This window comes from Streptomyces sp. NPDC059852 (assembly GCF_042731455.1).
Lineage (GTDB): Bacteria > Actinomycetota > Actinomycetes > Streptomycetales > Streptomycetaceae > Streptomyces.
The window spans coordinates 194,524-247,376 of record NZ_JBHWJK010000010.1; the positions used below are offsets into that span (position 1 = coordinate 194,524).

General features: G+C 72.7%; 50 protein-coding genes (1 of these 50 running past the window's edge). 32 read left to right on the forward strand and 18 right to left on the reverse strand.

Features of this window, described 5'->3' with window-relative positions:
• Positions 1-1,091, forward strand: the 3' portion of a protein-coding gene (locus ACFV46_RS15990) for an alpha/beta hydrolase-fold protein (protein ID WP_361931435.1). Its footprint begins 55 nt before the window's first position; the window shows 1,091 of its 1,146 coding nt (coding positions 56-1,146); the start codon falls outside the window, past its left edge; it ends in the stop codon at positions 1,089-1,091.
• A gap of 116 nt (positions 1,092-1,207) precedes the next feature.
• On the forward strand, positions 1,208-2,668 hold the full coding sequence (locus ACFV46_RS15995; RefSeq protein WP_385498592.1) for a hypothetical protein: 1,461 nt from the start codon (positions 1,208-1,210) through the stop codon (positions 2,666-2,668).
• 83 nt (positions 2,669-2,751) lie between these two features.
• Here ACFV46_RS15995 and ACFV46_RS16000 read toward each other — a convergent pair whose 3' ends face one another.
• Together ACFV46_RS16000 and ACFV46_RS16005 are read right to left on the reverse strand one after the other, a co-directional pair.
• Positions 2,752-4,086, reverse strand: coding sequence for a PH domain-containing protein (locus ACFV46_RS16000; RefSeq protein WP_385498594.1), 1,335 nt, complete (start codon positions 4,084-4,086; stop codon positions 2,752-2,754).
• The gene (locus ACFV46_RS16005; RefSeq protein ID WP_385498595.1) at positions 4,083-4,601 is read right to left on the reverse strand and encodes a PH domain-containing protein; all 519 of its coding nucleotides are present in this window, start codon (positions 4,599-4,601) and stop codon (positions 4,083-4,085) included. Before ACFV46_RS16005 ends, ACFV46_RS16000 begins: the two co-directional genes overlap by 4 nt.
• Before the next feature lie 31 nt (positions 4,602-4,632).
• Here ACFV46_RS16005 and ACFV46_RS16010 point away from each other — a divergent pair, with 31 nt between their 5' ends.
• A complete protein-coding gene (locus tag ACFV46_RS16010; protein WP_361931423.1) occupies positions 4,633-5,784 on the forward strand; it encodes an NADH-quinone oxidoreductase subunit D in 1,152 nt (383 codons plus the stop codon).
• 19 nt (positions 5,785-5,803) lie between these two features.
• Here the strand turns inward: ACFV46_RS16010 and ACFV46_RS16015 are convergent, their stop codons facing one another.
• Positions 5,804-6,802 (reverse strand): SAM-dependent methyltransferase, encoded by a 999-nt coding sequence (locus tag ACFV46_RS16015; protein ID WP_385498596.1) that lies wholly within the window; start codon positions 6,800-6,802, stop codon positions 5,804-5,806.
• 129 nt (positions 6,803-6,931) lie between these two features.
• Between ACFV46_RS16015 and ACFV46_RS16020 the strand changes: the two genes are divergently transcribed.
• From ACFV46_RS16020 to ACFV46_RS16030, 3 genes are all read left to right on the forward strand, one after another.
• On the forward strand, positions 6,932-8,149 hold the full coding sequence (locus ACFV46_RS16020; protein WP_361931418.1) for a sensor histidine kinase: 1,218 nt from the start codon (positions 6,932-6,934) through the stop codon (positions 8,147-8,149).
• 80 nt (positions 8,150-8,229) lie between these two features.
• Positions 8,230-8,901 carry a response regulator transcription factor gene (locus ACFV46_RS16025; RefSeq protein ID WP_361931415.1) on the forward strand — a complete coding sequence of 224 codons (672 nt, stop codon included), beginning with the start codon at positions 8,230-8,232 and terminating at the stop codon, positions 8,899-8,901.
• A 24-nt stretch (positions 8,902-8,925) separates the two neighbouring features.
• Complete coding sequence (locus ACFV46_RS16030) at positions 8,926-9,558, forward strand: AAA family ATPase (protein ID WP_385498597.1); 633 nt, start codon at positions 8,926-8,928, stop codon at positions 9,556-9,558.
• A 24-nt stretch (positions 9,559-9,582) separates the two neighbouring features.
• Here ACFV46_RS16030 and ACFV46_RS16035 read toward each other — a convergent pair whose 3' ends face one another.
• The gene (locus tag ACFV46_RS16035; protein ID WP_361931410.1) at positions 9,583-10,686 is read right to left on the reverse strand and encodes a DUF5937 family protein; all 1,104 of its coding nucleotides are present in this window, start codon (positions 10,684-10,686) and stop codon (positions 9,583-9,585) included.
• Positions 10,687-10,840: 154 nt separating this feature from the next.
• On the opposite strand from ACFV46_RS16035, the gene ACFV46_RS16040 reads away from it, so the two are divergent.
• Positions 10,841-11,038: a hypothetical protein gene (locus ACFV46_RS16040; RefSeq protein ID WP_385498599.1), complete on the forward strand. Its 198-nt coding sequence runs from the start codon at positions 10,841-10,843 to the stop codon at positions 11,036-11,038.
• Here ACFV46_RS16040 and ACFV46_RS16045 read toward each other — a convergent pair.
• A complete protein-coding gene (locus ACFV46_RS16045) occupies positions 11,035-12,240 on the reverse strand; it encodes a threonine aldolase family protein (RefSeq protein ID WP_385498601.1) in 1,206 nt (401 codons plus the stop codon). The two genes, ACFV46_RS16040 and ACFV46_RS16045, sit on opposite strands and share 4 nt — an antisense overlap.
• Positions 12,241-12,435: 195 nt before the next feature.
• Between ACFV46_RS16045 and ACFV46_RS16050 the strand changes: the two genes are divergently transcribed.
• The 10 genes from ACFV46_RS16050 to ACFV46_RS16095 all read left to right on the forward strand — a co-directional run bounded on the left by ACFV46_RS16050 (position 12,436) and on the right by ACFV46_RS16095 (position 20,713).
• Positions 12,436-13,365, forward strand: coding sequence for a Rossmann-like and DUF2520 domain-containing protein (locus ACFV46_RS16050; RefSeq protein WP_385498602.1), 930 nt, complete (start codon positions 12,436-12,438; stop codon positions 13,363-13,365).
• The gene (gene panC / locus ACFV46_RS16055) at positions 13,362-14,354 is read left to right on the forward strand and encodes a pantoate--beta-alanine ligase (RefSeq protein WP_385498603.1); all 993 of its coding nucleotides are present in this window, start codon (positions 13,362-13,364) and stop codon (positions 14,352-14,354) included. Before ACFV46_RS16050 ends, panC begins: the two co-directional genes overlap by 4 nt.
• On the forward strand, positions 14,351-16,057 hold the full coding sequence (locus ACFV46_RS16060) for an L-aspartate oxidase (RefSeq protein ID WP_361931399.1): 1,707 nt from the start codon (positions 14,351-14,353) through the stop codon (positions 16,055-16,057). The genes panC and ACFV46_RS16060 overlap by 4 nt, the downstream gene beginning before the upstream one ends.
• A gap of 5 nt (positions 16,058-16,062) precedes the next feature.
• The gene (gene nadC / locus ACFV46_RS16065) at positions 16,063-17,034 is read left to right on the forward strand and encodes a carboxylating nicotinate-nucleotide diphosphorylase (RefSeq protein ID WP_385498626.1); all 972 of its coding nucleotides are present in this window, start codon (positions 16,063-16,065) and stop codon (positions 17,032-17,034) included.
• Positions 17,035-17,042: 8 nt separating this feature from the next.
• On the forward strand, positions 17,043-17,840 hold the full coding sequence (locus ACFV46_RS16070; RefSeq protein ID WP_055624689.1) for a type III pantothenate kinase: 798 nt from the start codon (positions 17,043-17,045) through the stop codon (positions 17,838-17,840).
• 165 nt (positions 17,841-18,005) lie between these two features.
• Positions 18,006-18,680: a hypothetical protein gene (locus ACFV46_RS16075; protein ID WP_361931635.1), complete on the forward strand. Its 675-nt coding sequence runs from the start codon at positions 18,006-18,008 to the stop codon at positions 18,678-18,680.
• A 47-nt stretch (positions 18,681-18,727) separates the two neighbouring features.
• Positions 18,728-18,907: a hypothetical protein gene (locus tag ACFV46_RS16080; protein WP_361931393.1), complete on the forward strand. Its 180-nt coding sequence runs from the start codon at positions 18,728-18,730 to the stop codon at positions 18,905-18,907.
• Positions 18,908-19,088: 181 nt separating this feature from the next.
• On the forward strand, positions 19,089-19,568 hold the full coding sequence (locus ACFV46_RS16085; RefSeq protein WP_376729272.1) for a BlaI/MecI/CopY family transcriptional regulator: 480 nt from the start codon (positions 19,089-19,091) through the stop codon (positions 19,566-19,568).
• Between the two features lie 9 nt (positions 19,569-19,577).
• A complete protein-coding gene (locus ACFV46_RS16090; protein WP_385498605.1) occupies positions 19,578-20,141 on the forward strand; it encodes an amino-acid N-acetyltransferase in 564 nt (187 codons plus the stop codon).
• Positions 20,142-20,374: 233 nt separating this feature from the next.
• On the forward strand, positions 20,375-20,713 hold the full coding sequence (locus ACFV46_RS16095; protein WP_361931387.1) for an Lsr2 family protein: 339 nt from the start codon (positions 20,375-20,377) through the stop codon (positions 20,711-20,713).
• Position 20,714: 1 nt separating this feature from the next.
• On the opposite strand, the gene ACFV46_RS16100 is transcribed toward ACFV46_RS16095, so the two are convergent.
• Positions 20,715-21,311: an SCO3374 family protein gene (locus ACFV46_RS16100; protein WP_385498606.1), complete on the reverse strand. Its 597-nt coding sequence runs from the start codon at positions 21,309-21,311 to the stop codon at positions 20,715-20,717.
• A gap of 429 nt (positions 21,312-21,740) precedes the next feature.
• On the opposite strand from ACFV46_RS16100, the gene ACFV46_RS16105 reads away from it, so the two are divergent.
• Positions 21,741-24,266, forward strand: a complete 2,526-nt coding sequence (locus ACFV46_RS16105) for an ATP-dependent Clp protease ATP-binding subunit (RefSeq protein WP_062673522.1) — start codon at positions 21,741-21,743, stop codon at positions 24,264-24,266.
• A gap of 68 nt (positions 24,267-24,334) precedes the next feature.
• Here the strand turns inward: ACFV46_RS16105 and ACFV46_RS16110 are convergent, their stop codons facing one another.
• On the reverse strand, positions 24,335-24,970 hold the full coding sequence (locus tag ACFV46_RS16110; protein WP_361931382.1) for an HAD family acid phosphatase: 636 nt from the start codon (positions 24,968-24,970) through the stop codon (positions 24,335-24,337).
• Between the two features lie 505 nt (positions 24,971-25,475).
• Between ACFV46_RS16110 and ACFV46_RS16115 the strand changes: the two genes are divergently transcribed.
• A complete protein-coding gene (locus ACFV46_RS16115; protein WP_361931380.1) occupies positions 25,476-26,096 on the forward strand; it encodes a M23 family metallopeptidase in 621 nt (206 codons plus the stop codon).
• 1 nt (position 26,097) lies between these two features.
• Here the strand turns inward: ACFV46_RS16115 and ACFV46_RS16120 are convergent, their stop codons facing one another.
• Entirely contained in the window at positions 26,098-26,697 is a 600-nt protein-coding gene (locus tag ACFV46_RS16120) for a helix-turn-helix domain-containing protein (protein WP_361931377.1), read from the reverse strand.
• Positions 26,698-26,819: 122 nt separating this feature from the next.
• Here ACFV46_RS16120 and ACFV46_RS16125 point away from each other — a divergent pair, with 122 nt between their 5' ends.
• A complete protein-coding gene (locus ACFV46_RS16125; RefSeq protein WP_385498607.1) occupies positions 26,820-28,379 on the forward strand; it encodes an MDR family MFS transporter in 1,560 nt (519 codons plus the stop codon).
• 65 nt (positions 28,380-28,444) lie between these two features.
• Here the strand turns inward: ACFV46_RS16125 and cseC are convergent, their stop codons facing one another.
• The 5 genes from cseC to ACFV46_RS16150 form a co-directional block, all read right to left on the reverse strand.
• The gene (cseC, locus tag ACFV46_RS16130; protein WP_385498608.1) at positions 28,445-29,914 is read right to left on the reverse strand and encodes a two-component system sensor histidine kinase CseC; all 1,470 of its coding nucleotides are present in this window, start codon (positions 29,912-29,914) and stop codon (positions 28,445-28,447) included.
• A gap of 10 nt (positions 29,915-29,924) precedes the next feature.
• Complete coding sequence (cseB, locus tag ACFV46_RS16135) at positions 29,925-30,629, reverse strand: two-component system response regulator CseB (RefSeq protein ID WP_361931372.1); 705 nt, start codon at positions 30,627-30,629, stop codon at positions 29,925-29,927.
• Between the two features lie 103 nt (positions 30,630-30,732).
• Positions 30,733-31,458, reverse strand: coding sequence for a hypothetical protein (locus ACFV46_RS16140; RefSeq protein ID WP_385498609.1), 726 nt, complete (start codon positions 31,456-31,458; stop codon positions 30,733-30,735).
• Entirely contained in the window at positions 31,446-31,985 is a 540-nt protein-coding gene (locus ACFV46_RS16145) for a SigE family RNA polymerase sigma factor (RefSeq protein ID WP_055624676.1), read from the reverse strand. The genes ACFV46_RS16140 and ACFV46_RS16145 overlap by 13 nt, the downstream gene beginning before the upstream one ends.
• 316 nt (positions 31,986-32,301) lie before the next feature.
• Positions 32,302-33,237, reverse strand: a complete 936-nt coding sequence (locus tag ACFV46_RS16150) for an A/G-specific adenine glycosylase (protein WP_385498610.1) — start codon at positions 33,235-33,237, stop codon at positions 32,302-32,304.
• 254 nt (positions 33,238-33,491) lie between these two features.
• Here ACFV46_RS16150 and ACFV46_RS16155 point away from each other — a divergent pair, with 254 nt between their 5' ends.
• On the forward strand, positions 33,492-34,316 hold the full coding sequence (locus ACFV46_RS16155; protein ID WP_361931365.1) for a hypothetical protein: 825 nt from the start codon (positions 33,492-33,494) through the stop codon (positions 34,314-34,316).
• Positions 34,317-34,337: 21 nt separating this feature from the next.
• Here the strand turns inward: ACFV46_RS16155 and disA are convergent, their stop codons facing one another.
• Both disA and radA read right to left on the reverse strand, forming a co-directional pair.
• Positions 34,338-35,462 (reverse strand): DNA integrity scanning diadenylate cyclase DisA, encoded by a 1,125-nt coding sequence (gene disA, locus ACFV46_RS16160; RefSeq protein ID WP_361931363.1) that lies wholly within the window; start codon positions 35,460-35,462, stop codon positions 34,338-34,340.
• 81 nt (positions 35,463-35,543) lie between these two features.
• The gene (radA, locus tag ACFV46_RS16165) at positions 35,544-36,953 is read right to left on the reverse strand and encodes a DNA repair protein RadA (protein WP_385498611.1); all 1,410 of its coding nucleotides are present in this window, start codon (positions 36,951-36,953) and stop codon (positions 35,544-35,546) included.
• Between the two features lie 207 nt (positions 36,954-37,160).
• Here radA and ACFV46_RS16170 point away from each other — a divergent pair, with 207 nt between their 5' ends.
• Entirely contained in the window at positions 37,161-38,906 is a 1,746-nt protein-coding gene (locus tag ACFV46_RS16170; protein WP_385498613.1) for a hypothetical protein, read from the forward strand.
• Positions 38,907-38,922: 16 nt separating this feature from the next.
• On the opposite strand, the gene ACFV46_RS16175 is transcribed toward ACFV46_RS16170, so the two are convergent.
• A complete protein-coding gene (locus tag ACFV46_RS16175; protein WP_376729262.1) occupies positions 38,923-39,780 on the reverse strand; it encodes a hypothetical protein in 858 nt (285 codons plus the stop codon).
• A 74-nt stretch (positions 39,781-39,854) separates the two neighbouring features.
• Between ACFV46_RS16175 and ACFV46_RS16180 the strand changes: the two genes are divergently transcribed.
• The 4 genes from ACFV46_RS16180 (at position 39,855) to ilvD (ending at position 44,439) form a co-directional block, all read left to right on the forward strand.
• The gene (locus ACFV46_RS16180; protein WP_361931352.1) at positions 39,855-40,784 is read left to right on the forward strand and encodes a Ppx/GppA phosphatase family protein; all 930 of its coding nucleotides are present in this window, start codon (positions 39,855-39,857) and stop codon (positions 40,782-40,784) included.
• Between the two features lie 222 nt (positions 40,785-41,006).
• Complete coding sequence (locus ACFV46_RS16185) at positions 41,007-41,831, forward strand: sugar phosphate isomerase/epimerase (protein WP_283287321.1); 825 nt, start codon at positions 41,007-41,009, stop codon at positions 41,829-41,831.
• A complete protein-coding gene (locus ACFV46_RS16190; protein WP_385498615.1) occupies positions 41,828-42,454 on the forward strand; it encodes a TetR family transcriptional regulator in 627 nt (208 codons plus the stop codon). Before ACFV46_RS16185 ends, ACFV46_RS16190 begins: the two co-directional genes overlap by 4 nt.
• Positions 42,455-42,585: 131 nt before the next feature.
• Positions 42,586-44,439, forward strand: coding sequence for a dihydroxy-acid dehydratase (gene ilvD / locus ACFV46_RS16195; RefSeq protein ID WP_361931348.1), 1,854 nt, complete (start codon positions 42,586-42,588; stop codon positions 44,437-44,439).
• A gap of 68 nt (positions 44,440-44,507) precedes the next feature.
• Here ilvD and ACFV46_RS16200 read toward each other — a convergent pair whose 3' ends face one another.
• Entirely contained in the window at positions 44,508-46,625 is a 2,118-nt protein-coding gene (locus ACFV46_RS16200) for a serine/threonine-protein kinase (RefSeq protein WP_385498616.1), read from the reverse strand.
• Positions 46,626-46,806: 181 nt separating this feature from the next.
• Here ACFV46_RS16200 and ACFV46_RS16205 point away from each other — a divergent pair, with 181 nt between their 5' ends.
• The 6 genes from ACFV46_RS16205 to proC all read left to right on the forward strand — a co-directional run bounded on the left by ACFV46_RS16205 (position 46,807) and on the right by proC (position 51,184).
• Positions 46,807-47,130: an SH3 domain-containing protein gene (locus ACFV46_RS16205; RefSeq protein WP_376729265.1), complete on the forward strand. Its 324-nt coding sequence runs from the start codon at positions 46,807-46,809 to the stop codon at positions 47,128-47,130.
• A 41-nt stretch (positions 47,131-47,171) separates the two neighbouring features.
• Positions 47,172-47,675 carry an EamA/RhaT family transporter gene (locus ACFV46_RS16210; RefSeq protein WP_361931340.1) on the forward strand — a complete coding sequence of 168 codons (504 nt, stop codon included), beginning with the start codon at positions 47,172-47,174 and terminating at the stop codon, positions 47,673-47,675.
• 126 nt (positions 47,676-47,801) lie between these two features.
• Positions 47,802-48,593: a class I SAM-dependent methyltransferase gene (locus ACFV46_RS16215; RefSeq protein ID WP_385498617.1), complete on the forward strand. Its 792-nt coding sequence runs from the start codon at positions 47,802-47,804 to the stop codon at positions 48,591-48,593.
• Between the two features lie 73 nt (positions 48,594-48,666).
• Positions 48,667-49,479, forward strand: a complete 813-nt coding sequence (locus tag ACFV46_RS16220) for an ABC transporter ATP-binding protein (protein WP_385498618.1) — start codon at positions 48,667-48,669, stop codon at positions 49,477-49,479.
• Complete coding sequence (locus ACFV46_RS16225; protein WP_385498620.1) at positions 49,476-50,267, forward strand: ABC transporter permease; 792 nt, start codon at positions 49,476-49,478, stop codon at positions 50,265-50,267. Before ACFV46_RS16220 ends, ACFV46_RS16225 begins: the two co-directional genes overlap by 4 nt.
• Positions 50,268-50,374: 107 nt before the next feature.
• Positions 50,375-51,184 carry a pyrroline-5-carboxylate reductase gene (gene proC / locus ACFV46_RS16230; RefSeq protein WP_385498621.1) on the forward strand — a complete coding sequence of 270 codons (810 nt, stop codon included), beginning with the start codon at positions 50,375-50,377 and terminating at the stop codon, positions 51,182-51,184.
• 33 nt (positions 51,185-51,217) lie between these two features.
• Here proC and trpS read toward each other — a convergent pair whose 3' ends face one another.
• Positions 51,218-52,258: a tryptophan--tRNA ligase gene (trpS, locus tag ACFV46_RS16235; protein WP_385498622.1), complete on the reverse strand. Its 1,041-nt coding sequence runs from the start codon at positions 52,256-52,258 to the stop codon at positions 51,218-51,220.
• Positions 52,259-52,853 lie beyond the last annotated feature (595 nt).

Consider the following 52,853-nt stretch of genomic DNA (forward strand, 5'->3'; position numbering starts at 1 on the left):
TGTTCGCGGGCACGGTGTGGCTGTGGCCGCGGCTGGCACGGCGGAGCGTACGGGCCGTGACCGGACGGGTCGGGCTGCTGCTGGGCACGCAGGTGGCGCTGTTCGCGTCGGCCGGGCTCGCCGCCAACCAGGCTTTCGGCTTCTACGCGGGCTGGGCCGACCTGTTCGGGCGGGAGAAGGGCATGGGGGTCGTGGTCGACCACACCCCGCCGGACGGTCCGCTGCGTGTCGTGGAGACGCGGCGCGTGCCGGGATCGGCGAGCGGGGACCCCGCGGTGGGCGGGCAGATCCAAAAGGTCGAGATCGTGGGCCGGACGACCCGTATCGCCACGCCCGCGTACGTCTATCTGCCACCGGAGTATTTCCGGCCGGGATTTCGCACCCGGTCGTTTCCCGCGGCCGTCGTCCTGACCGGCTATCCGGGGACGGCCCAGGCGCTGGTGGACAAGCTCGACTATCCGCGGACGGCGGCGCGGCTCGCCGGTCAGGGCCGTATGCCCCCGATGGTGCTGGTGATGATGCGCCCGACCGTGGCACCGCCCCGGGACACGGAATGCGTCGACATCCCCGGCGGGCCGCGGACCGAGAGCTTCTTCGCCGAGGATCTGCCCGACGCGGTCGGCGGCCACTACCGGGTGGGAGCACGGCCCGGCGGCTGGGGCGTGATCGGTGATTCCACGGGCGGGTACTGCGCGTTGAAGCTCGCGATGCACCACCCCGCGGTGTTCGGCGCGGGGGCCGGGCTCTCCGCCTACTACAAGGCGCCCGTCGACGCGACGACCGGAGACCTCTTCCACGGCGACAGCGCCCTGCGCGACCGCGCCGACCTGCGGTGGTGCCTGGAGCACCTGCCCGCGCCGGACACCTCGCTCCTGGTCAGCAGCAGCAGGGCCGGCGAATCCAACTACAAGGACACGCTGAAGTTCATCGAGCGCGTGAAAGCGACGAAGCGGACGCGGATCTCCTCGATCATCCTCGAAAGCGGCGGGCACAACTTCAACACCTGGCGGCGTGAGATTCCGGCGACGCTGGAGTGGATGGGGGAGCGGCTGAGCACCCCGGAGAGGGCCGAAGAGCCGCTCCGATCTTGATTCTTGGTCAATTCCGCGGTGCATGTGATTCCTGATGCCGTGTGAACGGCACGGGATGGCCGTGTTTTTACGGGGCGGGGCTCCAAGAATCGCCTACGCGCGGTAAGTTTCTGGCCATGCCACGTGGACGTCACCGTCATTCCCCGCCCCTGCACAGGGTGCTGCCCCCGTCGGCGATCGCAGGCGTGTCCGTCGTCTGGGCGCTGGCGCCCTGGGTGTTCACCGAACCCGTCGTGCTGCGCGGCCTGGCCGCGGCCGCCGCGGCCACCGCGGTCGTCGGCGCGGTCGTCATGCGCCGCTGGGACGCCCAGGCGGGCAAACAGGTCGCCGACCTCACGCGCGCGCGGGCGAGCGACGAGTGGCGGCACGAGGAACGCGTCGCCGAACTGGAGACCGACCTCGACGAGTCCCGGGAGCTGCGCCAGAAGCTGGAGCAGCGGCTGCGCGCCAAGCGGGCCGAGCTCGCGAAGCTGCGCAACGAGCACGCGGCCCTGCTGCGCCGTTACGCCACCGCGGAGACCGAGCGGGCGAGCGTCCTGGAGGAGCGCCGGGTCCTGGAGATAGAGGCGACCACGCCCGCGCGCGCCCTGCCGCCGGGCGCCCCCGCTGCCGACGGGGCTGTGGCTGCCCCGGCCGGCGAGGACACCGCGGCGGCCGAGGCGGCGGCGGACGCGGAGGCGCTGGACGAGGCCGGAGCCGTGGCGCCGGACGAGGCCGCGTCGGAGGACGGGGAGTCCGGCGAGGAGGCCCCGGCGGTCTTCTCCCCCGAGGGTTCCCACCTGTTCCTGCGGGCGAAGTCGGCGCTGTCGCGGTTCGACGAGGACGTGCAGGACGCCGAGGACACGCAGGACGCGCAGGACGCGCAGGCCGCGCAGGACGGCGAGGCGGACGGGAGCGCGGACGCGGAAGCCACCGGCGCACCGGAAGCCGCCGGGGACTCGGCCGAGGAACCGGCGGACGACTCCGCGCCCCAGGACACCGTCACCGACAACGCCACCGCCGAGGACACCGACGGGACCTCGCCGAACGACGAGCCCCCGCACCATGTCCCGCCGCAGGGCCCCTCCGGCCGGAGGAGCGTGAAGACCGGCGCGGGCGCGCCCGAGACGGCGCGCTCAGCGGCGTCCGAGACGGAGCGCGCGCCGGAGGACGACCCGCAGGGGAAGTCCGGGGCGGCCGACGGGCACGAGCACGCGGCCGCCACCACCCCGGCCGGCGCGTCCGCCCCGGCCCAGCCCGCGCTGCCGCCGGCCCGGCGCCCCTCGGGCCACTTCATCGCGCCGACCGCGGTGGCCGTCGTCCCGGGGACACCCGCACGGCGTCCCACGGTCGAGGGCGGCTTCGACTTCTTCGGCACCCAGAAGGAGACCGGGCCCGCCGCGCTGGAGTCCGTGCAGAACGAGGACCTGGCCGACGTGGTCGGCGAGGAGGCGCTCGCCCTGCACAAGGCCGAGGCGGAGGCGGAGTTCAAGCCCGCCGACGACCGGTCCCGCGGCGTCGGCCAGGTCATCGACCTGACGGCCCACGACGAGACCGAGCACATCGACGTGCAGGGACTGCGCAGCGCGGTCTCCTGACCCGTGCGAAGGGGCGCCGGGGACGAGGGTCCCCGGCGCCCCTTCGTGCTCTCACGCCGTCCTTCTCACGCCATCCGGTTCGCTCACGCCATCCAGCGGTCCGGCCGCGCGTCCCGGCGTCCGGTGCGGGACCGCTCGGCCTGCGTGCGCAGCAGCTCGGCGGCCTCGTCCGCGTCCCTGAGCCGTGCGGTGACGGTCTTGCCGGCCCCGGTGTCCACGTGCACGTCGGCGACGTTCCAGCGCCGCTCCCAGGGCCCCTGGGTGAGCCGTACGCTCTGCACCTTCGCGTGCGGGACGAGGGCCAGGCTGCGGCTCAACAGACCCGAGCGGGCCGCGAACACCGTGTCCGTGACGGCCAGTCCGTGCCCGCGCCACCACAGCGGCACACAGCGGCGCGCACGCCTGGGCGGACGCGCCAGAGCCTCCCGCGGCGGGACGGTCACCCCGGGCAGCACCCGGGCGACGACCGACTCGGCGATCTCGCGCGGGGCGACCGGCAGCAGCACCGAGTTGGACGAGCCCGCCACGTCCAGCTCCACCCGCACCCAGCCGCGCCGCCGCCACAGCAGCGGCTCCACCAGCCGTACGGTCTGCACCCGGCCCGGCGGCACCGTCTCGTGGGCGCGGTCGAGCAGGCCGTGGTCGAGGCGCAGACCGTCCGGCGACTCGCCCACCGTCCAGTCGTACTCGGTGACGAACCGTCCGACGCTGGCCGCGCCCGCCGCGCCGACCAGCGGGACCGCGGTGGCGAGGACCGTCCACGCGCTCTCCGTGACCAGCCACAGGACGGTCGGCACGATGAGCGCGGCGGCCAGCGCGCCCCAGGTCGCGCCGGTCAGGACGAGCGAGACGGCGAGGACGCGCGGCGGCACCCGCAGCAGTTCCCGGGAGGGGGCCTCGCCCACCTCGTGCGCGGTCTCCGGCGCGAACCCGGCGGCGCGCGCCAGGAGTTCCGCGCGCAGGGCGCGCGCCTCCTCCGCCCCGAGGAAGGCGAGCTCGTCCTTCTTGTCCGCGCCGACGACATCCAGCTTCAGCTTGGCGACGCCCGCCACGCGCGCGAGGAGCGGCTGGGTGACGTCGATGGCCTGGATGCGCTCCAGCCGGATGTGCGCGGTGCGCCGGAACACCAGGCCCGTACGGATGCGCAGTTCGGAGTCGGTGACGGCGAAGTGCGTGTACCACCAGGTGAGGAAGCCGTAGAGGGCGGCGGCCGGGACCAGCACCGCGAGCGCGATCAGCAGGGTCGTGGTCGTCAGCCGGGTCAGCTGGCGCTGCGCCTGGTCGGGGTCGTGCACCGCCCACCCGATGAGTACGGCGACGGGCGCCCACGCGCGCCTGAGCGGCGTCACGGGGTGCAGCCGGCGCTCCGGCACGGCCCGTGCCTCGCGCAGGGCGCCGTCGACGCCCGGGGCCGTCACAGGCCCGCCGATCGGGCCTCGCCCAGCTCGGTGAGCCGGTCCCGCAGCCGTTCCGCCTCGGCCGGGTCGAGGCCGGGGATGGTGGCGTCGGTCGCGGCGGCGGCCGTGTGCAGTTGCACGCTGGCCAGCCCGAAGTGACGTTCCACCGGCCCGGAGGTCACCTCCACCAGCTGCATGCGGCCGTACGGCACGACCGTCTCCTCACGCCACAGCACGCCCCGGCTGATCAGCAGGTCGTCGGCGCGCTCGGCGTAGCGCCAGGAACGCCAGTTGCGTCCGAGCATCACCCAGCCCCACACCATGAGGGCCAGCGGCAGTACGGCGAACGCCGCCCAGCCGGGCCCGGCGAGCCAGCCGAGCAGCACGCCCAGGCCGGCCGTCAGCAACCCCAGCCACACCACCAGCAGCAGCCGGCGCATCCGCAGCAGCCCCGGCGGCAGCGCGGTCCACACCGGCTCGTCCCCCGTGCGCGCGTCCCGCGTGATTCCCGTGTCGTTCGGGCTCCCCGTCTCCATGGGGCCAGCGTACGTAGGGGAGACTGGGGCCATGACTCCTACGACGGAGACCATGGTCGGTATCGGCGGCGCCGCGGAGAGCACCGACATGGTGCTCAACATCGGCCCCCAGCACCCCTCGACGCACGGTGTGCTGCGCCTCAAGCTCGTCCTGGACGGCGAGCGCATCACGAGTGCCGAGCCGGTGATCGGCTATATGCACCGTGGCGCGGAGAAGCTCTTCGAGGCCCGTGACTACCGCCAGATCATCATGCTCGCCAACCGGCACGACTGGCTGTCGGCCTTCTCCAACGAGCTGGGCGTCGTCCTCGCCGTGGAGCGCATGCTCGGCATGGAGGTGCCGGAGCGCGCCGTGTGGACGCGGACGCTCCTCGCGGAGCTGAACCGCGTCCTCAACCACCTGATGTTCCTCGGGTCGTACCCGCTGGAACTGGGCGGGATCACGCCGATCTTCTACGCCTTCAGCGAGCGCGAGGAACTGCAGCACGTCATGGAGGAGGTCTCCGGCGGGCGCATGCACTACATGTTCAACCGGGTGGGCGGCCTCAAGGAGGACCTTCCGGCCGGGTGGACCACGCGCGCGCGTGCCGCCGTCGCCGACGTGCGCTCCCGTATGGACCGGTTCGACGACCTGGTCCTCGGCAACGAGATCTTCCGCGGGCGCACCCGGGGCGTGGGCGCCCTCTCGCCCGAGGCCGTGCACGCGTACGGCGTGAGCGGGCCGATCGCGCGCGCCTCGGGCGTCGACCTCGACCTGCGCCGGGACGAGCCGTATCTGGCCTACGGCGACCTCGGGGACGTCCTGAAGGTGGTGACCCGCGAGGAGGGCGACTGCCTCGCCCGGTTCGAGTGCCTGCTGGAGCAGACGCACAACTCCCTCGACCTCGCGGACGCCTGCCTCGACCGGATCGCTCAGTTGCCGCCGGGGCCGATCAACCAGCGGCTGCCCAAGGTGCTGAAGGCGCCCGAGGGGCACACGTACGCGTGGACCGAGAACCCCCTCGGCATCAACGGCTACTACCTGGTCAGCAAGGGCGAGAAGACGCCGTACCGGCTGAAGCTGCGCTCGGCCTCGTACAACAACATCCAGGCGCTCGTGGAGCTGCTGCCGGGGACGCTGGTCGCGGACATGGTGGCGATCCTGGGGTCGATGTTCTTCGTGGTCGGGGACATCGACAAGTAGCCCGGCGCGCGGCGCGGGGTCAGGCGTCCAGCACGTCCGGGACGCCGGCCGGCTGGAGGAGCCAGCCGAAGTCGCCGAGCCCACCCGTCGCCGTCAGCTCGGCCGCCTCACCGGCGCTCGCGAGGGCGCGCACGTATGCGGCGGGGCGGGTGGAGGCGAGTTCCAGTGAGGGGCGTGCGCCGGTGATGCCGAGGGCGCGCAGTGCCTCGCGCTGGGTCAGCAGACGGGCGCCGGGCAGCGCGCAGGCGTCCAGGGCCACATGCGCGGTGAGATCGCACGAGCCGTCCGGCACGGGGGCCGTCTCCCGCCCGTCCCGGAAGCCCGTCAGCGTGCCGAAGGGCGGCCGTGACCGGCGCGTGTGCGCGTAGTCCACGGCGACCGCCAGGCCCCGCTCCACCGTCCCGGCCGCGGCGGCCCACGCCTCGTCCCGGGGCAGCCCGATCTCGGCGCGCAGCCCCTCGCCGCCCTCCTCGGGCAGCGGCCACCAGCGGGCGAGCCACCGGGCCTCGGCGCCGGTCACCGGGTCCCCGAGGCGTTCGGTGCCGTCCCGCCGGACCAGCACCCGGCGCGGCACTCCGGCGGAGTCCACCTCGGCGACGTCGACCGGGACGTTGTCCAGCCACTCGTTGGCGAACAGCAGCCCTGTGATCCGCCGCGGGGGCTCGGCCAGCCACGTGACCCGGGCGTCCAGGCCCGGCGGGCGGGCGGCGATCTCGACGGCGTACGCGCGCGTGCGGGCCGCCACCCCGGCGGGGAGCGCGGCCAGCACCCCGGTCACCAGCTCGCCCCGGCCCGCCGCCATGTCGACCAGGTCCAGCGCCTCGGGCCGCCCCAGCGCCTCGTCCACGCGGCACAGCAGCCGGGCCACCGCGGCCGCGTAGAGCGGCGAGGCGTGCACGGACGTCCGGAAGTGCCCAGCCGGTCCCTCCGGGCGCCGGTAGAAGCCCTCCGGCCCGTACAGGGCGGATTCCGCCGCCGCCCGCCACCCCTGCCATCCGTCCGTCGCCCGCGCTGCCACCGGCCCAGGCTAGGGCGTTCTCCGCCGTACAGGAGAACGGGCCCTCCACCTTGCGGAGTACGCGCGCGAGGTGCGGATCGGCCCTCCGGTTGACCCTTGCACGCATCCGGTGTCCCTACGCTGGGTTACGTGCAGCGCCTCTATGACTTCCTCCGCAGGCACCCGACCGGGGTCGACACCTTCTGGGCCGTCCTCCTGTTCGGGATCTCCGCGGTGAGTGCGGCCGTCCAGCCGGAGGGCGGGCAGGCGGGTGGGCAGGGCACCGGGTCCGAGGCCCTCATCGTCCCGATCCTCCTGCTGCTGTCCCTGGTCATCGCGCTGCGCCGGCGGATGCCGGAGAAGATGCTGCTGCTGGCCATCGGGGTCGGGGTGCTGCAGCTCGTGCTGAACGTGGCGACCACGCCGTCCGACTTCGCCTTCCTGGTGATCACCTACACGGTCGCCGCGACCGGCGCCCGCTGGGCCTCCCGGCTCGCGCTCGGCGCGGGCCTGTGCGCGGCGCCCCTGTCCCAGCTGCGGTGGCCGGAGCAGGAGGCCACCGTCCTGAGCAACATAGCCCTGATCATCTTCCTCACGGTGCCCTTCGCGCTCGCCTGGGTGCTCGGCGACTCCATCCGCACCCGCCGCGCCTACTATGAGCAGCTGGAGGAGCGCGCGACCCGGCTGGAGAAGGAGCGCGAAGCCCAGGCGAAGGTCGCGGTCGCCGCCGAACGCGCCCGTATCGCGCGCGAGCTGCACGACGTCGTCGCGCACAACGTCTCCGTGATGGTGGTGCAGGCCGACGGCGCCGCCTACGTCCTCGACGCCGCCCCCGACCAGGCCAAGAAGGCCCTGGAGACCATCTCCTCCACAGGCCGGCAAGCCCTCGCCGAGATGCGCCGCCTGCTCGGCGTGCTGCGCACCGGCGAGCACCAGGAGACCGGCGAGTACGTCCCGCAGCCCGACGTCGAGCAGATCGACGACCTCGTCGAGCAGTGCCGCAGCTCCGGGCTGCCGGTCGACTTCAAGGTCGAGGGCACCCCGCGCCCGCTGCCCAGCGGCGTCGAGCTCACCGCGTACCGCATCGTGCAGGAGGCGCTCACCAACACCCGCAAGCACGGCGGCCCCAACGCCGGGGCGAGCGTGCGCCTGGTCTACTTCGACGACGGCCTCGGGCTGCTCGTCGAGGACGACGGCAAGGGCGCCCCGCACGAGCTGTACGAGGACGGCGGCGCCGACGGCCAGGGACACGGCCTGATCGGCATGCGCGAGCGGGTCGGCATGGTCGGCGGAACCCTGGACGCCGGGCCGCGGCCGGGCGGAGGATTCCGCATCAGCGCCCTGCTGCCGCTGAAACCGGCCCACTGACACGGTCCATTGACATGGCCCCGGAACACTCGTAGGGACCCGGAAGATCCGGAAGCCCGCAAGACACGGAAGAGGACCCGATGGCGATCCGCGTGATGCTCGTCGACGACCAGGTGCTGCTGCGCACCGGGTTCCGGATGGTGCTCGCCGCCCAGCCGGACATGGAGGTCGTCGCGGAGGCGGGGGACGGCGTCGAGGCCCTCCAGGTGCTGCGCTCGACCGCCGTCGACGTCGTCCTCATGGACGTCCGCATGCCGAAGCTGGACGGCGTGGAGACCACCCGGCGCATCTGCTCGGAGCCCGAGCCGCCCAAGGTGCTGATCCTGACCACCTTCGACCTCGACGAGTACGCGTTCTCCGGGCTGAAGGCCGGTGCCTCCGGGTTCATGCTCAAGGACGTGCCGCCCGGGGAACTGCTCGGCGCGATCCGCGCGGTGCACAGCGGCGACGCCGTGGTGGCCCCGTCGACGACCCGGCGGCTGCTGGACCGGTTCGCGCCCATGCTGCCCTCCACCGGCGGGGAGCCGAAGCACAAGGAGCTGGAGCGGCTCACCGACCGGGAGCGCGAGGTCATGGTGCTGGTCGCGCAGGGCCTGTCCAACGGCGAGATCGCGGCCCGGCTGGTGCTGTCCGAGGCCACCGTGAAGACCCACGTCGGCCGCATCCTGACCAAGCTCGGCCTGCGCGACCGCGTGCAGGTGGTCGTCCTGGCCTACGAGACGGGCCTCGTCCGCGCGGGCGGACACGGCTGAGTCCGCTCGCACTAAGGTCTGCGCATGCTCCTGTGGATCAACGGCCCCTTCGGGGGCGGCAAGACACAGACCGCGTACGAGATCAGGCGCCGGCTGCCCGGCAGCGTGGTCTGCGACCCCGAGCACGCCGGGTTCGGTCTGCGGCGCATGCTCCCGCCAAACCTGCGCGGGGACTTCCAGGACCTGGCCGCCTGGCGGCAGGGTGTCGTCGAGGTCCTCGACCTGGCCCTCACCCGGCACGACGGCGTGGTCATCGCGCCGATGACCGTCACGCACCCCGGCCACTTCGCCGAGACCGTGGGCCGGCTCCGTGAACTGGGCCACGACGTCCGGCACTTCACGCTGCTCGCCGAGCGCGAGACCGTCGTCAGGCGGCTGCGCGAGCGCGGCTTCGGGCGTCTGGCGCAGTTCGCCGCAGGGAAGGGCGGCGGCCTGCGCCGCGAGAGCTGGGCGGTGTCCCGGCTCGACCACTGCCTGGAGCGGCTGCGCGAACCCGAGTTCGCCGAGCACCTGTGGACCGACCGCACGAGCGTGCCGAGGACGGCGGACCGGATCGCCGTCCTGGCCGGGCTGGAGCTCCGGCCCAACGACGAGGGGGCGGTCCGCACGCGGCTGCGGCAGGCGGTCGTCGGGATCCGGCACATCCGCTTCGACTGACGGCGCCGCGCGTCCCGTACGCCGTCAGCGCAGCAGCGCTTCGAGGAAGTCGCTGCCGAGCCGCGCCACCGCGGTCACGTCCAGCTGGTACAGGACGTAGCGCCCCCGGCGGCGCGTGGTGATCAGGCCCGCCTTCTTGAGGACGCTCAGATGCCGGGATATCTCCGGGGCGGACATGCCGTGGATCTGGACGAGCTCGCTCGTGGTGTACGTGCTGCGCGCGAGGTTGCGGCACAGCTGCATGCGCACCGGGTGGGACAGCGCGGTCATGCGGAGGGTCAGCTGACCGACCGACGGCGGCGCCGCGATCTCCGGGGAGCCGACCGGGTAGTGCAGGACGGGCTGCCAGCCGTACCGGTGCAGCACGGTCAGATGCGGCCAGCCCAGGCTCGTCGGCACGAGCAGCAGACCGCCGTCCTTGATCAGGCTGTGGCCCTGGCGGAGCTTGTCGATCGTGATGCGTCCGGCCGCCTCGTCGAGCATCACCGCGGCGGAGATCGAGGTCAGCGCCTCGGTCAGCCCTTTGTGCCGCAGGAGGTCGGTCCTGCGGCGGGCGTCCGCCGTCAGCTGATGGCGCAGGCGGGACCAGGCGTCGGCGAAGAACGCCTCGTCGCAGTCCTCCAGGAACTGGCGCAGCCAGGCCCGGATCAGCGCCGGCTCGTCGAGCAGCCGCCTCGTGAACCGCAGCTGCTGCGGCCCGCGCGCGGCGGCCAGCTCCAGGGAGCGGCGGCGCAGCTCGGCGTCGGCCAGCACGCTCCGGCTCGGCGTGCCATAGGGCAGGGCGCAGGTGAACTCCAGGGCCGCGTCCACGAACTGCTCGTCGGAGAGCTTGTCCAGCAGATCCAGCTCCTCGGCGAGCGTGGCCCCGGGCAGGGCTCCGCCCGGGACGCCCGCGTAGGGCAGGAACAGGTCCGAGAACGTCGTCCGCCACAGGAAGTCGGCCTCGCACATCCGGTCGGCCAGATGCGGGTCGAGGCGGGCGGTCACGCCCGTCACCCAGCCCTGGAGGCCCGGGTGGTGCCCCGGCTCGGACAGCGCGTGCAGCGCCATGCCGAGCTCGGCGAGGGGGGAGGGCACGACGGCGACCCTCTCCGGCCGCAGCCCCGCGATGTCGATGCTCACGCTCATGCCCTCATGGTGCACCCCGCCACCGACAACGCCGCCGCCGATTGACGGCGGCCGTCAATCGACGCGACAGCGGACCGGACCCGGAGCAGTCTGGGAGGTCCGAAGGGGCCACGGAGCCGCCCGTCGTCCCGCGACCGGGAGAGGGCGATCGGCCATGAGCAGCATCCAGGACCACCTCCTCGACACCCACCGGGCCCGGTGGCTCGGTGAGGCGGAGCCCCCGGCCCCGGGCAGCCACGACCGGCGGGTCCTGCGTGAGCTCCGCGAGCTGCGGGAGTTCCGGGCCGTCGTGACGGGCCGCCCCGCGCGCGGACCGGTCCGGCGGACCCTGGACCGGTGGCGGCACGCCTAAGCGGTGTCCCGGCCGCCGGCCTCGAGCAGCCGGGCCGCGAACCCGGCGACGGCCTCCCGTACGTCGTCGGCCGACCAGTCGAGCCCGGCGGCCTCGACGGCGACCTCGGTGAAGGCCAGCCCGGGGCCCGCGGCCTGCCACGCGCGGGCGAACAGGAACGTCCCGGTCTCCTCCGCCTGCCGGACGGCGGCCTCCGTGAGCACGTCGGCGTCGTACGGCAGCCACACCTGGAACTGGTGGGTGTGCGGCGGCTCGGGGTGGACCCGCGCCCACGGCACGCCGGCCGCCGCCAGCCCCTCGCGCAGCGCGGCGGCGACCACGCGCGCGTGGGCGACGTACTCGGGCAGCCGGGGCAGCCGCGTCTCCAGGCCCACCAATGCCGACAGGGCGGTGGGGAACTGCTGGAAGACCTGGCCGCCGTAGCGGTGCCGCCAGGTCTTCGCCTCCTCGATCAAGGTGCCGGGGCCCGCCAGAGCGGCGCCCCCGAAGGCTTCGAGCGACTTGTAGAACGACACGTACACGCTGTCCGCCAGGCCCGCGATCTCCACCAGCGGGCGGCCGAGGTGGACCGTGGACTCCCACAGCCGGGCGCCGTCGAAGTGCACCACCGCGTCCCGCTCGCGCGCCGCCTCCACTACCTCGGTCAGCTCCTCCCAGGTGGGCAGCACGAACCCGGGCTCCCGCAGGGGCAGCTCGACCATGAGCGTCCCGAAGGGCTCCGCGAGGTTCCGCACCTCGGCGGCCGTCGGTATCCGCGGCTCGGACGTCACCCGCACCGGGCGCAGGCCGCTGACCTGGCTGAGCGCGTCCCCTTCGTGCACCACTGGATGGCTCAGCGCGTGCAGGGCGACCGCCGGGTTCCCGGTGCGGCCCGCCCAGCAGCGCAGGGCGATCTGCTGGGCCATGGTGCCGGTCGGGAAGAACGCGGCGGCCTCCATGCCGAGCAGCCCGGCGACCTTCTCCTCCAGTGCCTCGACGACGCGGTTGCCGTAGACGTCCGACGGCTCGTCCAGGTCGTACACGTCCTGGGCCGCGTCCAGCAGGGCCAGGCGTTCCCGCAGGGTCTGCTGGAACCCGTGGCGCGCGAGCACGCGCGATGCGGTGCGCTGAGCCGTGACGCGCCGCTCGCGCAACCGCTCCCGGCGTTCCTCGTCCGACGTGTCGTCCTGCTGGTGGCCGCGCCGCGGCTGCGTGTCGCTCATCCGGGGATGATCCCGTACGGCGGTGCGCGCGAGCACCCGGATTACGCGGCACCGGCCGCCTTCGGCCCCCGATTCCGGGGTCGTGCGATGGCCCACAGCCTGTGGACGACCGGACCCCGCCGGAACCAATCGCGTTAACATGACGAGAAATCGTCCGGTACCCCGAGCGGACTGGAACGGGAAGGCCACCGTCGAGTGAGTACAAGCCAGCAGCCGGATCCCAGGGACCGCCCCGCGCGGCTCACCGTCGGTGTCGTCGGCGCCGGTCGCGTGGGCCCCGCGCTCGCCGCGTCCCTCCAACTGGCCGGACACCGCCCGGTCGCCGTCTCGGGGGTCTCCGACGCCTCCCGGCGCCGCGCCGAACACCTGCTGCCGGGGGTGCCGCTGGTGCCGCCGGCCGAGGTCCTGGCGCGCTCCGAGCTCGTGCTGCTGACCGTGCCCGACGACGCCCTGCCCGGCCTGGTCGAAGGACTGGCCGAGACCGGCGCGGTCCGCCCCGGCCAGCTGCTCGTGCACACCTCCGGGCGGTACGGCGCGAAGGTCCTGGACCCCGCCCTGCGCGCGGGCGCGCTGCCGCTGGCCCTGCATCCGGCGATGACCTTCACCGGCACCCCCGTCGACGTCCAGCGCCTGGCCGGCTGCTCCTTCGGCGTCACCGCCCCGGAGGAGCTGCGGCTGGCCGCCGAGGCCCTCGTCATCGAGATGGGCGGCGAGCCCGAGTGGATCGCCGAGGAGCGGCGCCCGCTCTACCACGCGGCCCTCGCCCTCGGTGCGAACCACCTGGTCACCCTGGTCGCCCAGTCCATGGAGCTGCTGCGCGAGGCGGGCGTGGCCGCACCCGACCGGATGCTGGGCCCGCTGCTCGGCGCCGCCCTGGACAACGCCCTGCGGTCCGGCGATGCCGCCCTGACCGGCCCCGTCGCGCGCGGCGACGCGGGCACCGTCGCCGCGCACGTCACCGAGCTGCGCCGGCACGCCCCGCAGGCCGTCGCCGGCTATCTGGCGATGGCCCGCGCCACCGCCGACCGCGCCCTGGCCCACGGGCTGCTGAAACCGGAGCTCGCCGAGGACCTGCTCGGCGTGCTCGCGACCGGGACCGACGGCGCCGAGGGAGAGGCCCGATGACCACCACCCTGCTGCGCACCGCCGCCGAGCTGCACGCGCGCGTGCGTACGGGCCGCCGCGCCGTCGTGATGACGATGGGCGCCCTGCACGAGGGCCACGCCACCCTGATCCGCTCCGCCCGCCGGATCGCCGGTCCTGACGGCGAGGTCGTCGTCACGGTCTTCGTGAATCCCCTCCAGTTCGGCGCGGGCGAGGACCTCGACCGCTACCCGCGCACCCTGGACGCCGACATCGAGGTCGCCGGCCGGGCGGGCGCGGACGTCGTGTTCGCCCCGGCCGTCGACGAGGTCTACCCGGGCGGCGAGCCCCAGGTGCGGATCACCGCCGGCCCCATGGGGGAGCGGCTGGAGGGCGCCTCCCGCCCCGGCCACTTCGACGGCATGCTCACCGTCGTCGCCAAGCTGCTCCATCTGACCCGGCCGGACGTCGCCCTGTACGGGCAGAAGGACGCCCAGCAGCTCGCGCTGATCCGCCGGATGGTCGGCGACCTGAACTTCGACGTGGAGATCGTCGGCGTCCCCACCGTGCGCGAGGAGGACGGCCTCGCGCTGTCCAGCCGCAACCGCTACCTGTCGCCCAAGGAGCGGCGCACCGCGCTCGCCCTGTCGCAGGCGCTGTTCGCGGGCGCCGACCGGCACGCGGCCCAGGAGGCGCTGCGCGCGCGGGCCCGCGAGGTCCCGGCCACGCGCGCGCGTGCCGAAGCGCTCAGCGCCCTCGGCGAGTCCCGCGCCGCGGCCGACGCGCACGCCGTCGCCAAGGCCACGCCCGGCGCCGCCGCGGCCGTCCGCGCCGCCGCCCGCCTGGTCCTGGACGAGGCCGCCCGGCTCACCCCGCCGCTCGAACTGGACTACCTCGCCCTCGTCGACCCGTCCGACTTCACCGAGATCGGCGACGACTTCACCGGCGAGGCCGTCCTCGCCGTCGCCGCCCGGGTCGGCGCGACCCGGCTGATCGACAACATCACCCTCACCTTCGGAGCCGCCTCGTGACCAGCACAGGCATACGACTGCACGCGCCCGCGCCAGGGTGGGCCATCTCCGCGGACGTCGTGGTCGTCGGCTCCGGCGTGGCCGGCCTGACGGCCGCCCTGCGCTGCGAGGCGGCCGGCCTCGACACGGTCGTCGTCACCAAGGCACGCCTGGACGACGGTTCGACCCGCTGGGCCCAGGGCGGCATCGCCGCCGCGCTCGGCGAGGGCGACACCCCCGAGCAGCACCTGGACGACACCCTGGTGGCCGGCGCCGGGCTGTGCGACGAGGAGGCCGTGCGCATCCTCGTCACCGAGGGCCCCGACGCCGTCCGCCGGCTGATCGAGACCGGCGCCCACTTCGACGAGTCCTCCGAGGGCGAGCTGGAACTCACCCGCGAGGGCGGCCACCACCGCCGCCGCATCGCCCACGCGGGCGGCGACGCGACCGGCGCGGAGATCTCCCGCGCCCTGGTCGAGGCCGTCCGCGCGCGGGGCCTGCGCACCGTCGAGAACGCGCTGGTGCTCGACCTCCTCACGGACGCCGAGGGCCGTACCGCGGGCGTCACCCTGCACGTCATGGGCGAGGGGCAGCACGACGGTGTGGGCGCGGTGCACGCGCCCGCCGTGGTCCTGGCGACCGGCGGCATGGGCCAGGTCTTCTCGGCGACGACGAACCCGTCCGTGTCCACCGGCGACGGCGTGGCCCTCGCGCTGCGCGCGGGCGCCGAGGTCAGCGACCTGGAGTTCGTGCAGTTCCACCCGACCGTCCTGTTCCTCGGGCCGGAGGCGGAGGGCCAGCAGCCGCTGGTCTCCGAGGCGGTCCGCGGCGAGGGCGCCCACCTGGTCGACGCCGACGGCGTGCGCTTCATGGTCGGACAGCACGAACTGGCGGAGCTCGCGCCCCGGGACATCGTCGCCAAGGGCATCACGCGGCGGATGCTGGAGCAGGACGCGGAGCACATGTTCCTCGACGCCCGGCACTTCGGCGCCGAGATGTGGGAGCACCGCTTCCCGACGATCCTGGCCGCCTGCCGGGCGCACGGCATCGACCCCGTCACCGCGCCCATCCCGGTCGCCCCGGCCGCCCACTACGCCTCGGGTGGCGTGCGCACCGACCCCCGGGGCCGTACGACGGTCCCCGGCCTGTACGCGTGCGGCGAGGTGGCCTGCACCGGTGTGCACGGCGCCAACCGCCTCGCGTCGAACTCGCTCCTCGAAGGGCTCGTCTACGCCGAGCGCATCGCCGCCGACATCGCCGGGGCCCGCGCGGCCGACGGCCTGCCCGCGCGCGTGCCGCAGCCCGTGCCGCACGCGGAGACCGGGCACCCCCTGCTCGCCCCCGAGGCCCGTTTCGCGATCCAGCGGATCATGACCGAGGGCGCCGGCGTGATCCGCTCCGAGGCCTCCCTCACCGAGGCCGCCGAGCGGATCGAGCGGCTGCGCGCCGAGGCCCGGGACGCCCTCCTGGAGAACGGCAAGACCGCCGAGCCCGGCGTCGACACCTGGGAGGCCACGAACCTGCTGTGCGTGGCCCGCGCCCTGGTGGCCGCCGCCCGGCTGCGCCAGGAGACCCGGGGCTGCCACTGGCGCGAGGACCGGCCCGACCGCGACGACACGGCCTGGCGGCGCCACATCGTCGTACGGCTGAACCCCGACCGCACACTTGCCGTGCACACCACCGACACCGCAGACCTCCCCCCGACCCGGCCCCAGGAGCAGTGACAGCAGTGACCACCCCCGACCTTCCCCTCGCCTCGAACGGCGGCTGCGGCGACGACTGCGCCTGCGGCGCCGGCGAGGAGTACCTGGAGTGCGGGCTCGACCCCGCGCTCGCCCAGCTCCTCGCCGACGCGGGTCTCGACCCCGTCGAGGTCGAGGACATCGCCAACGTGGCCCTCCAGGAGGACCTCGCCGGCGGCGTGGACGTGACGACGGTCGCGACCATCCCCGAGGAGGCCGTCGCCACCGCCGACTTCGTCGCCCGCGAGGACGGCGTCGTGGCCGGCCTCAGGGTCGCCGAGGCGGTCCTCTCGATCGTCTGCGAGGACGAGTTCGAGGTCGAGCGGCACGTCGAGGACGGCGACCGGATCGCGGCGGGGCAGAAGCTCCTGTCGGTGACCACCCGCACCCGCGACCTGCTGACCGCCGAGCGCAGCGCGCTGAACATCCTGTGCCGCCTGTCGGGCATCGCGACGGCCACGCGCGCGTGGGCGGACGCCCTGGACGGCACCAGGGCCCAGGTCCGCGACACCCGCAAGACGACGCCGGGCCTGCGCGCGCTGGAGAAGTACGCCGTGCGCTGCGGCGGTGGCGTCAACCACCGCATGTCCCTGTCGGACGCGGCCCTGGTCAAGGACAACCACGTCGTCGCGGCGGGCGGGGTGGCGCAGGCCTTCGAGGCGGTCCGCGAGGCCTTCCCGGAGGTGCCGATCGAGGTCGAGGTCGACACGCTGCACCAGCTCCGCGAGGTGGTGGACGCCGGCGCCGACCTGATCCTGCTGGACAACTTCACGCCGGGCGAGTGCGAGGAGGCCGTGGCGATCGTCGACGGCCGCGCCGCCCTGGAGGCGTCCGGCCGGCTGACCCTGGACAACGCCAAGACGTACGCGGACACCGGCGTGGACTACCTCGCGGTCGGCGCCCTCACCCACTCCTCGCCGATCCTGGACATCGGCCTGGACCTGCGAGCGGCGGAGTAGGTACCGGCATGCTGCTCACGATCGACGTAGGCAACACCCACACCGTCCTCGGCCTCTTCGACGGCGAGGACATCGTCGAGCACTGGCGCATCTCCACGGACGCGCGCCGCACCGCCGACGAGCTCGCGGTCCTCCTTCAGGGCCTGATGGGCATGCACCCGCTCCTCGGCGACGAACTGGGCGACGGGATCGACGGCATCGCGATCTGCGCGACCGTCCCGTCGGTCCTGCACGAGCTGCGCGAGGTGACCCGCCGCTACTACGGCGACGTCCCCGCCGTCCTCGTCGAGCCGGGCGTGAAGACCGGCGTGCCGATCCAGTTCGACAACCCCAAGGAGGTCGGCGCCGACCGCATCATCAACGCGGTCGCGGCGAACGAGCTGTACGGCGGCCCGGCGATCGTCGTCGACTTCGGCACGGCGACCACGTTCGACGCGGTCTCCGCGCGCGGGGAGTACGTCGGCGGCGTGATCGCGCCCGGCATCGAGATCTCGGTGGAGGCCCTCGGCGTCAAGGCCGCGCAGCTGCGGAAGATCGAGGTGGCCCGGCCCCGGACCGTGATCGGCAAGAACACGGTCGCGGCGATGCAGTCGGGCATCGTCTACGGCTTCGCGGGCCAGGTCGACGGGGTCGTCACCCGGATGGCGCGCGAGCTCGCGGACGACCCCGACGACGTGACGGTGATCGCCACGGGCGGGCTGGCGCCGACCGTGCTCGGGGAGAGCACCGTCATCGACGAGCACGAGCCGTGGCTGACCCTGATCGGGCTCCGTCTGGTCTACGAACGCAACGTCGCCCGGAGCTGACCCGCCACCAGGGCCGGTCACGGCGTATCGGCCCTGGTGAGCCCGGTCCTTCCGGCGCACCCCCAGCCGGGTGTCTCCCCGGCGACACCCGTTCCCCTATGCCGGGATTGTCCGATTAGCGCGTATCGTCGCGGCATGCCCACGCCCTACGGATCCCTCGGCGGCATGGCCTTCGGCGCGGAGGAGCTGCGTGTGCTCCGCCGCGCCCTCGCCCTCGCCCTCCACGCCGGCCCCGCCTCGGCCGAAGACGTCCAGGACTGTCTCCACCTCGCCGAGTCGCTCGACGAGGCGATCCGCGAGGGCGCCCGGCAACGCGCCTTCCTGCTGGACGACCTCGCCCGCTACCGCGCCGCCCTCCCCGGCAGTGCCACGGGCTACCTCGCCCTCCTCGCGGAGGCCCTGGACGCCGGGCACCGGCCCACCTCCGACGACCTCGCCGCCCTCGGGGCCCTGCGCGGCGACAGCGTCGCGGCCGCCCTGCTGGAGCGCTGCGGGCCTCGGGCCGCGACGGACGTGGTGACCCTCCTGGCGCGTCCCGCCGACGCCCCGGCCCTCCCGGCCAGGCCGCTCGTCCCGGCGTCCCGTGCGCGCCTCCAGGCCCTTCCCGGGGGCCTTCGGGGCGCGACCGTCACCCTGCCCGCCCAGGCCGCCGGGGACGAGCCCGCGCAGCCGGCCCGCAAGCGGCCCGCCGAGAAGCCGGCCGCCCCGGCTCCCTCGCCCGGCCGGGAGCCCGCCGCCCCCAAGCCCGGCCGCCCCGTCCCGACCCCCGGCGAGGTCTTCCCGCGCCGCAAGCCCGCCCCGCCCACCACCGCCCCGCCCCAGCAGCTGGCGGCCGGCTGACCGCCCCTGCGCGAAGATCGCCCCGCCCCGTGGCTACCCTGGGACCCATGGACTACGTCTCCGCACTGCTCCCCCCGGTCGTGATGGCCGTGTTCTTCATCGGGCTGATCCGGGTGATCGTGAAGACGCAGGGCGGGGCGAACAAGGCCAAGGAGGACGCGGCCGTGGACGCCGCCCTCGCGCGCGTGGAGAACGCCCGCGGCACCTCCGCGCAGCCCGACGCCTGACCCGCCAGACCCCTCCGGCGTACGACTCCGGCCGGCGCGCGCTGCGCGTGCGCTTTCCGGGTCGTGCGCCCTTTTTGTTCATGTTTGCTGGTGAAGGTGCACGTCGGGGCGCCAACGATCACTTCTCCCACTATTGTTCTGAGTTGTGCCTCGCCCCTTGGGAGAACTCGAAGACGCGGTCATGACGCGGGTGTGGAAGTGGAACCGCCCGGTGACCGTTCGAGAAGTCCTGGAAGATCTCCGGGAGGAACGGTCCATCGCGTACACGACCGTGATGACCGTTATGGACAATCTCCATCAGAAGGGCTGGGTCCGGCGTGAAGCGGAAGGCCGGGCCTATCGATATGAGGCGGTCTCCACTCGCGCCGCCTACGCGGCGGCCCTGATGAACGACGCCTGGTCGCAGAGCGACAACCCCGCCGCCGCTCTCGTCGCCTTCTTCGGCATGATGAGCGACGAACAGCGCACCGCCCTGCGGGACGCCGTACGCATCGTCCAGGGTCCGGAAACGGCCGAGCCGCCGCAACCGTCCGATACACGCGGAGTTACCGGAGGCGATAGCGGCGGCGCCTATACCTCCGGCACCGATACCGCCCCCGATACGGCCGGCGATACCGCGGGGGAGAACCCCGGCTCGGCAGAGGGGCCCGGCGGGCGATAGCGTCCGCTCATGTCAGCAGAGAGCCACTCCGGGGGAAGCGTCTCGGCGGGGAGCACGGAAGTCACCGCAAAAGCCATCACCGTCCGGCGGGCGCGAACCGGCGATGTCCCGGCGGTACGCCGGCTCCTTGACGCGTACGTCCAGCGCCGCATCCTGCTCGACAAAGCCACGGTCACGCTTTACGAGGACATCCAGGAGTTCTGGGTCGCGGAACGTGACGACAACGGCGAGGTCGTCGGCTGCGGTGCCCTGCACGTCATGTGGGAAGACCTGGCGGAAGTCCGCACGCTGGCCGTGAAGCCCGGCCTGCGCGGCGCCGGCGTCGGGCACCAGGTGCTCGAGAAGTTGCTGCACACCGCGCGCTGGCTCGGCGTTCGCCGGGTTTTCTGTCTGACCTTCGAAGTGGACTTCTTCGGCAAGCACGGCTTCGTCGAGATCGGCGAGACCCCGGTCGACACGGATGTCTACGCCGAGCTGCTGCGTTCCTATGACGAAGGCGTCGCGGAGTTCCTGGGTCTCGAACGAGTGAAACCGAACACCTTGGGCAACAGCCGGATGCTTCTGCATCTGTGATCGCCGCATCGGCAAGCCGTATTCCGTCCGACCGGGCATGCCCAGGTGCCCTATGTCCGAAACGCGCATGTTTCCGGGCCGTGGGCGGGAGCCAGGTCTCTCCCGGGGGTTTGTGTTTTTCCGGCAAAAGCGGTTTGCTTTCCGACGTACTGCAGTACTGCATATAACAGGGGACGGCGAAACGGCGGACGCCGCGACCCCCGGCCCTCACGTTATCGATGAAAGGAAATCCGGTGGCACAGAAGGTTCAGGTCCTTCTTGTCGATGACCTCGACGGCGGCGAGGCGGACGAGACCGTGACGTTCGCGCTGGACGGCAAGACGTACGAGATCGATCTCACGACTGCCAATGCGGACAAGCTCCGTGGCCTTCTCGAGCCTTACGTGAAGGGCGGCCGTCGTACCGGAGGCCGTGCTTCGGGTGGGCGTGGAAAGACGCGCGCCGCGTCCGGCGGCGGCAGCCAGGACACCGCGCAGATCCGTGCGTGGGCCAAGGAGAACGGTTACGAGGTCAACGACCGCGGCCGTGTGCCCGCGAGCATCCGTGAGGCCTACGAGAAGGCCAACGGCTGAGCTACGGACCGACGGCGGGCCGGGGGCACCCGTCCCGCAGCCGCAGGCGGTGGCAGTGCGTCGCCACCGTGTCCAGCACCCGCACCAGATCGGGGGCGCCCCCACGGCCCCCAAGCGCCGACAGCGTCGGCAGCGAGGCCTCGACCTCGCCCCCAGGCTCGGGGGGCCGCAGCCACACGGCGGCCCCCTGCACGGCGAGCCCCTGCCCGGGCGGCAGGGGCGCCTCCATGTGGGCGCCCGCGCCGAGCACGGCCAGATCGAGCGGCAGCGCGCCCCACTCCAGCCAGTCCAGGACTCCCGGCACCTCGGGGGCGCTCCCCGCGGCCACCAGCAGCCGCATCCGGCCGCCCAGGGACGCCACCGGCGACCCGGGGGCGAGATGGCGCAGCGCGGCCCGGCCCGCCTCGGCCGGGACGTCCAGCACGTCGAACCGCACCCCCAGGCGCAGCCGCGGCGCGGGGCCGGGCGGGGTGAGCAGCGCCGCCCAGCCGAGGACGCCGCCGTACCAGCCGCGGAGCCGCGTGTGCGGATCGAGCGGCCGGCGGGGCGGGGGGATCGCGGCGGGTTCCGCGGCGACCGCGGGGCGAGGGCCGACCATGTCCGGTGAACCGCGTGAACGCCCGGGTGGTTACGTGACGTGCCGCTTCGGTCGCTCACCGTGTCGCTCGGGGGAGCGCCCGGGGGCGTGAGGTGGCGCAAGGTTGTTCGCCCGTAGCGGAGGGAACCAGGGGCCACGGCATGGAGTGTCAGTCCCAGCGGGTAAGACATCCCTAGTGGGAGGGGGCGACACGCAGGACAGTGGGTCTCACGTTCGCCATCGGCGTAGTGATGGTGAGGGTAACCACCTGGCCTGCGGGAACATCGTCTCGCACCATCGGGTTGGAGCAGATGTCGGCGTCACGGGTCAGGAGGCCATCGACGGTGTCGGCAGTTGGAATGAGCGGTCCCCGCTTGCGGGACTAAGCTGCGGAAGGACAGGGAGGGGAAGTTCCCCCCACTGCCTGACCGCTCTGAGGAGCGATTAACGATGTTCGAGAGGTTCACCGACCGCGCGCGGCGGGTTGTCGTCCTGGCTCAGGAAGAAGCCCGGATGCTCAACCACAACTACATCGGCACCGAGCACATCCTCCTGGGCCTGATCCACGAGGGTGAGGGTGTCGCCGCCAAGGCCCTTGAGAGCCTCGGGATTTCGCTCGAGGCGGTCCGCCAGCAGGTGGAGGAGATCATCGGTCAGGGCCAGCAGGCCCCGTCCGGGCACATCCCCTTCACCCCCCGTGCCAAGAAGGTCCTGGAGCTGTCGCTCCGCGAGGCCCTTCAGCTGGGCCACAACTACATCGGCACGGAGCACATCCTGCTCGGCCTGATCCGTGAGGGCGAGGGCGTCGCCGCCCAGGTCCTGGTCAAGCTGGGCGCTGATCTGAACCGCGTGCGGCAGCAGGTGATCCAGCTGCTCTCCGGTTACCAGGGCAAGGAGACCGCCACCGCCGGCGGGCCTGCCGAGGGCACCCCCTCGACGTCCCTGGTCCTCGACCAGTTCGGCCGGAACCTCACCCAGGCCGCTCGTGAGTCCAAGCTCGACCCGGTCATCGGGCGCGAGAAGGAGATCGAGCGGGTCATGCAGGTGCTGTCCCGCCGTACCAAGAACAACCCGGTCCTGATCGGTGAGCCCGGCGTCGGCAAGACCGCCGTCGTCGAGGGCCTCGCCCAGGCCATCGTCAAGGGCGAGGTGCCCGAGACCCTCAAGGACAAGCACCTCTACACCCTGGACCTCGGCGCGCTGGTCGCCGGCTCCCGCTACCGCGGTGACTTCGAGGAGCGCCTGAAGAAGGTACTCAAGGAGATCCGCACCCGCGGCGACATCATCCTGTTCATCGACGAGCTCCACACGCTGGTCGGTGCGGGTGCCGCCGAGGGCGCCATCGACGCGGCCTCCATCCTGAAGCCGATGCTGGCCCGCGGCGAGCTGCAGACCATCGGTGCGACCACCCTGGACGAGTACCGCAAGCACCTGGAGAAGGACGCGGCCCTCGAGCGCCGCTTCCAGCCCATCCAGGTCGCCGAGCCGTCCCTGCCGCACACGATCGAGATCCTCAAGGGTCTGCGCGACCGGTACGAGGCGCACCACCGGGTCTCCATCACCGACGAGGCGCTGGTCCAGGCCGCCACCCTGGCCGACCGGTACATCTCGGACCGCTTCCTGCCGGACAAGGCGATCGACCTGATCGACGAGGCCGGCTCCCGGATGCGCATCCGCCGGATGACCGCGCCGCCGGACCTGCGCGAGTTCGACGAGAAGATCGCCGGTGTCCGCCGGGACAAGGAGTCCGCGATCGACTCGCAGGACTTCGAGAAGGCCGCCTCCCTGCGCGACAAGGAGAAGCAGCTCCTCGCCGCCAAGGCCAAGCGGGAGAAGGAGTGGAAGGCCGGCGACATGGACGTCGTCGCCGAGGTCGACGGCGAGCTGATCGCCGAGGTCCTCGCGACCGCCACCGGCATCCCGGTCTTCAAGCTGACCGAGGAGGAGTCCAGCCGTCTGCTCCGCATGGAGGACGAGCTGCACAAGCGGGTCATCGGCCAGAACGACGCCGTCAAGGCGCTGTCGAAGGCGATCCGCCGTACGCGTGCCGGTCTGAAGGACCCGAAGCGCCCCGGTGGCTCGTTCATCTTCGCCGGCCCGTCCGGTGTCGGTAAGACCGAGCTGTCCAAGGCGCTCGCCGAGTTCCTCTTCGGCGACGAGGACGCGCTGATCTCCCTCGACATGTCGGAGTTCAGCGAGAAGCACACGGTCTCGCGGCTCTTCGGTTCCCCGCCCGGATACGTGGGCTACGAAGAGGGCGGCCAGCTGACCGAGAAGGTCCGCCGCAAGCCGTTCTCCGTGGTCCTGTTCGACGAGGTCGAGAAGGCCCACCCGGACATCTTCAACTCGCTGCTGCAGATCCTGGAGGACGGTCGCCTGACCGACTCCCAGGGCCGGGTCGTGGACTTCAAGAACACGGTCATCATCATGACGACCAACCTCGGCACCCGGGACATCTCCAAGGGCTTCAACCTGGGCTTCGCGGCCTCGGGCGACACGAAGACCAACTACGAGCGCATGAAGAACAAGGTGTCGGACGAGCTCAAGCAGCACTTCCGTCCCGAGTTCCTCAACCGCGTCGACGACGTGGTCGTCTTCCCGCAGCTCACGCAGGAGGACATCCTGCGGATCGTCGACCTGATGATCGGCAAGGTGGACGAGCGCCTGAAGGACCGGGACATGGGCATCGAGCTCTCCCAGTCCGCCAAGGAGCTGCTGTCCAAGAAGGGCTACGACCCCGTGCTGGGCGCCCGGCCGCTGCGCCGGACCATCCAGCGCGAGATCGAGGACTCCCTGTCGGAGAAGATCCTCTTCGGCGAGCTGCGCCCCGGCCACATCGTGGTCGTGGACACCGAGGGCGAGGGTGAGAGCAAGACCTTCACCTTCCGCGGCGAGGAGAAGTCGGCCCTGCCGGACGTCCCGCCGATCGAGCAGGCCGCCGGTGGGACGGGCCCGAACCTGAGCAAGGAGGCGTAAGCCTCACGACCCACCCGAAGGGGCCGGTGCGAGAAGCACCGGCCCCTTCGGCGTGCCCGGACGTCCCGCTACGACAGCTGTCCGTCGTAGTCGGGGAGCTTGTACGTCTTCTCGGCGTGGCCGCCCGAGAGGTCGGTGGCGCTGTTGCCGATGTTCGCGATGATCGTGTAGCCGCGCTTCTCGATGTCGACGCGCTGGGCCGTCTTGTAGTCGGCGACGTTCTTGAACAGGTCGAGGAATCCGCGCACATACAGGCCGGAGACCTCGTAGCCGACGTGCTCGAGGTTGAAGTCGGTGACCCCGGCGATGATGCCCGGGCGGGCCGTCACGAAGAACAGTGCGACGCCGTGGTCCTGGGCGTACTGCGCGACCCGCAGGGCCGGTCTGTTGGCCGGCTGCGGGAAGCTGAAGCCGAAGTCCGTCTCCAGGGTGGTGTTGTCGATGTCGAAGACGATCGCCTGCTTCTCGCCGGGCCGGGCGCCGGCGATCCGCTGCTTCAGATACGGCAGGGCCTGGTCCATCACCGCCTGGCAGTCCCGCTGCCAGGTCGCGTAGTCGACGTCCGCCGCGGCCGTCACGGCGGTACTGGCGGCCGGGGACGTCGTCGCGGGGGCCGCCGCTTCGGCGGGGACCGCGAGGGCCACGAGAGCGGCGGCGGAGGTGGCTCCGACCGCGATACGGCGCGCCCAGGGGCGAAGCGTCATCTGGGGGGTCCTCTCACGTCATGTGCGCTGGATGGTCGCGTGCATGGTCGTGGAACGTAGTGACCCGCGGGAATCCCGCGGGTTACCGGACGGTAGCCGACCGCGAGGCGTGGCTCACATAGGCGGGCGCGAATTTGTTACCGAAAGGCCTGTGCATTCGCGTAGCGCGGGTCACATTCCGGGGTTCCTGAGAGGGCGGTGGCGGTGACATGGGGCACGCGAGGTACGTCACGTACTAACCGAAATAGTGGATATGCCCTTTCCGGCAAAACGGACATTATGCCCCCTGTGGGGCTCGTGTAGCCCTCTGTCAAGGGGTCTGACCTGGTTCGTCCGTATTGGGCGCTCTGCCAAGATTCATTGGTTTTTACAGGCATGTACTAGGGAGGGCCGTAGATAAGGCGTTTTGGGGTGAGGCGGGAGAGGGGTTACCAAGGGATGGCGCCATCCGGTGCGGCTCATGTGCCGAATGGCCTTCCCCGTCGTCTTCCCCGTGAGGTTTCGAATGTCCCCGCGCTTTTCTCTCCGTTCGCCCCGTACGTCCGCGTTCCGCACCCGTGCCGCTGTGCTGGCCGCCGGCCTGGGGGCCTCGGTCGTGCTGGGCGCCGGAGGCGCGGTCGCTGCCGAGATGAACTCGGGCACCGGTGCCGCCGCCGCCGTCACGGCGCAGAGCGCCGCCGCGAAGAAGGCCGCCGCCAAGAAGGCCGTGTCCTGGGTGGTGCCGGTGAAGAAGTACACGAAGTCCGCCTCGTTCATGCAGAACGGCGCCCGCTGGGCCCACAAGCACAGCGGTCAGGACTTCGCGGTGCCCAGCGGCACCCAGGTCGTGGCCGCGCACGGCGGCACCGTCGTGAAGGCCGGCGGCAACGGCGCCGGTGACGGTCCGGCGTACGGCAACGCCATCGTGATCAAGCACGGCAACGGCACGTACTCCCAGTACGCCCACCTGTCGCGCATCGAGGTGAAGATCGGCCAGGTCGTCAAGACCGGCCAGGAGATAGCCAAGTCCGGCAACACCGGCAACTCCAGCGGTCCCCACCTGCACTTCGAGATCCGCAAGACCCCGAACTACGGTTCCGCGATCAACCCGGTGGCCTTCCTGCAGGCCAAGGGTCTGAAGATCTGACCTATCGCGACGTCCGGGCGCCCTGATGCGCCTGGGTGACCAGATCGATGGCGACCTCGAGGACGGCTTCCCGCTTGTCCTCGGGGTCGCCTTCGAGGTCTCTGAGCACGAACATGCCGGCGTGCAGCGTGAACAGCGCGCTGACGCAGCGCACCTGGTCGACCAGCTCGGAGTCCGGGTCGATGATGATGTCCCGCATGCCGAGCATGCGGGACTTGAACATCTCGCCGATGCTCAGCTCGCGGACCGTCGCCTGGTTCTCCTGCATGAAGCGGAAGAGCGGGGCCGCGTCGGTCAGGGTCTGGCTGTAGCGGCGGACTATCTCCTGCTTCGTGGCCAGGGTGTGCGGCTGTCGCCGCCCCCACTCGATGAGCTCCTCGATCGGCTTCGTCAGATCCTCGAAGAGGCTGACGATGATCTCTTCCTTGGTCTTGAAGTGGTAGTAGAGCGCGGCCTTGGTGACGTCCAGACGCTCGGCGATCTCCCGCAGCGAGGTCTTCTCGTATCCCTGCTCGGCGAAGAGCTCCAGGGCCACGTCCTGGATGCGCTGGCGGGTGTTCCCGCGGCGCCGCTGTTTGGTGCCGTCCATGGTGCCACCCATCCTCGTACTCCTCGGTCCTCAGGGAAAACTTACTTGACGCCCGGCTAGTTCATTCCCTACCTTGCTCCCTGAGTGTAGACAACTAGCCGGGCGGCAAGTAAGTACCTGGGGGAGTGGGGATCATGGCCGAGACACTGACGGTGGACACCGGACCGGCGGGTCAGGAGGACCAGGCCGGCACACAGCCGAGGAGCGTACGCGTCGTCCTCCTCGCGCTGATGATCACGATGATGCTGGCGATGCTCGACAACATGATCATCGGCACGGCGATGCCGACGATCGTGGGCGAGCTCGGCGGTCTGGAGCACCTGTCGTGGGTCGTGACGGCGTACACGCTGGCGACCGCGGCCTCCACGCCGCTGTGGGGCAAGCTCGGCGACATGTACGGACGCAAGGGCGTCTTCATGTCGTCGATCGTGCTGTTCCTCGTCGGCTCCGCCCTCAGCGGCATGGCCCAGGACATGGGCCAGCTCATCGGGTTCCGGGCCGTGCAGGGCCTCGGCGCCGGCGGTCTGATGGTCGGCGTCATGGCGATCATCGGCGACCTCATCCCGCCCCGGGAGCGCGGCAAGTACCAGGGCATGATGGCCGGCGTCATGGCGCTCGCGATGATCGGCGGCCCGCTCGTCGGCGGCACCATCACCGACCACTGGGGCTGGCGCTGGGCCTTCTACATCAACCTGCCCCTCGGCGTCGTGGCGCTCGCCGCGATCAGCGCCGTGCTCCACCTGCCGAAGAAGCGGGCGCAGGCGCGCATCGACTATCTGGGCGCCGGGCTGCTGACCGTGGGCATCACCGCGATCGTGCTGGTCACCACGTGGGGCGGCACCGAGTACGCCTGGACCTCCGCGATGATCATGGAGCTCATCGCGATCGGCGTCGTCGCGCTCGTCGGGTTCGTGTTCTGGCAGACGAAGGCCGCCGAGCCGGTCGTACCGCTGCACATCTTCCGCAGCCGGAACTTCACCCTGATGTCCCTGATCGGCTTCATCACCGGCTTCGTGATGTTCGGCGCGACGCTGTTCCTGCCGCTGTACCAGCAGTCCGTGCAGGGCGCCTCGGCCACCAACTCCGGTCTGCTGCTGCTCCCGATGCTCGGGGCGATGCTCGTCACCTCGATGGTCGCCGGCCGCGTGACCACGAGCACCGGGCGCTACAAGCTCTTCCCGGTCGTCGGCAGCGTGCTGATGGTCGTCGGCCTCTACCTGCTGTCGACCATGGACACCGGGACCAGCCGGTTCACCTCCGGCGTGTTCATGGCGGTCGTCGGCCTCGGCATGGGCTGTCTGATGCAGATCACCATGCTCGTCGCGCAGAACAGCGTCGAGATGAAGGACATGGGCGTCGCCTCCTCCTCCACCACGCTCTTCCGCACGCTCGGCTCCTCCTTCGGCGTCGCGATCATGGGCGCGCTGTTCAACAACCGGGTGCAGGACGTCATGTCCGAGCGGGCCGGTGCCCTGGGCGCGAAGATCACCGAGCAGTCGGCGCAGCTGGACGCGGCCAGCCTCGCGAAGCTGCCGGCGGCGGCCCGTGAGGCGTACCAGCACGCGGTGTCGTCCGGGACGCACTCCGCGTTCCTGCTGGGCGCCGTGGTCGCCGTGCTGTCCCTGGTGACGGCCGTGTTCGTGAAGGAGGTCCCGCTCAAGGGGACCGGGCCCGAGGCGGCCGTCAAGGAGTAAGCGGCGCGCCGAAGGACCACGCGAAGGCCCCCGCACGGTGATCCGTACGAGGGCCTTCGCACAGGTCAGGGGAGCAGGGGATAGCTGCCCGTGCTCGTCGGCGCGTGCTCCGGCAGCCACAGCACCGCGACCGCGCCCTCGGCCGGGACATGGTCGGGGGAGCCCGCCGGGCGGATGTTGCGGAACGTCAGCCGGGCGCCCAGCACCCTGGCCTGGCCCGCCGCGATCGTCAGCCCCAGGCCGTGGCCGTGCCCGGCGCGGTCGCTGCTGCCCGTGCGGAAGCGGCTGGGCCCGTCGGCGAGCAGGTCCTCGGGGAAGCCGGGGCCGTGGTCGCGCACCCGGACGACCCGCCCCTCCACCGTGACCTCGACGGGCGGCCTGCCGTGCCGCGCGGCGTTCGCCAGCAGGTTGAACAGCACACGCTCGAGCCGCCGCGGGTCCGTCGTGACCTCCGACTCGTGCACGACCCGCACCTCGATCGCGGGGTCCTTCACCGCGACCCGCCGCACGACGAACTCGCCCAGCAGGATGTCCTGCAGCTCGGCCCGCTCCGAGGCGCTGTCCAGCCGCGCCACCTCCAGCACGTCCTCGACCAGTGTGCGCATCGCCTTCGCCCGATCCAGGACCAGCTCCGTGGGCCGCCCGGGCGGCAGCAGCTCGGCCGCCGTCAGCAGCCCGGTGACCGGTGTGCGCAGCTCGTGCGCGATGTCGGCGGTGACCCGGCGCTCCGCCTCCAGCCGCTGCTGGAGCGCGTCCGCCATGGCGTCCACCGCGCTCGCGAGATCGTCCGTCTCGTCCCGTACGACACCCCCGATGGCGTCCCGCACCCGGACGTCCGGCTCCCCGCTCGCCACCCGGTTGGCCGCGGCCGCCGCCTTGCGCAGCCGGCGCGACAGCTGCCCGCCGATGAGCACCCCGAGCGCGCTGCCGCCGAGCACCACCGCGATACAGCCGATGATCATGGCCTGGTCGAGCCGGCTGAGGATCTGCTCGCTGCGGTCGGTCCAGCCGGTCCGCAGCGACAGCACATGCCCGTTGCTCAGCGGGACGGCCGCCCAGATGTCGGGCGCGCCGCCGGCGGTCTCCGTCACGTAGGTCGCCCGCCGGCCCTCCTCGACCTTGTCGCGCAGCGCGGCGGGCAGCTCCGGATCGTCGATCGTGGCGTTGGGGAAGTTCAGCCGCTTCGACTGCTCGAAGCTGCGCTGGGCGATCTGCACCCGCTCGTCCGCGACGTCCCGCGCGCTGTCCAGCATCGAGACCCGGGCCTGGTTGTGCACGACCAGGCTCAGGACGACCGCGACGAGCGCGCCGACCAGCGCGATCGCCGCGCTCAGCTTCCAGCGCAGGCCCGTGCGGATCGCCACCCGGTCCCGCAGCCCGGTGCGGCGCCCCCGCGTCCGTCCCCTCATGAGCGCGCCCCCAGGCCGGTCCAGGTCCATGACACCGCCGGCGCCCGGGCCCCCGCCCGCGGCCGGCCCGGCGAGCCCGGCGCTCCCCGCGCCCGACGCGGCCGTACGTCCGAACATCCCCCGCATGCCGCCCCGCTCAGGCCTTCAACTTGTAGCCGAAGCCACGGACCGTCTCGACCCGGTCCTGGCCGATCTTCTGGCGCAGCCGCTGCACATGGACGTCCACGACCCGGGTGTCCCCGCCCCAGCCGTAGTCCCACACGCGCTCCAGCAGCTTGTCGCGGGACAGCACGGTCCCGGGCGCGGAGGAGAACTCCAGCAGCAGCCGCATCTCGGTCGGCGTGAGCGCCACCGGCTGCCCGGCCCGGCGCACCTCCATGCCCTCCGTGTCGACCTCCAGGTCCCCGAAGGTCAGCAGCCCGCCGGCGGCCCCGTCGCCGTCGTCCTCCGCACGGTCGCCGCCGTTCGCGTGCCCGAAGCGGCGCAGCACCGCCCGGATGCGCGCGACCAGTACGGCACCGTCGAACGGCTTGGTCACGTAGTCGTCGGCGCCCGCCTCCAGGCCCAGCACCACGTCGATGGAGTCCGCGCGGGCCGACAGCATGATCACCGGCACGGTCGACTCGTCGCGGATGCGGCGGCACAGGCTCACGCCGTCCAGGCCCGGGACCATGACGTCCAGGAGCGCGATGTCGGGCCGGTCGGCCCGGAACGCCTCCAGCCCCGACAGCCCGTCGGGCATGGCCGTGACCGCGAAGCCGTCCCGCTCCAGGGCGAGCTGGGTGGCCTCACGGATGACGTCGTCGTCCTCGACGAACAGGACGTGGGTCTGCTCTGCCATCCAGGTGCTCTCAGTCCTCGTGTGCGGTCAGGGGTGCGGCGGACGTGCTCACTTGACAGACGCGTGGGCCCGGCGAAGCGTTCACCGCCGTGGGCGGCGCCACTCAGCCGGCCGGCGCGGGCGTGTCCTGGCCGTCGTCCAGGGTGCCGTAGTCGGTGTGCGTGCTGTACTCGCGCACGAACCGGCCGGACCTCCACCGGTACGACACGACGTTCTCGCTCGACGGGTTCGACAGCGCGTCGTCCTTGGCGTACACCTGCTCGGTCACCACCAGGTAGCCCCGGTCGATCTCGGCGTAGACGGGAGGCTCCTCGGCCCTGAAGACGTTCCGGTACGCGCCGTCGCGCTCCCGGTACACGTACGAGGCGACCCCGACCGCGTCCCCGCAGGACAGGACGTTGACCACGATGTCGTCGGCCGGCCCTGCGGTGAGGTCACCGTACGACACGTCCACGGGGTACTCGTCGGACACGCACGGCTTCAGCGCCCGCTTGACCTGCCGGGAGACCTCGGGGTCCGCCAGCACCAGCCGCACGGCCGCGCGCCGGTCCGGAACCGGGGTGGGGGAGGCCGAGGCGAGCTCCGGGGAGGTGTAGGCCGAACTGCCCACGCTCTCCGCGCGCGCCGGGCCCTCGTCCCGGGCGCCGGTGCCGCCGGTGGCACAGGCGGAGGCGAAAAGGGCGAGGGCGACGACCACGGCCACCGCCGTGAACGCCGCCTGAAGATTCCCCCGGACCGCGGATTCGTCGTCCTCGGCGTCCGGTTCGGTGCCGGGACCGCCGTCGTCCGAGCGCCCGGTGCCGCCCGTCGTCGTGCCTAGGCCGCGCAACGCTCCCGCTCCTCACGCTCCAGCGCGCGTGCGTCCAGATCGCGGTTCTCCAGCTCCTCGCGGAGCCGGGCGAGCGCCCGGTGCAGCGTGCTCTTGACCGTTCCCGCCGACATGCCGAGGGCGGCGGCCGTCTCCTCCGTGGACATCTGCTCCCAGTGTCGCAGGACGACGACACTGCGTTGCTTGGGAGCGAGAACCTTCATGATGTCCATCAGCAGGGCGCGGTCCGCGTGCTGCTCGGTGGCGTCGTCGACCGAGGCGTCGGGCAGCTGCTCGGTGGGCACCTCCTCCAGCTTGCGCGCACGCCACCACTCGGTGCGGGTGTTGATCATCACGCGGCGCAGGTAGGCGTCGGCGAGGCGCTTGTCCGCGATGCCGTCCCAGCGGTGGTACGTGCGCACCAGCGCGGTCTGCAGCAGGTCCTGGGCGTCGACCGGGTCCGGGACCAGCCGGCGGGCGCTGCGCAGCAGCGCGTCCTGCCGGGTGCGGACGTACTCCTCGAACTCGAGCACCTCTCCCTGCGCCATGCTGACCGCCTCCTGATTCCCCGTCACCGGCGGCCCGTTCGCCGTCGGTCTTCCTGCCTGTGCTTCGTGGTCGTCCCCGTCTGCCGGGTACGGGAAAGAAGCTACGGAGGCGTTGTCACGGGGCTGTCCGAGGCAGCCTGCGGGGAACGCTCGGCTGTCCGTCGGTTGTGTAACGGAAGCAGGAAACGGGCGAAACGACCAGGGTTGTTGGAGCTACTGTGTGCCGATATGTCCGGGTCTGGACTGAGGAACGGCTGTGAAGTACGGGGCGCGGGAGCCCGGTTCCTGTGACAGGGACCGGTCCTCCCGGGGGCTGTCAGCTCGCCGGCAGCCGGTACATCCCGTCCGGCAACGGCTCGACCAGACCGTCCGCGACGAGGCCGTCCAGGGCGCGGGCCCGCTGTACCGGCTCGTGCCACACCCGGTCGAGCGCGGCCTGCGGCACGGGCGCGTGCGCGTCGCGCAGCACGGCGAGCAGCTTGCCGCGCACCTGACGGTCGGTCCCGGCGTACGTCTGCCCCCGGCGCGGCGGGCCCTCGTGCTCCGGCTTGCCCGCCAGCTGCCACGCGCACTGCGCGGCGATCGGGCAACGGTGGCAGGCCTCGTTCTTCGCCGTGCACACGAGCGCGCCCAGCTCCATCGACGCGGCCGCCCATCGCGAGGCGGTGCGCTCGTCCTCCGGGAGCAGCGCGCGCGCGAGTTTGCGCTCGGCGGCCGTCGTGGCGTTCGGCGGGTACTGCACACCGGTCACCGCCCGGGCGAGCACCCGGCGGACGTTGGTGTCCAGGACGGCGTGCCGCTGGCCGTACGCGAAGGAGGCGACCGCGGCCGCCGTGTACTCGCCGATGCCGGGCAGCGCCAGGAGCTGGGCGTGGTCGGTCGGTACGTCGCCGCCGTGCCGTTCCGCTATGGCGACGGCGGCGCCGTGCAGCCGCAGCGCGCGGCGCGGGTAGCCGAGCCGGCCCCAGGCGCGGACCGCCTCGCCGGGGGTGTCCTTGGCGAGGTCGGCGGGGCGGGGCCAGCGGGCCAGCCACTGCTCGTAGACGGGCAGGACGCGGCTGACCGGGGTCTGCTGGAGCATGAACTCACTGACCATCACGCCCCAGGGGCCGGCGTCGGGGCGCCGCCAGGGGAGGTCGCGTGCGTTCTCCTCGAACCAGTCGATGACGGCGCCGTGCATCGGCTGACCGTGGGGGCCGTCGGAACGGGGCGCGGCGGAGTGGCTGTGCGGGGGTTTCGTGGGCGCAGTCATGGCCTTCCGATCCTGCCATGCCGGGGGCGGCGGGAAGGGGAGGCGGCGGTGTCGGTGCGTTTCCCGCCGGGGGCGGGCGGTGGGCCGCCTCAGCCCGCCGCCCGTGATCGCCGCCGTGAAGTGCCGTCCGGGTCCGAGCAGTTCGGCGGCGGAAGGGCGTTCCGGAACGTCTCCGGGATGATGATCCGGAAAAGTTGTCGTCTCGGCGGCGGGTGACACCAGGTCGGGCACCGATCTCTCGTACAGTTTGCGCCGTGGGATCTCTGCGCAATCCGGTCGGGCCGCTTCCCTCCTCCATCTACTGGCGACGGAGGGCCGTCATGCTGTCCGTGGTCGCCCTGTTGGCCCTCGTGGTCACCTGGGTGGTCACCTCGGGCGGTGGCGGCGGCAACAACGACGCCGGCGGGTCCGACGGCAAGAACCCCTCGCCCTCGACGATCACTCCGGGGCCGTCGGGTTCGGGCCCGGCCATCAGCCAGGCGCCGGGTGGACGCGACGAGTCGCCGGGCGGCTCGGACTCCGGCGGATCGGGTGCGGACGACGGCTCCGGATCGGGCTCCGGCGGCGGTGAGGCCGGGAGTTCCGGCGGCGAGGCCGGCTCCGGCGGCGGCTCCGCGGGCGGCGGTCCGGGCACCGCGGTCGGCGCGGGCGACACGGTCGCCGAAGGGTCCTCGCTGCCCAACTGCATCGCCGGACAGGTGAAGTTGACGCTGCGCAGCCTGCGCAACTCCTACGCGCCCGGCCGGCAGCCGACCTTGCGGCTGACGGCGGCGAACTCCTCCGGCTACGACTGCAAGATCGACCTCGGCCCGAAGAACGCCGTGACGACCATCACGCAGGCCGGCGCCGACGACGACATCTGGTCCTCCGCCGACTGCCCCGAGGGCGCCGGCAATCTGCAGTTCCGGGTGCCGGCCAAGGCGAGCATCACGTACACCGTGAAGTGGGACCGCAAGCCGAGCGCGCCGCAGTGCGCGACCCCGAAGGCCGGTGCGGCCAAGGCCGGGACCTACCTGGTGGAGACGAAGACGCCGGGCTTCGGCACGGTCCAGACGTCGTTCGTGCTCGACAAGGACTAGCAGTCGGTCCCTGATGCCCGGCTAGACGTACCGCTCCAGGATCGAGCTCTCCGCCAGGCGGGACAGGCCCTCGCGGACGCTGCGGGCGCGGGCCTCGCCGACGCCGTCCACGGTCTGGAGGTCGTCGACGCTGGCGGCCAGCAGCTTCTGCAGGCCGCCGAAGTGCTCCACCAGCCGGTCGATGATGGCACCCGGCAGCCTCGGCACCTTGGCCAGCAGCCGGAAGCCGCGCGGCGAGACGCCCGAGTCCAGCGCCTCCGGGGAGCCGGTGTAACCCAACGCCTTGGCGACCGTGGGCATTTCGAGGAGCTCCGCGTGGGACAGGGCGTCCAGCTCGTACAGCGCCTCGTCGACCGTGCGGGAGCGCTTGGCGGTGGGCTCGGGGACGTAGTCGCGCACCACGAGCTCGCGCTCGGGCTCCACACCGGCGATCAACTCGTCCAGCTGGAGCGCCAGGAGCCGTCCGTCGGTGCCCAGCTCCACCACGTACTCGGCGATCTCCGTCGCGATGCGCCGGACCATCTCCAGACGCTGGGCGACCGCCGAGACGTCCCGGACCGTCACCAGGTCCTCGATCTCCAGCGCCGACAGCGTGCCCGCGACCTCGTCCAGACGGAGCTTGTAGCGCTCCAGGGTCGCCAGCGCCTGGTTGGCGCGGGACAGGATCGCCGCCGAGTCCTCCAGGACGCGGCGCTGACCGTCCACGTACAGCGCGATCAGCCGCATCGACTGCGAGACCGAGACGACGGGGAAGCCGACCTGCTTGCTGACCCGGTCCGCCGTGCGGTGCCGGGTGCCCGTCTCCTCCGTGGGGATCGTCGGGTCCGGGACCAGCTGGACGCCGGCCCGCAGGATCTTCGACAGGTCCGACGAGAGCACGATGCCGCCGTCGAGCTTGCACAGCTCACGCAGCCGCGTCGCCGTGAACTCGACGTCCAGGACGAATCCGCCCGTGCACATCGCCTCGACGGTCCTGTCGGAGCCGAGGACGATGAGTCCGCCGGTGTTGCCGCGGAGGATCCGCTCCAGGCCGTCGCGCAGCGCCGTGCCCGGTGCCACGGCGCTCAGTGAGGCGCGCATCAGGCCATCGGCACCGGAGCTCCCGCCGGCCTTTCCGGGAGCTGCTGCCCGGTCGTTGGCTGCCACTGCACTCCTCCGGTCGCAGGTTCCAAGGCGCTCCCGTTTCGCACATTCGGTTCGTACGGACGGGCGAGACCTGGGCAAAGTCTACCGGCGGTCCTCGCCGTCCCGTGGGGCCTCTCGCCGACGCGAGCGCGGAAGGACCCTGAGGGCGTCCCCCATGTCGGCCACTTCCAGCACCTTCATGCCCGACGGGACCTTCCCCGGGTCGCCCGGGACGAGGGCGTGCGTGAAGCCCAGACGGTGGGCCTCGGTCAGTCTGCGCTGCACGCCCGTGACCCGTCTGACCTCGCCCGCGAGGCCCACCTCGCCGATCGCGACGAGATTCTTGGGGAGAGGTGTGTCACTCGCGGCGGAGGCCAGCGCCAGGGCCACCGCGAGATCGGCCGCGGGCTCCGAGAGCTTCACCCCGCCGACCGTCGCCGTGTAGATGTCCCGCTTGCCGAGCGCGCTGATCCGGCCGCGCTGCTCCAGCACGGCCAGCATCATCGACACCCGCGAGGTCTCCAGCCCGGACGTCGTCCGCCGGGGGGAGGGGATCTGGGAGTCGACGGTGAGCGCCTGGACCTCGGCGACCAGGGGGCGGCGGCCTTCGAGCGTGACCGTCAGGCAGGTGCCCGGCACCGGCTCGTCACGGCGGGTCAGGAAGAGGCCGCTCGGATCGGTCAGGCCCGTGATGCCCTCGTCGTGCAGCTCGAAGCAGCCGACCTCGTCCGTCGCCCCGTAGCGGTTCTTGACGCCCCGGACGAGCCGCAGGCGCGCGTGCCGGTCGCCCTCGAAGTGCAGCACCACGTCGACCAGGTGCTCCAGCAGGCGGGGACCGGCGATGGCGCCGTCCTTGGTGACGTGTCCCACGAGCAGCGTGGACATGCCGCGCTCCTTGGAGGCGCGGATCAGGGCTCCGGCCACCTCGCGGACCTGGGCCATGCCGCCGGGGGCGCCGTCGATCTCCGGGGAGGCCACCGTCTGCACGGAGTCGAGGATGAGCAGGGACGGCTTCACCGCGTCCAAATGCCCGAGCACGGCCGACAGATCGGTCTCGGCCGCGAGGTACAGATGGTCGTCGAGGGCGCCGATGCGGTCGGCGCGCAGCCGCACCTGGCTCGCGGACTCCTCGCCCGTGACATAGAGGGTGCGGTGCTCGTCGCTCGCGGACTTGGCGGCGACGTCCAGCAGCAGCGTGGACTTGCCGACGCCGGGCTCGCCCGCGAGGAGGACGACCGCGCCGGGCACCAGGCCGCCGCCGAGGACCCGGTCCAGCTCGGGCACGCCGGTGCTGCGGGCGGTCGCCGTACGGCCGTCGACCTGGCCGATCGGCAGGGCGGAGCTGGTGACCCGGCCGGGGGCCGTGGTGCGGACCGCGGGCGCGCCGTACTCCTCGACCGTCCCCCACGCCTGGCACTCGGGGCAGCGGCCGAGCCACTTGGCCGTCTGCCAGCCGCACTCGGTGCAGCGGTAGGACGGGCGGTCCTTGGTGGACTTGGTACGGGCAGCCATGCGAAGAACCGTAGCCGAGGCCACTGACAGCGCCCCCGCCGCGGACCGGCCCGGCAGGGGGCTCGGCGCGCGTCCGGCATGCGTTCGGCATGTACGGGACATGGAAACCGGGGCTTCTGTACCCCATTGAGGGATCGTTTCACCCGTACGGATTAAATGTGCTCAAGCAGGGAGAAGGCGCCGGCGCCGGCCGCCTACGGTCCCCCAATGACGAGCAGCAGTCCGGAGACCCCGACCCGCACCACCGGCGCGCACAGGGCGCATCGGGAAGCGCGTGATCGTGCGGCGGCGCGAACGGTGGCGCAGCACCCGCCCGCGCGCTACGAGCCGTATCTGGACGGGCTGTTCACCTACTGCCTGTCCGTGCTGTGCGACCACGACGCCGCGACCGCCGCCCTCGCCGACGTCCTCGCGCTCGCCGAGCGCCGCGGGCAGCGGATGCCGGCCGGCCCCGCCGACCGCCGGCCCTGGCTGTACGCGCTGGCCCGCTGGGCGTGCCTGCGCAAGCTGGCCGAGGCCAAGCAGAAACGTCAGGGCAGCCACGCGGCGGGCCGGCACGGCGCCCACCGGGGGACGACCGGACCCGAGCCGGGCCCGTCCGTCCCCGAGGACGTCCAGGAGCAGCGGCGCCGCGAACTCGCCCGGCTGGCCTGGCCGGAGGCCGCCGGCACCACCCCGGAGCAGCGCGAGGCCCTCGAACTCGCCGTGCGCCACCACCTCGCCGCCCATGAGGTCGCCGCCGTCCTCGGCCTCGGTCTCGCCGCCGCACGCGAGCTGCTCGCCTCCGCCGCCTGCGAGGTGGAACGCACCCGCGCGGCCCTCGCCGTCGTCGAGACCGGCACCTGCCCGGGCGTCGCCCGGCTCACCGGCGACCAGCAGCTCGTCCTCGGCACCGCCCTGCGCCGTGAGCTCGTCCGGCACGTCGACGACTGCCCGCGCTGCCGACGCACGGCCGAGCGCGCCGTCCCCGGCCGGTGGCCCGGTGCCGCCGTCACCCCCGCGGAGCTGCCCATCCTGCCCGCCCCGCGCGCGGCCCTGCACAGGGCGCTCGCGCACTCCCCCCGCGCGCGGGGAGCCGTGTCGCCCCGCTTCGACCGGCGTGGCTTCCCGATGGACCCGAAGGACCGCGCCGCCCGCCGGGACCGGCTGCGCGCGCGTGCCGTCACCACGACCGTCGTCGCCACCGTCGTCGCCGCCCCGGTCCTCGCCCTGTGGGCGGCCTACCGGGGCACCCCGACCGGCGAGTCCGCCGACGGGCACTCGGCCACCGCCGGCGCGGCGCACGGCCCCGGTGCCCTCGACGGGCAGGGCGCGGACGGCGGCTACGAGAACGCCGGCAACGCCAGCCCCCGCCAGGACGACCGCTTCGCCGGACGCGACGACGATCCGGACGTCTCCGTGGAGGTCGTCAGCGTCGGCGGCACCGGCGGGAAGAGCGCCGCCCGGCTGGAGGTGTCGGCGTCGACCAGCGGCGACACCACGCTGGTCACGCTCCGGGCGACGGGCCGCGCACCGGTGCGCTGGTCCGCGAGCACCTCCGCGCCCTGGCTCTATCTGAGCCGGTCGTCGGGGACGCTCGCGCCCGGCGAGTCGGCCACGGTCAAGGTGTTCGTCGACCACCTGCGCGAGCCGTCCGGGTTCTGGAGCGGGCGTCTGGCGATCTCACCCGCCGGGACCCTGGTCACCATCCAGGGCTACGGCACCGCGCCGACGCCCTCGGACCCCGGCCGGCCGACCGGCCCCGGGACGCCCAGCGATCCGCCGCCGTCGTCGTCCGGTCCCGATCCGACGCCCAGCACGCCGGCACCGACCGACCCGACGCCCGGTGAGCCCGGCACCGAGCCGCCTCCCTCGACGGACCCGTCCACGCCCGGCCCGACGGACCCGTCCGGCCCGGCGGACTCCGCGCCGCCGTCCGACGGGAGCGGCGAGCCGAGCCCGTCGGACTCGTAGGGCGGTGTCCTGCCGATCAGGCGATCGGGTCCGCCGGGTGCGGGGCCACCAGCGGCAGCTGCGAGGCCAGCCGCTCCTCGCACAGCTCGACCAGGCGGTCGTAGCCCTCCTTGCCCATCAGCTCGATCAGCTCGGGCCGGTAGGACACGTAGACCGGCTCGCCCGCGCCGTGCGCCGAGGTCGCCGAGGTGCACCACCAGTGCAGGTCGTGGCCGCCGGGGCCCCAGCCGCGGCGGTCGTACTCGCCGATCGAGATCTGCAGCACACGCGTGTCGTCGGGCCGGTCGATCCAGTCGTAGGTGCGCCGGACCGGAAGCTGCCAGCAGACGTCCGGCTTGGTCTCCAGCGGCTCGCGGCCCTCCCGCAGGGCGAGGATGTGCAGCGAGCAGCCCGCGCCGCCGGGGAAGCCGGGGCGGTTCTGGAAGATGCACGAACCGTTGAAGGGGCGCGTCTGGCGGTCGCCGTCCTCGTCCTCGGACACCCAGCCGTTGCGTGTGCCCTCGTCGTGGTGCTGCCAGATGTCCGGAGTGAGTCGCGCCACATGCTCCGCGACGCGCTTCTCGTCGTCCTCGTCGGAGAAGTGCGCGCCCAGCGTGCAGCACCCGTCGTCCGCGCGGCCCGCCTGGATGCCCTGGCAGCCGCTGCCGAAGATGCAGTTCCAGCGAGAGGTCAGCCATGTCAGATCGCAGCGGAAGACCTGCTCGTCGTCCGCCGGATCAGGGAACTCCACCCACGCGCGTGCGAAGTCGAGCCCCTTCTCGTCCGCTTCCGGGGCCTTCCTGGGACGCTTCGCCACCGCGGCTGCCTTCGCCTGCGAAGAAACCCTGGCTGATTTGGCCGTCTTGTCGTCCTTCGCCTTTTTCGTCTTTGGCACGGGTCCAGGGTACGGCGTGCGCACCTGCGGATTCGAGGACGGAGCGGCGCCCGGCGGGCAGTAGCGTGCCGTACATGAGACTCGGTGTCCTCGACGTGGGTTCCAACACGGTGCATCTGCTGGTGGTGGACGCGCATCCCGGCGCGCGCCCGCTGCCCGCGCACTCGCACAAGGAAGAGCTGCGCCTCGCCCAACTCCTCGACGACGAGGGCGCCATCGGCACCGAGGGCGTCGACCGTCTGGTGGGCGTGATCCACGAGGCGCTCCAGGCCGCCGAGGACAAGGGGGTCGAGGAGGTCCTGCCCTTCGCCACCTCCGCCGTGCGCGAGGCGGTCAACGCCGACGAGGTCCTCGCGCGCGTGAAGGACGAGACCGGGGTCGAGCTCCAGGTCCTCGCCGGGGACGAGGAGGCCCGGCTGACCTTCCTGGCCGCCCGGCGCTGGTTCGGCTGGTCGGCCGGGAAACTGCTCGTGCTGGACATCGGCGGCGGCTCCCTGGAGATCGCGTACGGCATCGACGAGGAACCGGACGCCGCGGTGTCCCTGCCCCTGGGCGCGGGCCGTCTCACCGCGGGCTGGCTGCCGGGCGACCCGCCGGACCCGGAGGACATACGCGCGCTGCGGCGCCACGCGCGGGCCGAGATCGCCCGTACCGTCGGCGAGTTCAGCCGGTTCGGGGCGCCCGACCACGTCGTCGCCACGTCCAAGACGTTCCGCCAGCTGGCCCGGATCGCCGGTGCCGCCCGGTCCGCGGAGGGCCTGTACGTGCAGCGCGAGCTGAAGCGGGAGTCCCTGGAGGCGTGGGTCCCGCGGCTGGCCGGGATGACCGCCGCCCAGCGCGCGGAGCTGCCCGGTGTCTCCGACGGCCGCGCGGGACAGCTGCTCGCCGGGGCCCTGGTCGCCGAGGGCGCCATGGACCTGTTCGGCGTGGAGACGCTGGAGATCTGCCCCTGGGCCCTGCGCGAGGGAGTCATCCTGCGCAAGCTGGACCACATGACTCCCTGACGGCCGTGCGGGCGGGCCCTCGGCGGCGCCCGGCTCCGCCGCACGCGCCCCGGCGGTCCACCGCACCACCCGCGTGAAGCCCACCACACCCCGGCCGGGGCCCGGACCGCCGCCCGGCTCGCAAATGCCCTGTTCGCACAGGTGGCCGGTTGTGTACGACGGCGCCGGGCACATGGTCATCCCGTTCCCGCGGGCCGCGGGAGTCCCCGTACGCTGTCCCTCGTGGCAGATCCAGTGGTGCGCATCCCGGATGCGAAGGTCGCCCTGTCGACGGCCTCGGTCTATCCGGAGTCGACGGCGACGGCCTTCGAGATCGCCGCGCGCCTCGGGTACGACGGTGTCGAGGTCATGGTGTGGACCGACCCGGTCAGCCAGGACCTGGAGGCGCTGCGCCGGCTCAGCGACTACCACCGCATCCCCATCCTGGCCGTCCACGCCCCCTGCCTGCTGATCACCCAGCGTGTGTGGTCCACCGACCCGTGGACCAAGCTGCAGCGTGCCCAGGCCGCCGCCGAGAAGCTGGGGGCCGGCACGGTCGTCGTGCACCCGCCGTTCCGCTGGCAGCGCCAGTACGCCCGGGACTTCGTCGAGGGCATCTGGCGCATGGCGAACGAGACGGACGTGCGTTTCGCCGTCGAGAACATGTACCCCTGGCGCTACCGCGACCGCGAGATGCTGGCCTACGCCCCCGACTGGGACGTCACCCGCGACGACTACCGGCACTTCACGATCGACCTCAGCCACACGGCGACCGCCCGCTGCGACGCGCTCCAGATGGTCGACCGCATGGGCGACCGGCTCGGGCACGTCCACCTCGCCGACGGCCGGGGCTCCGCGAAGGACGAGCACCTCGTCCCCGGCCGCGGCACCCAGCCCTGCGCGGAGGTGCTGGAGCGTCTCGCCCAGACCGGCTTCGACGGGCACGTCGTCATCGAGGTCAACACGCGGCGCGCCATGTCCGGCGCCGAACGGGAGGCCGACCTCGCGGAGGCCCTCGCCTTCACCCGGCTCCACCTGGCGTCCGCGGTGAAGGTGCCCCGGCCGTGACCGGCCCCGGACCGGCCCCGGGCGGGCCGGGCGCGCGACGCCGCGGCCGTCCCCCGCGCACCGAGTCCGCCGGCACCCGTGAGCGCATCCTGGACGCGGCCCGCGAGGAGTTCTCCGAGCGGGGCTACGAGAAGACGTCGGTGCGCGGCATCGCCAAGGCCGCCGGGGTCGACTCGGCCCTCGTCCACCACTACTTCGGCACCAAGGAACAGGTCTTCGAGGCGGCCGTCGAGGTCGCCCTCGTCCCCGCCCTGAAGGCGCGCGACGCCGTCCTCGCGGCACCGCTGGACGACGTCGGCGAGCGGATGACCCGTTTCCTGTTCGGGCTCTGGGAGAACCCGGCGACCCGTAAGCCGCTGCTCGCGATCGTCCGGTCCGCGGTGACCAACGAGGTCGCGGCCACCGTGTTCCGCCGCCTCGTCGCCAGTCAGCTGCTGCGCCGGATCGCCGGGGAGATCGACGCGCCGGACGCGGAGCTGCGCGCCGAGCTGGCCGCCGCGCAGCTCGTGGGGATCGCGATGATGCGGTACGTCATCAAGATCGAGCCGATCGCCTCGGCCGACCTGGAGCGGATCGTCGCGCGGGTGGCCCCCGTCGTGCAGGGGCATCTCACCGGCCCCTGAGGCCCGCCCCGGAGGCGGTCGCCGACCCGTCCGCGAGACATCCGTCCCGCATCGCGGACACCTCGTCCCGCCCACTGGATGAGCGGCGTACGCTCATTAGCAGCCCTATCTGTCTGAAGGAGCGAGCGACGATGCCCGAGCTGAGGTCCCGCACAGTCACCCACGGCCGCAACATGGCGGGCGCCCGCGCCCTTATGCGCGCCTCCGGTGTACCCGGTGCGGACATCGGCCGGAAGCCGATCATCGCCGTGGCGAACTCCTTCACCGAGTTCGTGCCCGGCCACACCCACCTCCAGCCCGTCGGACGGATCGTCTCCGACGCCATCCGCGAGGCGGGCGGCATCCCGCGCGAGTTCAACACGATCGCCGTCGACGACGGCATCGCCATGGGTCACGGCGGCATGCTCTACTCCCTGCCCTCGCGCGACCTCATCGCGGACAGCGTGGAGTACATGGTCGAGGCGCACTGCGCCGACGCCCTGATCTGCATCTCCAACTGCGACAAGATCACCCCGGGCATGCTGATGGCCGCGCTGCGCCTCAACATCCCGACGGTGTTCGTCTCCGGCGGCCCCATGGAGTCCGGCCGCGCCACGCTCGTCGACGGCACGGTCCGCACCCTCGACCTGGTCGACGCGATCTCCGACGCCGTGAACGACAAGATCTCGGACGAGGACATCCTCCGTATCGAGGAGAACGCCTGTCCGACCTGCGGGTCCTGTTCCGGTATGTTCACCGCCAACTCGATGAACTGCCTCACCGAGGCCATCGGCCTCTCCCTGCCGGGCAACGGCTCGGTCCTCGCCACGCACACGGCCCGCAAGGGCCTGTACGAGGACGCCGCCCGCACCGTCATGGACATCACCCGCCGCTACTACGAGCAGGACGACGAGACGGTCCTGCCGCGCAACGTCGCCACCTTCGCGGCGTTCGAGAACGCCATGGCGCTCGACATCGCGATGGGCGGCTCCACCAACACGATCCTGCACCTGCTGGCCGCCGCCCAGGAGGCGGGCGTCCCGTTCGGCCTGGAGGAGATCGACGCCGTCTCGCGCCGCGTCCCCTGCCTGGCCAAGGTCGCCCCGAACGTCGCCAAGGACCGCACGTACTACATGGAGGACGTGCACCGCGCCGGCGGCATCCCCGCCCTGCTGGGCGAGCTGCACCGCGGCGGCCTGCTGAACGAGGACGTCCACGCCGTCCACAGCCCGTCGCTGTCCGACTGGCTGAAGACGTGGGACGTGCGCGGCGGCTCGCCCTCGCCGGAGGCCGTCGAGCTGTGGCACGCGGCCCCCGGCTGCGTCCGCTCGGCCGAGGCGTTCTCCCAGTCGGAGCGCTGGGCGGCCCTCGACGAGGACGCGGAGGGCGGCTGCATCCGCAGCGTCGAGCACGCCTACTCCAAGGACGGCGGCCTCGCGGTCCTCAAGGGCAACCTCGCCGTCGACGGCTGTGTCGTGAAGACCGCGGGCGTGGACGAGTCCATCTGGACCTTCGAGGGCCCGGCCGTCGTCTGCGAGTCGCAGGAGGAGGCCGTCGAGAAGATCCTCAACAAGCAGGTCACCGACGGGGACGTCGTCGTCATCCGCTACGAGGGCCCCAAGGGCGGCCCCGGTATGCAGGAGATGCTGTACCCGACGTCCTTCCTCAAGGGCCGCGGCCTGGGCAAGACCTGCGCGCTGATCACCGACGGCCGCTTCTCCGGCGGTACCTCGGGCCTGTCCATCGGCCACGCCTCCCCGGAGGCCGCGTCCGGCGGCACCATCGCCCTCGTCGAGGACGGCGACCGCATCCGCATCGACATCCCGAACCGCACGATCGACCTGCTCGTCGACGACGCGGAGCTCACCCGCCGCGAGCAGGCGCTGAACGGCGCGTACGCGCCGAAGAACCGCGACCGCAAGGTCTCGGCGGCCCTGCGCGCCTACGCGGCGATGGCCACCAGCGCCGACAAGGGCGCGGTGCGCGACGTCTCGAAGCTGGGCTGACCCGCTCGGTCAGGAAGCGAAGGGGCCGTCTCCTCGGAAGGCGGCCCCTTCGCCGTGCGCGGACCGGCTCACCAGGTGCCGGGCGAGCGCGCGTCGACGGCGAAGACCGTGCCGTCCGGGGCGGTGGCGTGGACCCGCCCGCCGCCCAGCGCGGGCGCGGGCAGATCCGCGGTGGCCGCCGCCGCGTCCGGGTTCAGCCGGGGGTCCGTCTGGCCGGCGAGCCGCCCCTCGGCCGCGTCCACCGCGAGCAGCCGCCCGTCGGCCGCGCTCAGGTAGACGTGCCGGCCGTCCGAGACCGGTGCCGAGCCCTGGCTGACGCCGGTCTGCACCGACCATCGCTGCCGGCCCGCGCGCAGATCGACGGCGACCAGGGACCCGCCCGCCCCCAGCAGGTAGACGGTCCCGTCGCGGACCCCGGCCTGCGCCTGGCCCAGCGACTCCGACAGGGCCACGCGCCGCGTCGCGCCGGACGCCGGGCTGTAGCGGACGACAGCCGTCACCTCGCCGTAGGCTCCGCCGCCCACGACGAGGAAGACCTCGCCGTCGGTGGCGCCCACGGGCACCACCGTGCCGTCGAACGGCGCGTCCCAGCGCACCGTGCCGTCCTCCGGGTCGATGGACCGCACGCGCGTACGGGTGCCGTCGGCCGACGTACGCGCGGTGAAGAGCCAGGGATTCCCCGGGAACGACAGGGCCTGTGCGTCACCCAGCCCCGGTATCCGCCGCTCCCAGCGGGTCCTGCCGGTCGCGCTGTCGACGCCCCGCGCCCCGCCGTCCGCCGAGATCAGCACCAGCATGTCGCCCGCGAACCGGAATCCGCGGTACGCCGACACGTCCAGCTCCCACCGGCGCTCACCGGACGCGGGGTCGAGCGCCTCCAGCCGCCGGCCCCCGTGGGTCAGCACGTGCGCGAGCCCACCCGAGACCTCGGGCGCACGGCCCGCCACGCCCCCCTCGGCCGGCTCGTACCGCCACAGCACCCGGCCGTCCGCCGGGTCGAGCGCGCTGACCAGCCCCGGCTGCGCACACAGCAGCCGCCGGTCCTCCTGAGCGCACCGCGGCAGACCGCCGTCCTTCGGTGACGGCTCCACGGCCCAGGCCGGGACCGCCGACGCTGCGGCGGGCTTCCCCCCCTCTGCTTCCCGCTTCGGCCCGTCCCCGTCCCCCGGCCACAGCACGGCACCCGCGGCGACGCCCAGCGCCACCACGGCGGCCGCCGTCACCAGGGCCACCCGCCCCCGCCTCCCCGTCCGGGGCCGGCGCGGGCCGGTGAAGCCGCGCTTCGGCCGCTGCTCCGGCTCGGGGTCCCCCTCCTCGCTCGTGCGCTGCGCCGGTATGAACGCCTGCGTGTCGTACGACGCCGCCACGGACCGCAGTTCCCGCATCAGCTCGTCCGGGGTGGGCCGGTCCTCGGGCTCCTTGGCGAGACAGCGCAGCACGAGCGGCGCCAGGTCCTCCGGCAGCCCGGTCAGATCCGGCTCGTCATGGACGACCTGGTACGCGACGACGTACGGGCTGTCCGAGTCGAACGGCCCCCGCCCTGTCGCCGCGTGCACCAGCACCGAGCCGAGCGCGAAGACGTCCGCGGCGGGACCGACCTCCCGGGGCCGCCGGAACTGCTCCGGGGCCATGAACGGCGGTGTGCCGATCAACTTGCCCGTCTCGGTCCGCAGTTCGCTGTCCTTTGGCCGAGAGATGCCGAAGTCGATGACCTTCGGCCCGTCGTCGGCGAGCAGGACGTTGCTCGGTTTGAGATCGCGGTGCACGACGCCGACCCGGTGGATGTCCCGCAGCGCCTCCGCCAGCCCGGCCATCAGCCGCCGCAGCTGCGCGGGGTCCATCGGACCGTTCCGCTTCACATGGCCGGAGAGCGTCGGACCGGGGATGAACAGCGTGGCCATCCACGGCCGTCCGGCCTCCGGATCGGCGTCCACCACCGGTGCCGTGAAGGCCCCGCTGACCTTGCGCGCCGCCCCGACCTCCTGCCGAAAACGGCCCCTGAACTCGGGGTCCTTCGCGAACTCGGCATGCACGACCTTGACGGCGACCTGCATGCCCGAGGTGCTCCTGGCCAGGTGGACGACACCCATGCCCCCGGAACCGAGGTGCGACTCCAGGCGGTAGGGACCGGCGTACTCGTGAAGTTCCGCTTCCGCGCCCGCCGCGATGTTGTGCCGTGACGCCATGGGACCACCCCCGTGCTGTTCGTCCACGCGCGCGACGCACGGAGCCTAGTCGATGAGGCGTGCGGGACAGAGGAGGCTTGCTAGTGTGCGCGTTCGATGTGTGGACGCCTGTTTCGTGGCGTGATTTGGGGGAATCAACGGGGCCCCACGATCGTCGTGGGCTCCAACGGGGGGAGTACCTATGTCTATTGACCGTGCCGACGTGACGGACCGCGGCGAGGACGACGCCGTCACCACGCTCGCCGCCGCCGCGGCCGTGGCCACCTTCCCGGTGGCGCCGGGCGTGCGCCTCAACGTCCGCAGCGGACCGGGCACCAGCTACCCGATCGTCAAGGTCCTGCCCGAGGGCGCGCGGGTCGCGATCTACTGCCAGCGGCCCGGCACCAGCGTGACCGGCCCCTACGGCACCTCGTCCATCTGGGACAACATCGCCAACGGCGAGTACGTCTCGGACGCCTACATCCAGACCGGCAGCGACGGCTACATCCGCCCGCGCTGCTCGTAGCGGGGCACGGCCCGCGGGCGGGCCGGGGCGATAATCGACGCGTGAGCGACACGAACGGCACCCCGGCCACCCCCGCGGGCTCCTCGGGCCCCCGCCCCGAGCCCCTGCGCTTCTTCGGCACGACCTGGGTCGACCACGACCACGGCTACGCGCTCCGCCGGGCCGGCGTGGCCGTCGGCTCCCTGGCCGCCGCGGCCGCCGCCTGCCTCGTGCTGCGCTTCGCCTACGAGGGGATCGCGATCGCCGGCAGCGGCAGCTTCGTGACCCTGCTGGTCGTGGTGATGTTCGCGGTCTGCAGCGCGCTCGCGTTCCGCCACACCTGGGACGGCTTCACCAAGCGCCCCGACCCGGACCGCCAGGCGAGCCTGCGCGGCCTGCTCACGATCGGTTTCGTCGGCTCCCTCCTCGCCTACTTCTTCCGCTCCCTCGTCGAGGCCCCAGGCGAGAAGCTGCACCGCCAGGAGTACGAGACCGCCCGCAAACGGCACGAGTCCCGCACCACCCGCCGCACCGGCAACCCGTCCAAGCGCAAGCGCCGCACCTGAGGTGAAGCGCAAGCGCCGCACTTGAGGCGCCCGCGCCGCCACGCCCCCACACTCACACCCGGCCGCGGTCGCCGTTGCATCCCCGGCCGTCCTGCCCCCGGCCCATCACCAGAGGACCATGGCCGTATGACGGCCCCCTCGCACGCAGCCCGCGCCCACTCCTTCAACTCCGCCGCCGCCCAGTACGCGGCGAACCGCCCCTCCTACCCATCCGCCCTCTTCGACGCGGTCGAGGAACTCGCGGGACGGCCCCTGACCGGCGCGCGGGTCGTCGACGTGGGCGCCGGCACCGGGATCGCCACGGCCCTGCTGCGCGAGCGCGGCGCCGACGTGCTGGCGGTGGAGCCCGGCGACGGCATGGCGGCCCAGTTCCGCCACAGCCACCCCGGCATCCCGCTCGTGCGGGGCAACGGCGACGCCCTTCCCCTGGCCACCTCCTCCGCCGACTTCCTCACCTACGCCCAGGCCTGGCACTGGACCGACCCCGCCCGCTCGGTGCCGGAGGCGCTGCGGGTGCTGCGCCCCGGCGGCGCGCTGGCCCTCTGGTGGAACATCACCCCGCTCGACATCCCCTGGCACGTCGCGCAGGCGGTCCGCATCGAGCGCCGCTTCGGCCTCGACTCCGGCGGCCCCGCCCCCGCGGTCGCGCAGCAGGGCCGGGGCGACCGGGCCGCCCAGGCCGACCCCACCGGCCGCCTCGCCTTCACCTCCCGCAGGGTCCGCTGGAGCCGGCGCGTCCCCGTCGACACCCACCTCGCCAACCTCGGCAGCCACTCGGTCTTCCTGGTCCACGGCATCGAGGCGAGCACCGCCTTCTTCGACGAGGAGAGGCGCCACCTCCTCGACGCCTTCCCGGACGGGACGGTCGAGGAGACCTACGACGTGGACCTGATCGTCGCCCTCACCCCGGCGCCCTAGGCGGAGGTGCCCGAGCAGCGGGAGCCCGCAGGGCGCTTGACGCTCCCGGCCCGGCGCGAGCATTATTCATCGCATGATGAATTACGACGCCGTCCGCACCGACCCTCCCGACGGCACCCCCGAGGAGCCCGCCGTCCGGGCCGACTCCCTCAACGTGGTCCGAGGCACCCGCCAGGTCCTGCGGGACCTCGCCTTCGCCGTCCCGCGCGGGCAGATCACCGGCCTGCTCGGCCCCTCCGGCTGCGGCAAGACCACCCTCATGCGGGCCGTCGTCGGCACCCAGGCCAAGGTCACCGGCACCCTGGACGTCCTCGGCCACCCCGCCGGACACCCCTCCCTGCGCACCCGCATCGGCTACGTCACCCAAGCCCCCTCCGTCTACGACGACCTGACGGTCCGCCAGAACCTCGACTACTTCGCGGCGATCCTCGACCCCGGCCGCTCCGCCGCCGACCGGCGCGCCGAGCACGTCACCCGCGCCATCGCCGACGTCGACCTCACCAGCCACGCCGACGCCCTGGCCGGCGCCCTCTCCGGCGGACAGCGCAGCCGCGTCTCCCTGGCCGTCGCCCTCCTCGGCGCCCCCGAGCTCCTCGTCCTGGACGAACCGACCGTCGGCCTCGACCCCGTCCTGCGCCGCGACCTCTGGGCCCTCTTCCACGACATCGCCGCCTCCCGCGGCGCCACCCTCCTCATCTCCTCCCACGTCATGGACGAGGCCGAGCGCTGCCACCGCCTCCTCCTCATGCGCGAGGGCCGCGTCCTCGCCGACGACACCCCCGAAGCCCTCCGCGCCCGTACGGACTCCGAGACCGTCGAAGCGGCCTTCCTGCACCTGGTCGACGAGGCGGCCGCCGCCGCCCGCGCGAAGGAGACCACCCGATGAGCACGACCGCCAGCACACCCACCCCGCTCCGCCCCACCCGCACCGGCGCCCTCAGCCCCGCCCGCACCCTCGCCACCGCGGCCCGCGTCCTGCGCCAGCTCCGCCACGACCCGAGGACCATCGCCCTGATGCTCCTCATCCCCTGCGTGATGCTCTTCCTGCTGCGCTACGTCTTCGACGGCAGCCCGCGCACCTTCGACACCATCGGCGCCTCCCTCCTCGGGATCTTCCCGCTGATCACGATGTTCCTGGTCACCTCCATCGCCACCCTGCGCGAACGCACCTCGGGCACCCTCGAACGCCTCCTCGCCCTGCCGCTGGGCAAAGGCGACCTCATCGCCGGCTACGCCCTCGCCTTCGGCGCCCTCGCGATCGTCCAGTCCGCGCTCGCCACCGGACTCGCCCTGTGGTTCCTCGACCTCGACGTCACCGGCAGCCCCTGGCTGCTCCTGCTCGTCGCCCTGCTCGACGCCCTCCTCGGCACCGCCCTCGGCCTCTTCGTGTCGGCGTTCGCCGCCTCCGAGTTCCAGGCCGTCCAGTTCATGCCGGCCGTGATCTTCCCCCAACTCCTCCTCTGCGGACTCTTCACTCCCCGCGACGCCATGCACCCCGCCCTCGAAGCCCTCTCCGACGTCCTCCCCATGTCCTACGCCGTCGACGGCATGAACGAAGTGCTCAAGCACACCGACATGACGGCCACCTTCGTCCGCGACGCCCTGATCGTCGCCGGCTGCGCCCTCCTCGTCCTCGGCCTGGGCGCGGCGACCCTGCGCCGCCGGACGGCCTGACCGCCCGCGCCCCCACGCGTCCCGCCCACCGGACACGCCACCGCGCACCCCGCCCTCCGGTGCGAGGATGAACCCGGACGACGCAACCCCCGGAGGGCACCCCAGCCATGACCCAGAAAGTCGCAGTCCTCGGCACCGGAAAGATCGGCGAAGCCCTGCTCAGCGGAATGATCCGCGGCGGCTGGACCCCGGCCGACCTCCTGGTCACGGCCCGCCGCCCGGAGCGCGCCGAGGAACTCCGCTCCCGCCACGGAGTCACCCCGGTCAGCAACGCGGAAGCCGCCAAGTCGGCCGACACCCTGATCCTCACCGTCAAGCCGCAGGACATGGGCACCCTCCTCGACGAACTCGCCCCGCACATCCCCGCCGACCGCCTGGTCATCAGCGGCGCGGCGGGCATCCCCACCTCCTTCTTCGAGTCCCGCCTGGCCGCCGGCACCCCGGTGGTCCGCGTCATGACGAACACCCCGGCCCTCGTGGACGAGGCCATGTCCGTCATCTCCGGGGGAAGCCACGCCGACGAGGCCCACCTCGCCCACGCCGAGGAGATCTTCGGCGCCGTCGGCAAGACGCTCCGCGTGCCGGAGTCCCAGCAGGACGCCTGCACCGCGCTCTCCGGCTCCGGCCCGGCCTACTTCTTCTACCTGGTCGAAGCCATGACGGACGCCGGCATCCTGCTCGGCCTGCCCCGCGACAAGGCCCACGACCTCATCGTCCAGTCCGCGATCGGCGCCGCGACGATGCTCCGCGACAGCGGCGAGCACCCGGTCAAGCTCCGCGAGAACGTGACGTCCCCCGCCGGCACCACCATCAACGCCATCCGCGAACTGGAGAACCACGGCGTACGAGCAGCCCTCATCGCCGCCCTCGAGGCCGCCCGCGACCGCAGCCGCGAACTGGCCTCCGGCAACAGCTGACCCCCGGGGCCGCCCGACACCGGGCGGCCCCGACTACACGGTCACCCCGATATCAGCGACGGCCGCACCGTCCACCGCTGCCGCCGGCAGCAGGCCGATCGCCCGATACGCGGCATCGACGGTCGGCCGGGCCATCGCCCTCGCGCGCTCCGCACCATCCCGCAGCACCCCCTCCACATGGCCAGGATCCGAGCACAGCTCCCTGTGCCTCTCCTGCACGGGCCTCAGAGCCTCGACCACGGCGTCCGCGGTGTCCCTCTTCAAAGCCCCGTACGTTTCATATACACCGCTCAGCTCCGATGGGTTCCCACCCGTGCACGCCGCGAGGATCTCCAGCAGGTTCGCCACCCCCGGCCGCGCCTCCGCGTCGTACACGACATCCCGCCCGCTGTCGGTGACGGCCCGCATGATCTTCCTGCGCACCACGTCCGGCTCGTCGAGCAGATAGACGATCCCCGGACCCGAGTCATCGCTCTTGCCCATCTTCGACGCCGGGTCCTGAAGGTTCATGACCCGGGCCGCGACCTGCGGCGGCGTGGCCCGCGGCACCACGAACGTGTGCCCGTACCGCTGGTTGAACCGCACCGCGATGTCCCGCGCGAGCTCCACGTGCTGCGTCTGGTCGTCCCCGACCGGCACCTGGTCGGTCCCGTACGCCAGGATGTCCGCCGCCATCAGCACGGGATACGTCAGCAGGGACAGCCGTACGCTCCCGCCGCGCACCCGCTCCCGCGCCGCCTTCTCCTTGTACTGGATCATCCGCCGCATCTCGCCGTCCGTGGCGACGCACTCCAGCAGGTACGACAGCCGCGCGTGCTCGTCCACGTGGCTCTGCACGAAGACCGTGCACAGCCGGGGGTCCAGCCCCGACGCGAGCAACAGCGTCGCCGCCTGCCGACTGAGTCTGCGCACCCGCGCCGGATCGTGGTCCACGGTCAGCGCGTGCAGATCCACGATGCAGAACAGGGCGTCTGACTTGTGCTGGTCCACGGCGGCCCACCGCCGCATCGCGCCCAGATAGTTCCCCAGCGTCAGGTGCCCGGTCGGCTTGATCCCGCTGAAGACCCGCGTCATCTCTCCACCTCCTGGTCGAGGCCGCCGTCCCGGCCGGCCGACCCTCGGAACCTCAGGAGGGAGAAACAAGAACGGCCGCCGAGGCGGCGGCCGTGTGTGCGCACATGACATCGGCCGCCGTCAGGCGGCCCACCAGAACTGGCTGTACGTGCGCGTCGTCATGTCGCACAGCGTACGCCCCCAGGGTGCCGACCGCAGCGAAGTTGACACGCCCCGGGCCCATCCGTAGTGTTCTCCGAGTTGTCCGACGTGAGCGCCGACCCCGGTCGGTCCCCGGACAGCCACTCCGCAAGTACCAACCACTCTTCGATGACAGTCGTTCGGCTGCCGTCGTGGCATTGGCGCGCGTATTTACGGAATGAGGAATCCGCGTTCGAAAGGGCGCCGGCTCCCGATTAGATCGGGAGCCAGGAATCCGCTAAAGTCTCACTCGTCGGAACGGCCCAACGGCCGGGAGGACGAACCCCGCTGACTGGGGATCAGGACCGAAAAGGATCTGGTAAAGTCGGAACCGCCGGAAAGGGAAACGCGGAAGCGGGAACCTGGAAAGCACCGAGGAAATCGGATCGGAAAGATCTGATAGAGTCGGAAACGC

Bases quoted from the DNA above. Each gene is read 5' to 3' on its own strand.
- ACFV46_RS15995 (WP_385498592.1), top strand. From the start codon at position 1,208: ATGCCACGTGGACGTCACCGTCATTCCCCGCCCCTGCACAGGGTGCTG.
- ACFV46_RS16005 (WP_385498595.1), bottom strand. From the start codon at position 4,601: ATGGAGACGGGGAGCCCGAACGACACGGGAATCACGCGGGACGCGCGC.
- ACFV46_RS16010 (WP_361931423.1), top strand. From the start codon at position 4,633: ATGACTCCTACGACGGAGACCATGGTCGGTATCGGCGGCGCCGCGGAG.
- ACFV46_RS16025 (WP_361931415.1), top strand. From the start codon at position 8,230: ATGGCGATCCGCGTGATGCTCGTCGACGACCAGGTGCTGCTGCGCACC.
- ACFV46_RS16030 (WP_385498597.1), top strand. From the start codon at position 8,926: ATGCTCCTGTGGATCAACGGCCCCTTCGGGGGCGGCAAGACACAGACC.
- ACFV46_RS16035 (WP_361931410.1), bottom strand. From the start codon at position 10,686: ATGAGCGTGAGCATCGACATCGCGGGGCTGCGGCCGGAGAGGGTCGCC.
- ACFV46_RS16040 (WP_385498599.1), top strand. From the start codon at position 10,841: ATGAGCAGCATCCAGGACCACCTCCTCGACACCCACCGGGCCCGGTGG.
- ACFV46_RS16045 (WP_385498601.1), bottom strand. From the start codon at position 12,240: ATGAGCGACACGCAGCCGCGGCGCGGCCACCAGCAGGACGACACGTCG.
- panC (WP_385498603.1), top strand. From the start codon at position 13,362: ATGACCACCACCCTGCTGCGCACCGCCGCCGAGCTGCACGCGCGCGTG.
- ACFV46_RS16070 (WP_055624689.1), top strand. From the start codon at position 17,043: ATGCTGCTCACGATCGACGTAGGCAACACCCACACCGTCCTCGGCCTC.
- ACFV46_RS16075 (WP_361931635.1), top strand. From the start codon at position 18,006: ATGGCCTTCGGCGCGGAGGAGCTGCGTGTGCTCCGCCGCGCCCTCGCC.
- ACFV46_RS16080 (WP_361931393.1), top strand. From the start codon at position 18,728: ATGGACTACGTCTCCGCACTGCTCCCCCCGGTCGTGATGGCCGTGTTC.
- ACFV46_RS16085 (WP_376729272.1), top strand. From the start codon at position 19,089: ATGACGCGGGTGTGGAAGTGGAACCGCCCGGTGACCGTTCGAGAAGTC.
- ACFV46_RS16090 (WP_385498605.1), top strand. From the start codon at position 19,578: ATGTCAGCAGAGAGCCACTCCGGGGGAAGCGTCTCGGCGGGGAGCACG.
- ACFV46_RS16100 (WP_385498606.1), bottom strand. From the start codon at position 21,311: ATGGTCGGCCCTCGCCCCGCGGTCGCCGCGGAACCCGCCGCGATCCCC.
- ACFV46_RS16105 (WP_062673522.1), top strand. From the start codon at position 21,741: ATGTTCGAGAGGTTCACCGACCGCGCGCGGCGGGTTGTCGTCCTGGCT.
- ACFV46_RS16110 (WP_361931382.1), bottom strand. From the start codon at position 24,970: ATGACGCTTCGCCCCTGGGCGCGCCGTATCGCGGTCGGAGCCACCTCC.
- ACFV46_RS16115 (WP_361931380.1), top strand. From the start codon at position 25,476: ATGTCCCCGCGCTTTTCTCTCCGTTCGCCCCGTACGTCCGCGTTCCGC.
- ACFV46_RS16120 (WP_361931377.1), bottom strand. From the start codon at position 26,697: ATGGGTGGCACCATGGACGGCACCAAACAGCGGCGCCGCGGGAACACC.
- ACFV46_RS16125 (WP_385498607.1), top strand. From the start codon at position 26,820: ATGGCCGAGACACTGACGGTGGACACCGGACCGGCGGGTCAGGAGGAC.
- cseC (WP_385498608.1), bottom strand. From the start codon at position 29,914: ATGCGGGGGATGTTCGGACGTACGGCCGCGTCGGGCGCGGGGAGCGCC.
- cseB (WP_361931372.1), bottom strand. From the start codon at position 30,629: ATGGCAGAGCAGACCCACGTCCTGTTCGTCGAGGACGACGACGTCATC.
- ACFV46_RS16145 (WP_055624676.1), bottom strand. From the start codon at position 31,985: ATGGCGCAGGGAGAGGTGCTCGAGTTCGAGGAGTACGTCCGCACCCGG.
- ACFV46_RS16150 (WP_385498610.1), bottom strand. From the start codon at position 33,237: ATGACTGCGCCCACGAAACCCCCGCACAGCCACTCCGCCGCGCCCCGT.
- radA (WP_385498611.1), bottom strand. From the start codon at position 36,953: ATGGCTGCCCGTACCAAGTCCACCAAGGACCGCCCGTCCTACCGCTGC.
- ACFV46_RS16170 (WP_385498613.1), top strand. From the start codon at position 37,161: ATGACGAGCAGCAGTCCGGAGACCCCGACCCGCACCACCGGCGCGCAC.
- ACFV46_RS16180 (WP_361931352.1), top strand. From the start codon at position 39,855: ATGAGACTCGGTGTCCTCGACGTGGGTTCCAACACGGTGCATCTGCTG.
- ilvD (WP_361931348.1), top strand. From the start codon at position 42,586: ATGCCCGAGCTGAGGTCCCGCACAGTCACCCACGGCCGCAACATGGCG.
- ACFV46_RS16200 (WP_385498616.1), bottom strand. From the start codon at position 46,625: ATGGCGTCACGGCACAACATCGCGGCGGGCGCGGAAGCGGAACTTCAC.
- ACFV46_RS16205 (WP_376729265.1), top strand. From the start codon at position 46,807: ATGTCTATTGACCGTGCCGACGTGACGGACCGCGGCGAGGACGACGCC.
- ACFV46_RS16215 (WP_385498617.1), top strand. From the start codon at position 47,802: ATGACGGCCCCCTCGCACGCAGCCCGCGCCCACTCCTTCAACTCCGCC.
- ACFV46_RS16220 (WP_385498618.1), top strand. From the start codon at position 48,667: ATGATGAATTACGACGCCGTCCGCACCGACCCTCCCGACGGCACCCCC.
- ACFV46_RS16225 (WP_385498620.1), top strand. From the start codon at position 49,476: ATGAGCACGACCGCCAGCACACCCACCCCGCTCCGCCCCACCCGCACC.
- proC (WP_385498621.1), top strand. From the start codon at position 50,375: ATGACCCAGAAAGTCGCAGTCCTCGGCACCGGAAAGATCGGCGAAGCC.
- trpS (WP_385498622.1), bottom strand. From the start codon at position 52,258: ATGACGCGGGTCTTCAGCGGGATCAAGCCGACCGGGCACCTGACGCTG.